Origin of the sequence: Natranaeroarchaeum aerophilus (genome assembly GCF_023638055.1) — an archaeon.
Lineage (GTDB): Archaea > Halobacteriota > Halobacteria > Halobacteriales > Natronoarchaeaceae > Natranaeroarchaeum > Natranaeroarchaeum aerophilum.
Genome location: NZ_JAKRVY010000003.1, coordinates 1 through 54,951 on the forward strand (window position 1 = coordinate 1; position 54,951 = coordinate 54,951).

The window sequence follows — 54,951 nt, forward strand, 5'->3', positions numbered from 1 at the left end:
ACTATTTACTACTGGTAGATACTTATAGATACTGGATTCTGTAACAGTTACACTATCCCACTCAGGCTTCGTCGTTTACGGCCGACCGAAACGCCCCCATCGCCTCACGCCAGGCGTCGATAATCTCGTCGTCACGTTCGCTATCCCACGGCTCGATCTCGTCGTTCGCAGCGAGCCACTCGACCGCCCGGGAGACGCCCTCGGAAAACGGGATCGTGTACTCGAAGTCGAGATCACGACGGGCTTTGCTGTTGTCGAACACCGTGGCGTAGTACGTGTGGTTTTCCAGCAGATGTCGGCGCTCGGGATCGGCCTCCAGCAGCTGTTCGGTCGGGATGTGGACGAGTTCGGGCTCGGGGGCGTCAAGCGCATCGGCGACGATCCGGTAGTACTGGTTCCACGTGATCACCTCCTCGCTGGTGACGTGATAGGTCTCGCCGTAGGCACGCTCGTTGCCCACGGCACTGACGAACGCTCTGGCGACGTCCTCGCGATGGCAGGGCCCCCACAGCGAGGTGCCATCCCCGTGGACGACGATCGGTTTGCCCTTCCGGATGCGGTCGAGGTAGTACGTCCCGTCGCCGAAGGTGTGAAGCACTGGCCCCTGATCGCCGTAGGTGCTCCAGGGCCGGATGATCGTGGTTGCGAACGCCTCGCCGTCAGCGGCGGTAAAGACGTCTTCGGCTGCTGCCTTGTTCTTCCCGTACTCGCTGGTCGGCGGTTCCCGTGGGGCGTCCTCAGTGACGGGGTTAGTGTCGAGCGGCCGACTGTAGACGTCGATCGTCGACGTGAAGATGTACTGGTCTATCTCGCCTGCGAATGCCTCGATCGCTCGTTCGGCCGTCTCTGCGTCGAAACAGACCATGTCGATGACGCAGTCGACGTCGAGGTCGGCTACCTGCTCGACGAACTCCTCGTGGTCGTCGCGGTCGCCGTAGACGAACTGCACCGATTTGGGGACCTCCGCGTCGGTCTCTCCCCGCGTAAAACAGGTCACGTCGTGTCCGGCGTCGACGAGCTGGCGCGTGATTTCGGTACTGATCAGTCCCGTCCCGCCGATGATAAGAACGTCCATGTGCGGTGGTCGCGTCGCCGCCGGAAAAGTCTCCGGTCTAGCCCGCGTGTGATTCGATCAGATCAATCAGTCGCTCGGTTTCGACGAACCCCTCGGCGATCCGCTCGACCGGCTCACCGTCGACAAAGAGGACGAACAGCGGGACACTCCTGACGTCAAACTCGTCGATCAGCGGCGGATCGTTACGGGGGTTGATCGTTCCCACGGTTGCGGGGCTGCTCCGGTGGACGTTCCCGAGGATGGGTTCCATCGACTGACAGATCGAGCAGCCGTCCGTGTAGAACTCGACGAGTGCGAGGTCGTGGTCGGCGACGAATTCGTCGAGGTCGGCGGTGTCGTACAGGCCAGCAGGACGATCGATCCCGTCCCCTTGCACCTCGTTCGCTGGTCGATCCGAGTCGGTCATAGCTGACGTACGTTCTCGAACGGTTTACATGCTCCCGAAGAGGGACAGCTACCGGTGGGACCAATCAGATCCCGATCTCGCAGTCGGATTCGAGTGCTTCGTTGCCCAGTTGTGATTCTTCGTCAGCACGGTCCCAGTCGCCGTCCTCGGCGGCCCGTGCCGCCGCTGCCCAGTGTCCGGCCGCAGTCTCGAAGTTCTCTGCAGCACAGGTAAACTCGATGAAATCGTCGCGAATATCACCGGGCGCGATCTCTTCACCATCGCGGAACGCGGTGACGGCATCGGAAAATTCGTCTTCCGAATCCTCGATACGCTCATAGGAGCTGTGCCACTCCTCGCGCTCGAAGTGTTCGAGCCCATCCAGAAACAGTTCGAGCCCGGAGATTAGCGACGCGAACCCGTCCGCCAGCGGGACCATACTGTCGACGATGGTCTGCATCTCGTCGATCGCGCTCTGGAGTTCGTTCGGGTTGATATCCGACAGTGATTCGAGGACATCCCTGTCGACATCCGCATACGCATCCTGAGCCGCCTCGGCGCTCGAACTCGCGTCCTGGAAGTGCGAGTGAGCCGAGTCGACCCGATCGATCGCGTCACTGAACCGTTCTGCGTCGATATAGCTGTCGGCTGTTTCGATGTCTTCGACACCAGAATCCAGCGACTCGAACACTGCGACAAACTCGCGCAGGAACGTGATCAGATCACGGCGTGCGTCGATCTCGTCTCGCTGATCCTGACTTGCGTACTCCGCCGCCTCGTCGAGATCCGACTCTCCGTCGTCGATATACGACTGTATCAGACTGATATCGAAATGACCGTCCTCGATACTGTCGACTGCGTCGAGTTCGTCTTCGAACGTGGAAATCGCCTGTTCGAGGTTCCGGTCGGCATCATCGATGTACTCGGCCGCGATCTCGGTATCGTCACGGGACTCCTCCTGTGTCTCGCCGTTCTCCTCGTCACCGGTCTCGTCCTCTCCATTTTCCTCATCGCCGTTTGCTTCATCCTCAGTATCGTCGTCATCGAGGCAGCCGGCGACCAGCAAACATCCCACGACCGCAGTGCCCGATTGCAGGTATGTTCGTCGTTCCATAGTGGCTCCTTTCCGCCAACCGGTAAATATTTGCTGGGAAGATATATTTATTAGTATTCAACTGCGCCAGCTTCGTTTAGTTTTTCCGCCACGAACCGTGTCTGACGAAAAGTTAACGTGACACCCCGCTCATGGACACGTATGGAAAACTCCTCAGCGGAGATCACTGCGCTCGTCGGCCGTGAAGTCTACTCAAACAACGGGGTGTTCGTGGGCGAGATCGAGGATGTCCGCCTCGACCTCGACAAACAGCAGGTGACCGGGCTTGCCCTGCACCAGCTTAATATGGATCTGTTCTCGGGACACGTCGGGGATGGACGCGGCATCATGATCCCGTATCGGTGGGTGCGGTCGGTCGGCGATGTCGTGCTGATCAATAGTATCGTCGAGCGACTTAGCTCCCCCGACGAGAACGATTCGAGCGAAGTCGTCGTGTAGCGGGCTCTGTCCTGGAGTCCTATCGTCGATCGATTGCTACGGCCCGGTGTAGGCGCTACCCCCGGCGAGCCCGGGTTCCGGATCGGACTGTGAGGTGCCCAGCGGTGCGGACTGGGAGTCAGTTACACACATTGTACTCACAGCAACTAGATCGAAGTCATATTACTGTTTCCCCGAAAGCCGGATGAAGTCATATTTCCCCATATCTATAATGGATATTTAGAATATATAAATGAATGAAAGATTTGACTCAGGTTCGGCCAATAAAATTAAGTATCTCACCCCCTTCACCAGTATATAGGCATGACTTCGAATTTACTCGACACACAGCTTGATGAAATTCTTCGCGAGATGATCGATGACGCCGACGAGGAGTTGTTGCTCGTGAACCCGGCGGAGGAGACGATCGAAACGTTCGTCGATGTCGCGACGCATCTCGACGGCGAGCTCCCGTCTGTCCAGCTTCTTGCCGAGGAGCGGACGCTCAAAGACGTCATGGACGACTTCATCATCGCGAGTAACACCGCCGACCTCGTCGAGATGGGCGTACTCACGCTTCGGACGGTCGAAAGCCCGCCCCGGAACTCGCTCGTCATTACCGACGAGTCCATCGTCGCACTAATCGACACGGGCAACGAGGTTGCCGGACTCGTCTCGGAGGACGATGCATTCGTCGATCGGACAGTCGAGACGTATCGCAGCCGGTGGGAGGCAGCCGACGAGTTCAATCTCCGAACCCCACCGATCTCCCGCGTTCGCGAGACGCTCAGCGAAGAGATCAGTGCCGACGCCGAGGCCGACTTCTCCAACATTCTCGACTCCCTCGAAACGGCCCGCGGTGACGGCGACGGTCTCGACGAAGTAACGATCAGCCTGCTCGTCGCGGCGAAAAACGAGGCACTGCTTTACGACATCAGCAAGTGGGGCGAGGACGTCGGGATCGCCTCGAAAGCGACCTTTTCGCGGACGAAGACGAGGCTCGAAGACATGGGCCTGATCGATACCGAAAAAGTCCCGATCGACGTCGGTCGACCGCGACTCCGCCTGAAGTTCGGCGACGACCGCCTTCGTGACGCTGACAACGGTCAGCTCGCGACGACGGCCCAGTCGATCCTGAACTAGATCCCTACGCTTTTTCGACTCCCCGCACGACTCTCGGGGTATGGACGTTACTCTCGTCGGCGACGGTCCCGCTATCGACGCCCTCACGGAGACGTTGCACGACGCATCGGTTTCGACGCGAACAGCTGACGCCGAGGAGATCGGAACGGCCGAGTTCGCCGTCGTTACGGACCTCGCCGGAGCGCAGACGTTCGACCGGGCGAACAGGGCAGCACGCGAGGGCGGGACGCCCTGGCTTGCCATCGAGGTCGGCGGGATCGGCGGGCGGGCGATCGGCGACATTGACGCAGCTATTTCGGGGTTCGCACCCGCGACGGGCTGTTATGACTGTCTCCGGTCTCGCGTCGACGCGGACCGCGACTCCGATGGGGCCAGCAGCGAGCCCAGAGCGGGCCGGAGTGCAGTCCGACTTGCGGGCTCGGTCGCCGGTCACGAACTCGTGCAGTTGCTCTCCGGTGAGGAGACTCCCGTGCTGGGCGGCGTCATCGAGATACCCCATCACCGACGCCAGTTCCTGCCGGTTCCGGGCTGTGAGTGTGGCTCCGCGCCTGCCGCTGACCTCGACCTCGCGTACGAACCGTCCCCGGTTGAGGCGGCCCTCGAACGTGCGGAGATGGCACTCGACGACCGGGTCGGCATCGTCGAATCGGTGGGGGAGATCGAATCGTTCCCGGCCCCGTACTACCTCGCGAACGTCCGTGCAACGAGTGGCTTTAGCGACGCCGACGCGCCCGCGCAGGCTGCTGGCGTCCATCCAGACTGGAATACCGCGTTCATGAAGGCGCTCGGGGAGGCCCTGGAGCGCTACGGGGCGGCGATCTACCGGGACGAAGAGTTCCAGCACGGCCGTACCGACGACATCGAGAACCCGATCACACCGGATCGGTTCGTACTTCCCGACGACACCGACGCGGATCTCGACGGGCCGATCCCGTGGCGTTCCGGACTGGATATCGACACGGGAGAGACGGTGTCAGTCCCCGCCGAGAAGGCACACTTCCCGCCGCCGACCCGCGAACTCGGAGCCGCCATCACGACCGGCCTTGGACTTGGCTCCTCAACCGTCGGAGCACTGCTGTCGGGGCTATACGAGGTAATCGAACGCGACGCGACAATGCTTGCGTGGTACTCGACGTTCGAGCCCCTTGCACTGGCGGTCGACGACGAGGCGTTCCAGTCGCTGGCCCGTCGTGCCCGGAGCGAGGAACTCACGGTGACCCCCCTGCTCGTCACGCAGGACGTGGACATCCCCGTCATTGCTGTTGCCGTCCACCGTGATGGCGAGTGGCCGCGCTTTGCGGTCGGTTCCGCAGCTGCTCTCGATCCCACAGACGCAGCCCGAGACGCTCTGGCTGAAGCCCTCCAGAACTGGATGGAGCTCCGCTCGATGGGCCGAGAAACCGCGAGCGAGGAAAGCGGTGCGATCGGCGAGTACGCCTCGTTCCCCGAGGAGGCTGCCATCTTCGTCGACGCCGGCAACCCGATTCCAGTGGATTCTGTGGGGCCAGACGACGTTCCCGAGGGCGAGGCAGAACTCGATATGCTCGTCGAACGGGTCGTCGACGCCGGACTGTCGCCGTATGGCGTCAGGCTCACCCCGAGGGATCTAGAGACCATCGGCTTCGAGGTCGTGCGTGCGGTCGTTCCGGAGGCACAGCCACTCTTTACCCGCGAACCGTTCTTCGGCGAGCGCGCCCGAACCGTCCCGGGCGACCTCGGATTCGAGCCGCGACTGGAGCGTCGATTCCACCCGTACCCCTGACCCATACTCTTTCTCGGTTCCTGTCAGGACCGTTTAACGGATATTCCGAATTTTGCTGAATACCGGTTTATTGCCGTCAGAGGCGTGTATACCATTGTACCATGGGGACAGTTAACAATGAAGTAGATCTGGCAGAATCGACAAACGACTACGAGGACGTGCGCAAGCGCCGCTCGGTACTGGGGACGATACGTAACGGAACGTTCTACCTCTCGCTCGTGCTGGCCGGCGTCCTGTCCGTGCTGTTCCTTCCGGAACTGCTCGGGACGCTCGCCACCGGCTGGTCTGCCAGCGGTGCCGCCGAACTCGGCATCCACCGGCTTCACATCATGGGGATCGCGACCGTCGTGACGGTCTTCCTGCTTGGCCTGTTCGCACAGGCCTACCGGCCGAAAGACCGGATCGCGTCGATGTGGGGTGCCTTCATCGTCATCGCCGCAATCACTGCAGGGACCGTCTGGTACGGTGTCGGCCGCCCCGAAGAGGTGATACCGTTTTTCCTCCTCACGGGTATCGCGCTGGTCGCCCACCCTGCGGGCCGACGGCTGTTCAGGCGTGGTGACTCCTACAGTCCCGCGCTGCTGGGGCTGGTCGCCCTCGCGGCCGTCCCCCTGCTGGCGTTCATCTCGACCCAGCTGGGGGCCAGCACCGGCACGCTCGATTCACACGGTATCATGGGCCACCACGTGATGATGGCTGGCCTTGCCGTGGCACCGCTGGCGTACGGTGCGTTCGCCGCACTCGGTTTCGACGGCTGGCGACTTGCCTCGTGGCTCGCCGCACTGCCGATGGGCTACTACGGCCTCATGTCCATCTCGTTCCCGGCACAGTCCAGCTCGGCGGGCGTGCTATGGGGAAGTGCAGCCATCATCTGGGCACTCGCGTTCGTCATCACGGCGGAGTACTCCCGAAGGTCGGGCTCAGACGTGCTCCGACGGTCGAGATGAGCCTCGGAGCAGCTGCTCGACGACCGCGACGACGAGTACGATCGCCAGCGGGAGAACCCAGAACATGACGTACACCGAATCGGGCCGGAGCGTCACGCCGGGTGTCGCACCGACCTCGCTCGCGGCCGCAAACGACTGCCAGCTTCGATAGAACGACCACGAAAAGAGAACGATTAGCGTTACGACGGGCGCGACGAGTCCGCGACGATACAGCAGGACGGCTGGCACCGCACCGAGGACGACGAGGCCAAGACAGGCAGCGGCAAGCAAGAGCGCACCGGCGGCCTGTTCGGGGGAGAACACCTCAACGACCGATCCCGGCCGGATCGACGCGTACGCCCACAGCGCAACGAGCGCGTGGAGGAGGCCGCACGCGAGCCCGAGAAGGACCGCGTCACGAGTGAGTATCCCGCTCAATGATCGCTGGAGGGTGTGCAGGGGCGAGGACATGGTGAAAGTGTAATTTCGCAACCAGATAGTTGTTGGGGCGCTGCGGCCCAGTCCGAACGACCGACCAGATCTCTGACCGACCCGAACGAGCGCCTATATCCCCAGCGTCGCTCGCAGGAAGTCACGAGTACCCGGGCCGAGACCGACTGCAAGGACGGTGATCAACAGCAACATCGCGTACGCTGGACTTTCCTCGAAGATCCGGTCGTCGAAGATCCAGACGACGAAGACTGCCGCACCCAGTTTGAGGAAAATGAAGGGCCACGCAGTCCCGATCGCATCGGTCACGAACTGGGGCTGGACCGTGCCGGTATTGTTGTAGATGAACCCGTTGACGACGTGTTTCGGGCCGTAGTTCGGCAGGCCGAACACGTGGTTCCAGTCGAGGCTGAGAACGTTCGCGACGCCGTCGACGTTGTGGCCCCAGATGACCAGCGCGCCCATGAGCCCGGTCCCGGCGTTGACAGCAGGGGCGAAGCGCTCGGTTGCCCACCACGCGCCAGCGGTAAGGATCGTCGCCCCCCCGAGCGTGATGACTGGCACCCAGAGGTTGAACGTAATCGCGTCGGATACCTGAATCACCCAGCCGAGATAGACGATCGTGATCGTGAGCAGGACGGATCCCGCGACTGCAAGCGGTGGCTGGAACCGATCGACGACCCCACGTTCCGAGAGTCCGATACTCACCAGCAGCGCTGCAAGGGTCAAGAAGAAGACGGTGAAGTAGATAAAGGGGCTGATCAGCGCGGCGCTCCAGGGATACGGCACGGTCGCGGCGGCCTCCGGCCCAAGCGTGATCCCGACGTCCTCGACAGTTCTTAGTGCCCCACCGAAGAGGACGAAGGGGAACAGCGCGAAGAAAAACGCCGGATCGTAGCCGAGTTCCAGACGGCGAAGCAGGAGTACGACACCGACAAGCATGAAGATGAGGATCAGCGCGTAGCTGATGGTCGAGACCGTCGTATAACCCGGTTCGGCGACGTAGCCTGTCGCCTGAGCACACTCGGTGGTGCTCGTCAACAGTGTCGTCTCACCGCCCTCACGGACGGCACACGTCGCACCCTGTCCGTCGGCCGCCACGGGGCCCCAGAAGTACCGCCAGAGAAACCCGTCGTAGACCTGCCGCGGGAACGCGAGTGCCCCGACAACGAGGATACCGACGATGCCGACCAGCGCGGCGAGCCACGCTCGAAACGGCTCGTCGATCCGTTCGTACAGCTCTTCCATACACGATACAGCGTCCGGGTGGACTTTCAGGGTTCCGGTCTATTGCATCGCGTCTAACAGAGCGTCGTGGAGGTGTCCGTTCGAGGCGACCAGTCCCTCGCTTCCGACCTCCCATCGATCGCCGTGGATGTCTGTCACGACTCCACCTGCGTTCCTGATCAACTGTACGCCCGCAACCGAATCCCACGAGTTCGGCGTGATCGGCGACGCAGCGGCGTCGACCGTTCCGCTCGCGACCATCGCAAGCGTTGCCTGTGCAGACCCAAACCGTCGGATATCGCCGAACCGGCGGCCAAGCCGGCCGATCGTCTCGACATGATTCTCGCCCTCCATGAACCCCCACCAGAGCGTCGTCGCGACCTGTGCGGCGGCCGGATCGCTCCGCTCGCTCACCGAGATCGGCTCGCCGTTCAGCCGTGCCGTCGAGTCGTCGGCGACGTAGGATTCCCCGAGCGCTGGCAGAATCGTCGCGCCCGCGACGGCCTCTCGATCCACGACCGCCGCGACGCTCGTACACCAGATCGGGTTCCCGCGCACGTAGTTGGCCGTCCCGTCAATCGGATCGACGATCCAGGCTGGGCCCTCTTCTGGCACCTCTTTCAGTGCATCATCTTCCTCCCCAACGATTGGATCGTCGGGATACCCACTGTGGATCGCGTCGAAGACGGCCCGCTGGGCGTCCCGATCGGCCTCCGTGACGACATCCGACGGGTTCGCCTTCGTCTCGACGTCAAGCTCCCCGCGGAACAGCGCGAGGGCACGATCGGCCCCTGCGCTGGCCGCGCGTTCGGCGATCCCGGCTCGTTCGCCTGCCTCGTTTCCCATACCGTTCGCTACCGGGAGGACGTCCCTCACTCTGTCGGTCCCGTCGCTCAGCCCAGATGTTTGACCGACACCCGCTTGTGGCCGCCGTCCCACTCAAGCGTCGTTTCATCGACGATCCGCTCTCGCACCGTTTCTCGCCAGTCCTCGACAACCTGCTGGTGGTACTCCCGGTGTCGTTCGGGCGTGTATCGCTCCGGTTCGGCCCGTAGCTCGTCTTCGGTCTCTTCGGGCTCGGGGTACGTCGGTAGCTCCGCGATCAGTTCTGTGGGATCGACGTGAATCGGCACCGGGTCGCCGTACTCCTCATCCGTAACGCCGTACTCTCCCTCACGTACCCGATGGATCCGCGCCCGCATTCGCCCCGCGAAGGGCGGCGTCACGCGCAGGACGACCTCGTCGGTGCTGCGAAGCGTGCGCTCGGCTCCCGTCACCACGTCGTCAGCCGTCACCGCGATCGACCTGATCGCGCTGGGATCGGACTGCTCTTCCATTACCACCTGCTTGGCCTGCGTGTACTAAGACCTGACTTCCGGCTGCATGCTCAGCCAGATCCCCAGCGGGATCGTTCCTGCAATCAGCCCGTAGACGACGCCCATGATCGGGTCGACACCGAGCTGTGGGTGGAAGGCATAGCCGAGCGACGCGCCAGTGATATCACAGACGGTCGCGACGATGATGAGTTGCGTTGCGAAGGGCTTGGAGTGGAACCATCCGGCGGACATATTCACGTCAATATTCCGCATCCAAATGAGTGTATTGATCCAGAGAGCCATGACGACCGGCCCGGCGCGATGTCGAGACGCGTGACTGGGCGAGCGGCATTCGTGAGAAGTTTGCGAGGGCAAGACGCTCCGTCTTGCCGCACTGTTGTGAGCCCATGTGGGCCGTCAGTGCGAGGGATGCGATTTGAACGCATGGACCTCTACAGGAGCGGATCTTGAGTCCGCCGCCGTTTCCAGGCTTGGCTACCCTCGCACGCAGTACGATGTAGCCAGTGGGGTGGGTTTAACCCATCGGTTTTTCGTCGGGGTATGCCGCCTGAATCGCCGACCGGAGCGACGCTTCGTCGGCGTCGTACGCCAGATGCGCCGGACAGTCACAGTCCGACGAGCCGAAGCCAGCCACCGGTGAGTCGGGCAGTGCGTCGGCGACCGCACATTCGACGTCTGCCTCGGGCTGGCGCCTGACGTCCGCGAGCGTCGTCGCCGGATGCCCCAGCAGGTAGTCGATATGCCAGTGTCGGACGTCGTGCTCGCCCGATGCGACGCGGCGATGGCGGTCGATTCGCGAAAAGCCACCCGCGCCAAAGGCGCTGCCGGTGTAGGCGTACCAGCCTTCCGGGAGGTTGTGCATACCGAGCGCGCCGATCTCCAGTTCGATCGATCCCGGGAGTTCGATCAGCAGGGTGTAGGTGCCGCCAGTCATCAGTCGTCAAGCCGGGCACGGTGTTCGGCAGCCAGCTCCTCGGCCTGCGCTTTCGTCTGGGTCTCTTTCCACCGGACGGCAGCCGCATCGCGGTAACCCACTGCGCTTTTGAGTTCGTCTTTGAGCATCCCGGTCTCGACGGCAAGGACGTCGCCATCGCTCGTGCCGTACTCCACGACGCCGTACCGGTTCGGCGCGGCTCGCGCGGCGGCGCGGTCGAGATCGCGCCACTGTGTGCGAAGCGGCATCTTACTCCTCATCGCTCTCGTCGACGATTTCGTAGGCCTGCTCGCTCAACTCGTCCTCGGCGAAGACGAACACGCGTCCTCGCGCGACTTCGGGGTCGGCCTCGACGATGACCGAGTGACCTTCTGCCCGGGCGTGGACGCCGGGGAACAGCTGTGTCTCCTCACCGGGCTCGACGAACACCCGGCCGACGCCGGTCGTTTCGAGGATCGAGTCGTGGGTGTTCCGGTCGTTGACGTACATCATCACGCCCTCCGTCTCCGTGGGGTTGGTGACGAGTACCTGCACGAGCTTTCCGGGGGCGGTTCGGACGGTCTCCAATGCCTTCTGTGGCGGCCCGTGATAGAAGACCTCTCGCCCGTCGAGATACTCGACCGTGATCCCTGACTCTTCGAGGGTGACGCCGAGGGTCGACGGTGCGACGTCGTTGCGTGCGCTCATGCCCGATGATTTGGTGGACAGGGGGAAAAACGCCGCGTTCGTCAGCGCTGACTCCGACAGGGTGGGGACCGTCGGAAAATATTTATTCGGTGCCGAGTACATCGGAGTAGGGTTGCCAACGTACCGCATGAAAGCGCTTGTCACGTCTAACTTCTCGTCTGAGGGTATCGACCGATTAACTGCGCTCGGCTTCGATGCCGAGTTCGATCCGATTGAGGATCGGGACTCGCGGCACTCAGTCGAGACGCTACAGGAGAAACTACAGGGAGTGTCAGTGTTCGTCTCGGGGTTCGATGGCGTCCCGGCCGAGCTGATGGACGCCGCCGACGATCTCAAGTTGATCGCCTGTCCGCGCGGTGGTCCCGATGCGAGCGTCGATATCAGTGCGGCGACGGAGCGGGGTATTCCGGTTCTGTACGCACCGGGCCGGAACGCCGAGACGGTCGCTGATCACACGATGGGGCTGTTGCTCGCCGCGACGCGCAACATCGCACTCGCGGATCGACGCCTCCGTGCAGGACAGTATACGGGCGAGCCACGCGAGGACGCCTCCGCTGGCGGCGAGCGCGAGGACGTCACCTGGGGGATCGGCGCTGACTCGCCGTACACCACGCTACGGGGGCCGGAGCTACACGGCCGAACGATCGGGCTCGTCGGCTTCAGTCGGATCGGCCGACGTGTCGCCAAACGGGCGAGCGCCGGCTTCGGAATGGACGTCATCGCGTACGATCCGTTCGTCGACCACGTCGAGATGGAGCCGTTCGACGTGGAGAAAGTTGACGACCTCGAAACACTGTGTTCGCGCAGTGACGTCGTCAGCCTGCACGCCGCGATCGCGCCGAGTTCCCGGGGAATGATCGGACCCGACGAGTTCGCGGCGATGCCCGAGCACGCGTACTTCGTCAACACGGCTCGCGCGGCGCTCGTCGAGGAGGGAGCCCTGCTCTCGGCGCTGGAAGCCGACCAGATCCGTGCGGCTGCGCTCGACGTCTACCACGAGGAGCCGATCGCCGACGACCATCCGTTACTGGAACGAGACGACGTCGTCCTGACGCCACATATCGGTTCGGCCTCCCAGGGCGTCATCGATCGTCACACCGAGCTGACGGTCGCCGATATCGAGGCACTGGCCGCGGACGAGCGTCCGATGCACGTCGTCAACCCGGAGACACTGGAGGGGTTCTCGCTGGATCTATGAGCGGGTATCAGGCAGTCTTCTTCGACATGGACGGTGTCACGGTTGCGACTGCGAACGCGTGGCGGGAGCTCGAAGCCGAGCAGATCCTGCCTGCCGCCGGTGAGGGAATCGACATCGAGACGATCCGGGCGCTCAGTCCCGAGGATTCCTACGACCGACTCGCATCGATGGACGAGGTCTCGTTACGGGTCGACCGCGACGAGTTCGTTGCCCTGTACGACGAGTACGCCGAGGAGGTCTATCTGGAACGTGCGACGCTTCTGGACGGCTACGAGGCGTTGCTCACGGACCTGCGCGCCGCGGGAGTGGCTCTCGGCCTCGTCTCTGCGTCCTGCCGGGACTGGGTGGAGCTGGTGCTGGACCGGTTCGAGCTCGGTAACGCATACGACGTGGTCGTTTCCTCGACCGATATCGACGGACCGTCGAAGCCGAACCCGACGCCGTATCTGACCGCAGCCGACCAGGTCGGCGTCGATCCGGAGCGGTGTATCGTCGTCGAGGATTCCGCCCACGGGATCGCGGCCGCGACAGCCGCCGGTGCCTGCACGATCGCACTTCGCGGCGCGGGCAACCGGGAGACGGATCTCTCGCCCGCCGACGAACTCGTCGAGGACGCGGCGGAACTGAGAACGCGGGTGTTCGACTTGCTGTCGGCCGGGGGATCCAACAGGGCTGATCGTCACCCGCGCGAAAAGTAAGAGGTAAGTGGACTTTGTGACTCTGTCACAGCATGAACGGTACTGCCGAAGCCCCCGCTGCCGGAACGATTCTCAACGCGCTCGCCAGCGGGAAGGGATCGGCCTTTGCGATCGACGCATATACGACTGCAACCGTCTCGCTGGATACCGATGCCGACACCGTGACGGGCGAAATCGAGAGTGCACCGGACGCAGACACCCGGCTCATCGAGCGGTGTGTCGAGCTTGCGACCGAACGCTACGGTGACGGCGAGGGGGGCACTGTCACGACCGAAAGCGAGGTGCCGATGGCCTCGGGACTCAAGAGTTCGAGCGCGGCGGCGAACGCGACCGTCCTCGCCACGCTCGACGCGCTGGGTAAGACCGAGACGGTCGAGCGCGAGACCGCCTGTCTGCTCGGCGTCGAGGCGGCACGTGACGTCGGCGTCACGATCACCGGCGCGTTCGACGACGCCTCCGCGTCGATGCTCGGCGGGGTCACCGTCACCGACAACACCGAGGACGAACTGCTCGCCCACGAGACCGTCGACTGGGACGTACTGGTCTATACGCCGCCCGAGCAGGCCTTTAGCGCCGACGCCGACGTCGAGCGCTGTCACCGGATCGCCCCGGTCGCCGAACTGGTCGCAGAACTCGCCGTCGACGGCCGGTACGGGCTGGCGATGACCGTCAACGGCTTTGCCTTCAGCGCGGCGCTGGAGTTCCCGACTGCGCCCGCCATCGAGGCCCTGCCAGAGGCCTACGGCGTCTCGCTGTCGGGAACCGGCCCGAGCGTCGTTGCCATCGGCGACCGAAAAGCACTCGAAGGGGTACAAGAGAAGTGGAACAAGAGACGTGGGACCACATGGCTGACAACGACACAATCAGCGGGCGCGCGGACGAGATGAGCCTCGACGAGCTCCGCGAGGAGATTCAGGATATCGACCACGAGATAGTCGAGTTGATCGCACGGCGCACGTACGTTGCCGACACGATCGCACAGGTAAAAGAACAGGAGGGCCTGCCGACGACCGACGAGTCACAGGAGGAGGCGGTGATGGCTCGTGCGAGCGAGAACGCCGATATGTTCGACGTCGACCGGAACCTCGTCAAAGCGATCTTTCGGCTGCTGATCGAGTTGAACAAGGCCGAGCAGCGGGAGTCTCGCTAGCGTTCCGTCAAACCGAGACTGTATTCGAGTGCCGAATCGACGTCTTCCATCCGGGAATCCGGAACAGAGCCAATCGACTCCGTGATTCGATGCTCGATCGAAACCGTGCGAATCTGACTACAGAGCGCGACTGAATCCTCTCGAAGGGGGGACTCCGCAGCGGTGACGAGCACCTCGAACGGATACAGTTTGTCCCCTCGCGACGTCGTGAAGGGGACGACGATCGTCGTCGGGGCGTTCTCGTTTCCGACATCGTTTTGCACGACCAGACAGGGTCGCGTGCCTCGCTGTTCTGACCCCTCTGTCGGATCAAGTTCGACGATGACGATATCTCCACGGCGAACGTCCATCGATTACCACTCCGGAGAATCGCCAAGATGGTCGTTGGATTCGCGAGACACGCCAGCCATCTCGGCTTCGAGAGCTTCTGCGTCTGCCGCATACTGTCGATAGCCCTCAGCTATTTCCTCGCGGCTCATGGGTTTCTCGATCGTGATCTTCCCGCCCTCTTCGTGGACGAGTACCTCGTCACCTCCGTCGATACCCAGTTTCTCTCGCAGTTCTTTCGGTAGAGTGACCTGTCCGCGTTCACCGACCGTACGTTCCTTGCTTCGGCCCATACATATCCATATCATATTCATATTCAAATCCCTTTCGGCTGCGCAAAGGTGGTTGAAAAGCGAAAGTCCAGCGTCGACACCGTGGTCTTCGAGTGCAAGGAGAACTTTCGACGCCCAAATGAACGCATCTCGGAGGTCTCCGCCTGCCACTAGCTGTCGTACTGCTCGGCCGTGACCGTGTACCGATGGTGGTCGATGATCTCGCCATCGGGCCGCCGCGTCGCGTTGCGGACGACGCCGTCGTACTGCCCGCCGAGTTCGTCGACGTACCGCTCGACGGCGGCCCGGGAGCGCTCGTTTCCGTCCTGGACCGGGACGGCCACCAGATCGAGACCGAGCCGGTCGAACGCCAACTCGATCATCGCCGCGGCACGCTCGCCGGAGTACCCACGCCCCCAGAACGGTTTTCGCAGCCAGATCGCCGGTTTCCCGGTCACTCACCCGGCGATACCGAGGGCGAGTCCTCGCCCATCTCTGACCCCGTCGCCGCGGGGTCGAACAGTTTGTCCTCGGGCGCGGTCCGGCCTGCGAGTGAGTGCTGCAGGCGGTCTGCCACGTCCTCACGTAGCTCGTCTGCGCGCTCACGATCGATATCGATCGCTCTGGCGTCCTGGCCGATCAGACTACTTGAGCCAGCGGTATCAACCGTCAACGTCGCGAGCTTTCGGCGACGCTGAAAGATCGTCTGACTGTCCAGCACAGTCTGGACGCGATGGTACGGAACCACCGTCGTGGTCCGGTTCCAGAAGCCCGCCCGCGTGACGACGTGGTCGTCGACGAGCGCGTAGCCGAGGTGTTTCCACTTGAGATGCGCACCGATCGGCACCGCAATCACGCCGAGCAGCATCCAGTACCACTCCAGTCCCGGCACGAAATATTGGTCGGCGAGATAGACGATCCCCGTCAGGACGGCCAGCACGCCCAGATAGCGGAAGAAGTACCGTTCCCGGGCGCGCTTGGGCGGGCGCTCGAACTCGACGTCGCCGTACGGCTCTATCGATTGGGCGAGATCGAGTACCCGTCCGCGTTTGGCGATCGGCACTGCGGACTGGGAGCCGCCGGACTCGCCGGGCGAGTAGCCCGCCGTCTCGATGAGCAAGGAGGCGTAGCCGACGGCCCGTTCGAGGACGTTCTCGCTGATCGTCAACGTCTGGACCTTCGACAGCGGAATCGTGCCGCTGTAGCGCTGGAGTAGTCCTCGCTCGAACCGGAGTTCGTCGCCGGTCCGCACGAGCAAGAACCCGTAGTAGTTCGTCACCGAGATAATGCCGCTGGCGATCGATGTCAGGAGGTAAAGCACGATCGCCGCAAGCGGCGCGACGACGTACAGCGGCCCGGCCCACAGTGCCGGATCCGCCAGCGCGGGCGACAGGAAGGGAATGGCAAGGGTCAACAGCGGAATGAGCCGCAGGTCGATCGAGACCACACCCAGAACCGCCAGTTCCCAGTCGGTGATCTCGAACAGCCGCTCGGTCTCGGGCTCGCGAGGGAGTTCTTCATCAGTCTCACGTTGCTCGCCGTTCTGGTCGGTTGTCACTCGCCGGCGCTTGCGCTCACTGAGCTCGTCCTGTAGTCGCTGTGCCTCCTCGTAGCTGACGTAGCGCAGTTGTGCTTCAGCACCACTGCCGCCAGCAGTCTCGAAGGAGACTTCGGCGATCCCGGCGAGGCGCTGGATCACGTTTCGACTGATCCCGACGTTCTGTATCCGGCGGTAGGGGATCTCACGGTTTCGCCGCGAAACGACGCCGGAAACCACATCGAACGTGTCGTCGGTTAGCTCGTACTCGAACCGCTGGTAGTAGAGGATCTCCCAGACGACAGCGCCGACGAGTCCAGTGAGGATCGCCGCTCCGAACACCAGTGCGCCTGTCGTTCCACCAATGACGGCGGTGCCCGAAAACCCGATCAGGAAGACGATCCAGAGCAGGCCGAGCGCCGTCTGGACGCTCCGGTAGGGAATCGAGAGCGGATGCAGTTTTGTCGTCATACAGCGTCGTCGCCCTCGGCGAGGATCGCCATCTGCTTGAGCCGGTGCTGGAGGTCGTCGGCATCGTCGGCGGTGAGGCCGGGGATCGTCACGTCAGCACCGCGGGACCCGGCGGTGTAGACGACTGCAGAGGCGAGGCCGACGAGCCGTTCGACCGGTCCACGACTGGCGTCGACGTGCTGGATCCGGACGTACGGAACGACCGTTCGCACACGCGTGATGACGCCGCGTTCGAGGTAGAGCGCGTCCTTGCGGACCTCGTACTCCCAGACGCGGTATCGCAGGATGGCGTGGACGACGCCGAGCAGGGCGAACACGCCGAAGACGGCAGGACCAACCCAGATCCCGACATCGAGGACTGCGAACTCGATCGCTCCCGCGATAGCGCCGAAGATGGTCGCCGATATCAGCGACTGGACGATCCAGACGATCCGCACTTTCGGGTTCAGCGACTGTGGCGGGATCGTCAGTTCCGACGCCGAGACGTCCTCGAGCTGATCGCGCAGATCGTCGGTCGTCACGCTGTCACCGGTTTCGCCGTCATCTGACGGCCCCGGTGCTTCTTCCTCTCGGTCCACTCGTGGAGAGGGTTCGGCTTGCGTGAAGCCGTCCGACTGGACCGCTGTCTCGTGGTCCGACTCCGTGGAGAGTCCGTTCGTCTCATCGGGCTGCCCGCCAGTCGAGCGCTCCGGCGGCTCCGACTCGTCGTTTCCGCTCATTGTCGATGTATCAGTGGGTGAGCCGTATATAACCCGGCGATCCAAATGGACATATTCGATCACGGGGTCGGGCCTGCACAGAGTGCCCTCGATCAGGTCAGTCCGTCGTCGTATACGAGTTCTCCATCGACGATCGTCGCAACGACCGAGATTTCGTTGATCGTTTCGGGCCGGTCGAACGGATCGGATTCGAGGACGACGGCATCAGCGGCCATCCCCGGTTCCAGCGTTCCCTTCCAGTCGTCCGTTCCCTCCGCGACTGCGCCGCCGTGGGTGTACGCCCGAAGCGCTTCGTCGACCTCAAGCCGCTGTGCAGCGGTCGGGGCGTTGACGGCGTGATGGATCCCGTACAGTGGTCCCGACGGCATCGTATCGCTACCGAACGCAAGATCAATCCCCCGGTCGCGGATGTCACGAAGTCGGTTCGTCCCGCCGTGCCACCGCTGCTCTAGTCGGTCGGCGTAGAGACCGGTATCGCCTGCCCACTGCAGGAAGTTCGGTTGCATACTCGCGAGTACGTCTAGTGACGCTACTCGGTCCAGCTGCTCGTCCGTCGCCAGCTCGAGGTGTTCGATCCGAAGGTTCGGCGCGGGCGTCTCGTATCGATCGGCGACGGTCTCGAACGCCGACAGTATACGACCGATAGCGGCATCGCCGATGGCGTGAACCGCGACACGCTGAGAGCGCTCGGACGCCTGTTCGAGAACCGTCTGCAGACGGTCAGTCCCGATCACGAACTCGCCCGAGTTGCCGAGGTCGTCGGCGAACTCACCGTCGAGTTTCGCGGTTCTGGAACCGATCGAGCCGTCGATGAACAGTTTGACGCCGAGTATCCGCAGACGGTCGTCCCCGAAGCCGGACGCCAGTTCGAGTGCAGCCAGTTCTTCGGCACGCTCAACGTGAATATAGTAGCCGATACGGAGCGGTAACTCGCCGTCGCGTTGGGCTTGCTGAAACGCTGCGTGCATGGGATCGCCCGTTCCACTGGGCGTCGTTAACCCTGCCATGTCCTGAACAGACGTGACGCCGAGTTCGTGCAATCGGTCGCAGGCGGCGTCAAGCAGTTCACGGGCACGCTCGCGATCGGGGTAGATCTCGCGCTGGACGAGTCCTGCGGCTTCCTCCACCACGATTCCGCTCGGCGTGTCGCTGGCATCTCGCTCGACACCGTCCGCTCCGGAGAAGTCGATCCTGTCGATCGCTTGCGTGTTCAGCGAAAGTGTGTGTCCGTCGACTCGCTGCACGACGATCGGATGCTGATCACTTACGCCGTCGAGTTCTTTCCGGCGAAGTCGAGTATCATCGTTCCATGCGCTCTCGTCGTAGCCGAAGCCGAGTACCCACTCCCCCGGTTCGGTGCGGGCAGCATTGTCGGCCAGTCGAGCTAGCACGTCTCGCCTCCTCTCTACTCCACTGAGATCCGTTTCCCGTTCGTAGAGACCGACCCAGAGAACGTGTGTATGCGCGTCGTGAAAACCGGGCAGGACGACATTCCCGTCGAGATCAATCCGACGATCCGAGCTCCTCTCGCGTATAGTAGTGCCCACGTCCGAGACGATACCGCCATCGAACCGTATCGCGTCTGTGGTGGATGTCGTGTCCCCCAGTGTGTGGATACGACCCCCGTGCAGAATCGTTGCATTCGGTTCCATGGGTGTGCGTTGCATCCCCACGATAAATATGTGTGCATCTTCCAGCAATAGTGGAGAATCTCGACATAACTTACAATTACCTCATGAAATACTGACGAACTGGGTAAGCAGCAGCCCTCTGCCCATATCAGTGGCCGCTGGCCAGTATCGACAGCAGCGACTGGTGACAATGTCATTTCATCGGTAGCTGTTCTGGAATGGGACCAATAGTTACAATATAGAGAATAGATATTGAAGTTCTGTTTTTCTGTACCGTATATGCACCATATAATAAAATATTTGCACGTATCCGGTTTAACTTATTGTCTTCAATACACTATCCAGCCGACTGTATCCCACTAGCCAATATGAACAGAAGTCTATTATAATCCGGTATTTTGCTACGTATTGTTAGCATGAGTTCTGATAACTCTACGAACGTCGGCGGAAGTGCGAGCAGAAGAAAATTTATTAAATTGGGAAGCGTGACGGCGATCGGCGGACTGGCGGGCTGTCTCGGTGACGAAGAGACCGACGAACCGACGGAGAGCAATCCCCTCGAAGTCGAGTTCTTTGGCGGTGTGTTTCAGGAAGTACTCGATGAACATCTCATCGAACCGTTCCGAGAGGATACTGGGATTCCGGTCGAGAGCAGCGCCGGAACGAGTGCTGGGGAGCCGTTGCAGCTCCAACAAGCGGTGCAGGCTGGAGAGGCACCGATCGATCTGGTCGCTGCATCACCAGTCAACCGGATCCGCGGCGAACGTCTGGGCAACTGGTATACGTACGAGGAATCGGACCTGCCGAACATCGACAATGCGGTCGACGATCTGGTCTCGTACGATCAAGAGTCCGGCGCGGTATCGGGCGTCGGTGCGTACGGCTGGTTTGGAACGATCGTCTCCCAGACCGATCTGCTGGATGAGGAAGTGACCAGCTGGGAAGCCCTCTGGGAGCAGGACCACACGTGGGCGCTGAGTGAGTCCTCCCAGACGACGTTGCTCGATATCACCGCCGAAGTATTCTTCGATGGGGCCGAAACCCTGGACACGGAAGATGGCCTCGTCGAGGTGATGGAGAAAATCCAGGAAGTAACCGACAATGTCGGTGTCTGGTACGACGGCGAGGCGGAAGCCCAGCAGGCGTTGCTCGACGAGAACGTCGAGGTCGCCTCCCTGTTTCACGACGTGACGCTCGTGATGGAAGACGACGGCGCACCAGTCTCGACGAACTTCCCCGAGGAGGGGGCGGTCCAGAACGACGCGAACTGGGTGATTCTCGAATCGACGGACTTCCCCGAGGAAGCGCTCGAGTTCGTCAACTACACGCTCCGCCCCGAAGTGCAACAGAACATCTCCGAGAACCTGTTTACCTACCCGACGGTCCGGGACGAGCTCCTCGACATGGACGAGGAGCTACAGGATCGGATCTTCGGCCCCGGCGTCGATGCGGCGATCCGGCCGAACCACCAGACGAAAATCGACAACGAGGAGTTCCTCGACGAGACCTGGAGGGAAATGGTTCTATGAGTGCGGGCGCGCATCTCAGTCTAAAAGGGCTGACCAAGATCTACGATGGTCGGGTACGAGCAGTCGATGGTGTCGAGCTCGATGTGCAAGACGGCGAGTTCGTCACACTCGTGGGGCCAAGTGGCTGTGGAAAATCTACCACACTGCGGATGATCGCGGGCTTTATTGATCCGACAGCCGGTTCGATCGAGATGAACGGGCAGGATATCACCGCATTGCCGCCGAACAAGCGCGATATCGGCATGGTGTTCCAGTCGATCGCGCTGTTCCCGCACATGACTGTCGCGGAGAACATCTCCTACGGGATGAAAGTCGCCAACGAGAGCTTCAGCCGGTCGGAGATGGACGAGCGCGTCGAGGAAATGCTGGAACTAATCGAGATGCCCGAAACTGCGGATCGGTATCCAGAACAGCTTTCGGGGGGACAACAACAGCGGATCGGCCTCGCTCGGTCGCTTGCGTTGCGCCCCGAGATCCTGTTACTCGACGAGCCGCTGTCGGCGCTGGACGAAAAGCTCCGAGAGCAGATGCAGACCGAGCTCACGAAGATCCAGCAAGAGCTCGGCGTTACGACGGTGTTCGTAACGCATAATCAGGAAGAGGCGATGACGATGTCCGATCGTATCGTCATCATGGACGACGGACACTTCGCACAGATCGGCAGTCCCGAGGAGGTGTACAATAACCCCCAGTCTACGTTCGTTGCTGACTTCATGGGAAAGTCCAATCTCTTTCCTGGCACGGTATCCGAGCGCGGTTCGAGGCAGTCGACAGTTCGAACCGACGCCGGCGAATTCGTCGTCGAGGACACATCGTTTGCCACGGAGACGTCCGTGCAGCTACTGGTCCGACCTGAGGACTTCAGAATGTCGACGACGTCCGCCCCCGACTCCAAGAACATGATCTCCGGAACGATAGAGATCACTCATCTGCTCGGGTCAGTCGCCAGATACCACGTCAGCTCCGAGCAGGCCGGGCAGTTGATCGTTGAGGACCAGTCCGGTGGGCAGTCGGTCACCGAAGGACAACAGGTGCAGCTGTCGGTCGATCCCGCCGACTGTTTCGTCATCCCTGATCCCGAACCTGCGATAGAAACTAACGTATCCGAACCAGCGAAGGGGGTCTACAGTAGTGAGTAGTAAAACGGCCGGGATCGGCGATCGGTTCCGCGATCTGACGCCCAGCCGGGTCAAAGACAACCTCGGCTACGTGCTGGTCGGGATCCCAGTGGCACTACTCGTGATCTTCTTCCTCGTCCCGACATTGTACCTGTTCGCGACGACGTTTTTCCCACGAGAAGTGTCGGGATACTACAGTTTCGGGTTCACCCTCGAACACTACGCCCGCCTGTTCGACTCGCCGATCTATCGGCAGTACCTGATGACGACGCTCGAACTTGCAGCCGTAACGACCGTCATCAGCGTGGTTCTCGGCTACCCGATCGCGTACTGGATCGCCCGTGTCGACTCACCAGCGATGAAGCGGGGGCTTCTCCTGATGATCGTGGCTACGATGTGGATCACGGTTATCATCCGTGCGTACGCAGTACAGGTCGTTCTGGCTGGCAACGGCGTGTTGAACAACCTGCTGATCGATCTTCGGTTGATTAGCGAACCGCTGACCAGCAGCACCGGCTACCTGTCCACGATTGTCGGGATGGTGTACGGATTCCTCCCGTTCGCAGTGCTGACGATCTACACCAGTATTGCGAATATCAATCCGAAACTGGAAGAGGCATCACGAAACCTCGGCGCATCCAAACTCCAGACCATCCGGTACGTCGTCTTGCCGCTCTCTAAAAACGGTGTTGCGGGGGCAACGGCGCTCGTGTTCATCCTCGCGATCGGATCCTACGTCGTTCCGATGCTCCTCGGTAACCCGTCCGAGTGGACCCTCCCGGTGATCATCACCGAACAGGTAAACGAACAGATGAACGTTCCGTTCGGCGCTGTGCTCTCGGTCGTACTGACGGCGCTCACGGTGTTTTTCTTCGTGCTCGCCGTGAAAGTGTTCGGTCTCGGCTCGGACGAACTGGTTGGCGATACTCCAGAAGGTGAGACCGATGGCTAGCAGTCACTCCCCGGAATCGAACACCGGTGCCGGGCTGTCAATCCCGTGGGGCTCGATCGGGGCACTGCTGGCGAACCTGTACATCACGATCATGATCCTGGCACTTGCCATACCGCTGGTGATCATCGTGGCAGTCTCAGTCACTGCCGGTGATTTTCTGGAGTTCCCGCCACAGGGGTTCTCGTTGCAGTACTACAGCGAGATCCTGCAAAGTGCGAACTGGCTGAGTGCGATCCAACTATCGGTAACTGTTGCGATCGGGTCGTCGATTCTGGCGACGACACTCGGCGGTGCGCTCGCGTTCGGACTCAACCGGTACGAGATTCGCTACTCGAAATCAATCTGGGGGCTGGCTGTGCTCCCGATCCTGGTGCCACCGGTCATCATCGCCGTCGGACTCATGTCGTTTTTCCTCGTCATCGGTATCTGGGGAAGTCCGCTGGCGATCATTCTTGCACACGGGATCGTCTTTGCGCCGTTTCCGTTTATTATGATCAGCTCCGGGCTCGACGAGATCGACAGTTCGGTCGAGGAAGCAGCGAGAATTCTCGGCGCGAGTCGTTCACAGACGATTCGGACGATTACGGTGCCGCTAATCGCATCGAACGTCGTCATCGGACTGTTGTTCGTCTTCATCATCTCGCTCAACGAATACCTGATTGCGCTGTTTGTGAGTGGGCCGGGGACGGAAACGGTGCCAATCCTGATTTTCTCGATGCTTCGGTACGGCTACGATCCGACGATCGCGGCGATCAGCGTGATCTACATGGTGGTAACGATCGGTGTGATTCTGATTATCGACTTCAAGCTTGATGGGCAACTCTGGTAAGATGGGGCAATACAAACAAATCGACGACGACGGCGCGGAAACGATCTATGAGTACATGCAGTACGGGTTCAGGCCAGAGAACGGCCCCGTGGAGTTTGATCCGGACGATATCCGGAAACCGATCGGGGACCGTCGTGGTCTGTACGTCGACGGTGAGGAAGAGCCGGTTGCAATCTGCCGACACTACTGGTTCGATGTCTCTGTCCGCGGGCAGACTCATCCCGGAGCGGGGCTGACCTCGGTCATCACACCGCCTGAACACCGCAGAAACGGCTACGTCTCCGACATTCTCGCGGCGACACTCACTGAGTACGAGGAACGAGACCGTCACTTCTCGATCCTCCGTCCCTTCGATTACGGCTTCTATCGGTCGTTCGGCTGGGATACGGCAAACGAGGTCCGGAACTACGCGTGTCCGGTCGAGACGCTCGCGTTTGCCGCCGAGACCCTGGGGGCTGCTGGTGAGTATCGACAACTCGCGCTCGATTCGTTCGACACCGTTGCTCCGGTGTACGAGTCGTTCTCGGACAACTACTCGCTGACTATCGAACGGGATGCCGAGTGGTGGCGTCATCGTGTCTGCTACAGTCGAGAGAACGACCCGTACGTCTATGCGTGGTTCAAGGACGGCGAACCGCGCGCGTATCTCGTGTTTCGCTTCACCGGTGACTACCACAGTCGCACGATGAAAGTCAGGGAGTTCGCCTACACTGACCAGGAGGCGCTGAACGCCGTGCTTGCCTTCTGTTACAACCACGATTCGCAGGGCGACACGGTCGAGTTCCACGCGGCGGACGATTCCGTGTTTCGGGATCTCCTCACGTCCCCCGACGACGTCGAGTGTACGCTCAGTACGGGGCCGATGGTTCGGGTCGTCGATGTCGAATCGACGTTGTCGGCACTCTCGTATCCCGCGGTTGAGGACGAGATCGTCCTGTCAGTCAGCGACGATGTCGCCGACTGGAACGATGGGAGATTTCGCCTGTCAGTGAGCGACGCTACTGGCCGTTGTGAGCCGACCGTCGCGGACCCGACTGCACGGCTCGATATCGCCGCGCTCTCCCAGCTCGCCGTGGGACATCGCTCGGCGACCGCCCTCGCCCGGGCCGGGCGGCTGGATGCCACTGGAAACGCCATCGAAACGCTCGATCGGCTGTTCCCCGCTACACCGGTGTACATTCGTGATCGGTTCTGACCCTGATTTCGGCGTCACGAACCACGGGTCCCCGTTCCGAGTGTCACTATGAGCGAGAACGACGAGGGAGCAGTGACAGAGCGATCCTCGTGGTTCATCATTTTTTCGCTGCTCGTTTCGACGTTCTTCTCGGGCTTTGGCGGCGGCGTCGTGTTCCCCATCTTTCCGGCACTCGGAACGATCCTCGGGATCTCGCCGTTTCTGGTCGGGGTCATACTGAGTGCAAACCGCTTTTCACGCCTCATCTGTAGTGCACCGGCGGGAGCCATCGTCGATCGGTTCGGGGCGCGCACCCCGTACGTCCTCGGTCTGGGAATCCAGGCCATCGCGACGTTTGGATACATCGTCGCACTGTACGTGCCGCTCCCGGAGGCGTGGTTCCTCGGCTCGCGGATCGTCCTCGGGGCCGCCAGTGCACTCACGTTCGCGACCTCCTACACGATCGCAGCAAACGTCAGCGTCGGGGACTCCCGGGGGATGAAAATGGGGCTCATTCGCGGCGGCAGTATCCTCGGCTTCCCGACCGGACTGCTGGTCGGCGGCGTCGTCAGTGATCTCATCGGCATGTCGGCGGCGTTTTTCGTGGCGGCTGTCTTTGCCGTCATCGCCACCGGCCTTGCGTACTGGACGATTCCCGAAACGCACGTCGAGGACGGGACGAGCCGATCGGTCAAGCCGTGGGACATCGACACGAGCATCCCGACGCTGACGCTTGGCCTGGTGAACTTCGGCATCTGGTTTGCGTATATGGGTGTCCTGTTCGCGTCGCTCGTGCTCTTCCTCGAGGCGACCGGTATCGGAGCGCTCGGGTTCGACGCGCAGGGCTCGTCGGGGATCTTCATGGCCCTGACCGTGTTGTCGGCTGCCGTGTCGATGTTGATCGGTGGGAAAACGAGCGATACGTGGGACTCGCGGGTACCCGTCATGCTCGTGTTTCTGAGTCTCCTGACGGTCGGATTCGTGCTGTTACCGTGGGCGGAGTCGGCACGTCAGCTCGCTCCGGTGTGTGTAGTTATCGGCACAGGCATGGGTGGGACACTCGGCCCCTACATGGCGTTGCTTGCGGATCTCACCCCGGAAGAACGGATGGGACGAGCGAGTGGGACGACCAACGTGTTTAGCGATATCGGAGGTGGGCTCGGCCCGATCATTGCGTTACCGTTGATCGATAGTATTGGATTCGTGCCGGTATACACCGTTTCTGCAGGGTTCCCGCTGTTTGCTGGCGTCGCACTGGTCGTGGGGCTCTACGTCTCGACAGGCAAACTGTTCCCGAAAACCGGCGGCACTGACAGCACGGCAGAGGTTGCGGACTAACCGGCCGATTCCGAGTATCCTTGCTTCGGAATACGACAGCCACCGGAATACCGAGTTATGAGAACATATTTGTCCATATCTAGAGAATATCGCAAAAAATGTCGAGAACAATATCGTATATGTTTGCACGAACGTTTGTATAATTGTGGCAAAATCAGAGCAAACAACCAGGTTCGCGGACAGGAATAGACCAGGATACTCGGGCGTCAAGACCTTTTTCGGGGGCGACAGCGTGGAGCCGGAGGAGCTAGACGGGACTGTCGATGTCGCGGCGTACGGCGTTCCCTACGATGGTGCCGTAACGAACAAACCGGGCACACGGTACGGACCCGAGGCCGTGCGAACGGCGACGAACCGCTATTCGCGCGTCTTCGACTCCGATAAGAAGCGATACAGTATCGCAACCGATCGAACAGCCTCCTACGATGGGGTGACGGTCAGGGACTGTGGGGACGCGCCTGTTACGCCAAACAGTACCGAGGAGACGTACGAATCGGTCGTCGAGTATGCCGAGACGATCGCGGCAGAGGCGATGCCCGTGATGATCGGTGGGGATCACTATCTCACGTATCCTGCCTTCGTCGGGTACGCTAACGCGGTCGAGGACGATATCGGCATCATCCATCTGGATGCCCACGAAGATATCGGATCGAGCGACCTCTACGGAGAGCACTATCATGGCTCGCCGATGAGTCGTATCGCAGACACGGAATACGGTGGTCTCGAGAACCACGCGATGGTCGGGATCCGGGGACACAGTCGGATGGAAGTTCTCGATGCCATCGAGGAAGAGGGCCTCCACATCGAATACGCCAAAGACGTCCACGAGAAGGGAATCGAAGCCTGCATCGAGAATGCTATCGAACACGCGACGGACGGTGTCGATCACGTCTACCTGACGATGGATATCGACGTCGTCGATCCGTCGTACGCACCGGGAACCGGGACGCCAGCTCCCGGCGGGATCACCAGTAACGACCTCCTCCGCGCGGCCGACCGACTCGGTGAGTGCGACGCGATCGGTGCCGTCGATCTCGTGGAGGTGCTTCCGACCGAGGACCCGGCTGGAACGACCTCGCTGGTCGGAGCGAACGCGCTATCACGGTTCTTCGAGTCGTACTTCTACGAGGAGTGACCGCTCTCTCCCCCGTCTGCTCATGGCGTCGGCGCTCGTCAAGGAAGAGACAGTAGCGCCTCGGTTCCGGTGATCGACAATTTGGTCCGCGGCACGGCTGACAGCACCGGCGTTCTGAGGAACGTTCAGCAACGGCGAGTAAATAATTTTGCAAACCGTGATCAGAATACCGAACCGCTGACCGATCGTATCTAACTATGCCTATTAGTACCTAATGCTTTGCCTTGCTGCAAGTATTATTTGAACTATGTTCATTAACTCTATGCGGCGGTAGTTGGTAGTATGGCCAGAGCTGAGCCAGAAGAGAAGTTCAGAGATCGTGATAGTCCGGGCTACTCCGGTGTCAAAACGTTTCTGGGGGCCGATACCGCCGAACCAGAGGAGATAGACGACAGTGTCGACGCGGCAGTGTACGGTGTCCCCTACGATGGAGCAGTATCGAACAAGCCCGGAACCCGGTACGGCCCGGAGGCGCTCCGCGCGGCAACTGCCCGTCGGGGATCCTACACCTTCGAGTCCGACAGGGAATCCTACAACATCGCGACGGATCGAAGTGCGGCCTACGACGAGATCACGTTTCGTGACTGTGGCGACGCGCCGGTCGTTCCGAACGATATCGAGGCTACCTACGAGTCCGTCGTCGAGTTTTCCGAAACCGTGTCTGAACAGACGATGCCGATCATGATCGGCGGCGATCATTATCTCACGTACCCGGCGTTCGTCGGCTACGCCAACGCCGTCGAGGACGATGTCGGCCTGATCCATCTCGATGCTCACACGGACACCTGGGGGGAGAGCGACCTCTACGGCGAACACTACCACGGCTCGCCGATGGCCCGGATCGACGAGACGGAGTACGGCGGCTACGAAAACCACGCGATGGTCGGGATCCGGGGCCATGCTGACATGGAGTTCCTCGATATCGTCGACGACGAGGGACTGTACGTGGACTTCGCGAGAGATGTCCACGAGAAGGGGATCGAAGCGTGTATCGAAGGGGCAATCGAGCACGCGACCGACGGTGTCGATCAGGTGTATCTGACGATGGACATCGACGTCGTTGATCCGTCGTTCGCACCCGGAACCGGAACACCATCGCCCGGCGGGATCACCAGTAACGACTTCCTCCGGGCTGCGGACCTGCTCGGCGAGTGCGACGCGATCGGTGCCGTCGATCTCGTGGAAGTGCTGCCGACGGAGGATCCTGCCGGAACGACCTCACTGGTGGGTGCGACCGCTCTCACGCGATTCCTGGAATCGTACTTCTACGAGGACACCCAGTAGTGAACGGCCGGTCGTAGAGCCGGGAAACAGGAAAAAAGCCGAGTCCAATTATAATTCCCGTGGTGACGAAGCGTTCTGGGTCTCAAGCAGTCAGTCCCGAGGCGAAACTCCACGCGAGATCACATGGATTCGTAGAACTTCGCTTCGAGCAACCGGCTCACCGCGTTCGATCCGAGAAGTGAGGTCGTGTTGCCGGTGTCCAGTCGTGGTGCGACCTCGACCAGATCGGCAGCACCGATGGCATCACACGCGCCAAGCCGGTCGACAGCGCGCAGGAACTGGTTACTGGTCAATCCGCCGTGTTCCGGGGTGCCAGTGCCCGGTGCAAAGCCGGGATCGACGACATCGATGTCCATCGTCAGGTAGACGTGATCCACGTTCTCGGTGACGTGGTCGATCGCACCCTGTACGCTCGCCTCGATCCCTTTGTCGTGAACGTCGCTCGCGTAGTCAACGTAGAGGTCGCGCTCCTCGAGAATATCGAGAAACGAGGGGCGTGAGTGGCCACGGATACCGATCATGGCGTGGTTGTCGTAGCTGCCATACTCCGACTCGTCGATCCGAGCCATCGGCGAGCCGTGGTAGTGTTTTCCATAGAGATCACTGTCATCAGACGTATCCGAGTGAGCATCGAGATGGATCAGGCCAACGTCGTCCTCGACAGTGTTCGCGTAACCGACGAACGCCGGATACGTGAGATAATGATCGCCGCCGAGCATCACCGGCATCGTCTTCGCAGCGACTGACTCCATGTACTCCGTCACCTTCTCGGCGGTCGCTTCGATGTCGTTTGGGACGACTGGCGCGTCGCCGCAATCTCTGAGCGTCACGTCGCTGTAGTTGGCCGTCCGCTCGGTGGGGAGCGATACCGATTCCCTGTCCGAGTGAAACCGACGGCCCTGCCAGGCGCTCGATTTGCGCAAGGCCGACGGTCCGTGACGAGCGCCGGGTTCGCGGGTGACGCCACCATCGAAAGGGATGCCGACGAACCCAACGTCGACGTCCGCCGTCAGTTCCGATGGTTCACACGCTGGCGCTCTAAGGAACGTGTGTATGCCGCCGTAGCTCGTCGGATACGAATCCGAGGTCGTCTCGTCGTCTTCCGCGTCGGTGGGCTGTTGTTCTGCGTCCGATCCGGAGTTCGTTGCCATGTCGGACTGGATTGGACACAGCGGTATAAGATCGCGGTATAATGTCTTCATATTCTACAATTACCACACAATTACTGTACATTGTCCGATTTCACAGGCTACTAATTCACGATATCGAGTAGCCGCCGTCAGCCGTCAGCGCGTGTCCGGTGACAAAGGAGGACTCCTCGCTGGCCAGAAAGACGACGCAGTCCGCGATCTCTTCGGCTTCGCCCAGTCGCTGGAGCGGGTAGTCCCGTATCATCTCCTCGCGGGCGGCTTCGGGATCGCTTCGGCCAGCGAAGTACGCGTCGGTGAGTTGCGTATCAATAAAGCCCGGACAGATCGCGTTCGCCCGGACGCCGTCTGGTCCGGCTTCGGCCGCGGTCGCCCGGGTGAAGTTGATGACAGCAGCCTTCGTCAGGGCGTACACCGACTGGTAGGGAAAGCCAAGTTGCCCGGCCAGCGAGGCCATGTTGACGATCGTTCCGCCCCCCTGTTCTCGCATGATCGGCAGGGCTGCGTGTGTCCCGTTCCACGGCCCCTTGAGATTGACGTCGATCACGTAATCGAGCACGGACTCGTCGACGTCCTCGATCCTGCCCGGCGGCTGGCCGATCCCGGCGTTGTTGACCAGTACGTCGAGCCCGTGTGTCTCCGCGACCTCCTCGACTGCCGCCCGGAACGCGTCGGCGTCGGTCACGTCGAACTCGTACTCGTCGGCGGTCCCGCCCGCCTCGCGGATCTCGTCGGCAGTCTCGGCGGCGGCGTCGCCGTCCACGTCCGTCGAGATCACCGTCGCACCCTCCTCGGCACAGCGGAGCGCGCTCGCGCGGCCGATTCCCGAGCCCGATCCCGTGATAAGAACTGTCTTGTTATCGAGTCGCATACTCGTGGGACGGTCCCCGGGATTATGTACGCTACGCCTCAAAGGACGTAGCATTCAGCGTGGAATTCCGTGCTAACTACTGAGGCGGCAGGTGAATACTCGCCATTCACAAGCCGATGTTTCAATCGAGTCGCGGTGTGGCGCATCGCGAGTTCCGGTGTGGAAGACCGACGCAATCGGAGAGATCGGCCCTAGAATTGAGAATATATATTCTCCTGTGGAAACAAGGTTCACTGTGGACACCACCAGACGGCGAAGAGTACGAATTGTCCTCTTGTGTGCCCTGACGGTCACTCTGGGGAGCGGCATCCTCTTTGTCGGTGGTGGGGTCGAAATCACAACCTTCGCGGTTGAATCCGATGAACGTGCGGCCGCTGACCAGCTGTCTGAATCCTTCGACACCGGGGAGCAACAGATCACACAGGTCGTTATCACCTCCGACCAGAACGACACTGCCTCGACGGCAGCGCTTGAAGAAACACTCACGCTCCAGCAAGCGATCAGGGATGACGAAACAATCAACGGGACGCTCGACGGACCACAACCGACGGTCGGTGTCGCAAACGGTGTCGCGGTCGCGTCCGATCCGCGGATCGCCTTTGCCGAAGAGATTACAATAGCGGACAAAGCAAGTGCACTGGACGGGCGAACCGACGAACAGACGGCGGCAGCGCTCTCGGTTGCCCTTCGTGACGACGAGATGACTCCCGAGGGACAGCCCCCGGTGTCCGCGCTGCTGCCGGAGAACTATGCTCACGGTGAGGAACCGGCATCCGCACAGTTGCTGATCGTCGTCCACGACGAGGACGCCACCGACGACGAGCTACTGGATGCCCAACAGCAGATCGAGTCGCTCGCCGACGATCGGCTGGAGCGGACAGACTCGTTCGTCTTCGGCGAAGCGTTACTCTTCGAGCGCGGTGGACAGGCGACGGCCGAAAGTTTCGCTGTGGTCGGCCCACTGATCGTGCTGGTCGTCCTGACGATGCTGGTTGTCGCATACCGTGATCCACTGGACGTGCTACTGGCATCCGTCGGGATCGGCGTCGTCCTCGTCTGGCTCGCGGGAATACTCGGCTGGCTCGGCCGTCCGTTCAACCAGTTGCTCATCGCTGTGCCGTGTCTACTGGTCGGACTCGGAATCGATTACTACCTCCACGTCGTGATGCGGTACCGCGAAACCCGGGGAGATGATCCATCCTTCCGGCCAGCAGCAGCCATGTCGATCGCACTCGCCGGGGTGCTCGTTGCGATCGGGACGACGACGGTCACGACTGCAGCCGGCTTTCTCACTGGACTCGTGAGCCCGATCGAGATCCTGCGGGAGTTCGGTCTGGTCGCCAGCCTTGGCATCGTGTCGGCGTTTGTCGTCTTCGGCTACCTGATCCCGGCGCTCAGAGTCGAGATCGACGAACTGCTCCACCAGCGAGAACGACAGTCGGATCGGGCTCCGCCAACGGTTGGTTCTCTGGGTATCGTTGCGCGACCGCTGGATCAGTGCGCCCGACTCGTCGCACGCGCACCACTGGCGGTCCTCGTCCTCGCGTTCCTGTTCACGGTCGGTGGGGCAATGGGCGCAACAGCAGTAGATACCTCCACCGAGCGAAGCGACTTCTTCCCCGAGGAACGGTCCGGCTGGATGGAGCAGTTACCGGCGGAGATTCGCCCGGATGCGTACGGTCTCAGAGAGCAAGCGACGTTTCTCGAGGAGACGTTCCCGCGCCACACTGACCGGACCGTCGAGGTATGGATCGAGGGGGACGTGACGGACGACTCCGTCACTCAAGCGCTGCAGGCGGCGGAGACGAACGCGTCGGCGATGGACACCACGGGGACGCCGGTCGACGGCGGGGGCCCGGTCGAGAGCCCGCTCGGGACGATCGAGGACGTGGCGGCAGAGAACGAAACGGTCGCGGAGCTCGTCGACGAGCACGATACGACCGGCGACGGCGTCCCCGATGAGGACCTCGCGACCGTCTTCGACGCGGTCTATGAGGCAGATCGCGATGCCGCGGCGGCGACGATCAACCGGACCGACGGCGGTGCCTACGAGGCGGTTAGACTCTCGGTCGTCGTCGACGAGTCGGCCGATGACTCGGCTATCCGAAGCGATGCGGTGGCGATCACGGACGCGGTCGAGACGCATCCGGAACTGACCGCCGTCGTAACCGGCGAACCGATTCTCGACGATGTCCAGGAGCGGGCGGTGCTCGAAACTGTCTTGCTGACGTTTCTGCTCGCGCTCGCCGTCATCGGAGCGTTGTTGACAGTCGTCTTCCGATCCCGACACCGGTCGTGGCTTCTCGGGGCGATAACGGTCGCACCAGTGGTCGCTGCGATCGCGTGGCTGATAGGGACGATGGCTGCGCTCTCGTTGCCGTACAACGCCGAGACAGCACTGATCACCGCGATCGCAGTCGGACTCGGCACGGACTACACCGTTCACCTGACCGAGCGATTCCTCGCCGAACGCGAGCGGGCAGGACTGCGCGACGCGCTGGAGGTAACACTCCGCGAGACGGGTGGGGCGGTCCTCGCCAGCGCGATCACGACCGCCGTCGGGTTCGGACTCCTCGCGCTGACCCTGGTGCCATCGCTCCAGCGCTTTGGCATCGTCACTGCAATCGTGGTTGCCTACGCGTTCCTCGCGAGTGTACTGGTGTTACCGAGTCTGCTCGTCGTGTGGGACCGGACCAGAAGAAAGTAGAACGCGAGTAGATCGGAGAGCGCTCAGTCGTCGTCGGGATGAACGTTTGTTTCCATCGCGAAGTCGTCCTCGGCGTAGCCGACACAGGTGAGGAACCAGCCGTCCTCGATCTGCTCGTCGTCGAGGTACTCGTTGCCGTCGTGGCTAATAACCTCGTTGGCATCCCCGTCGTAGCGGGCCGTACACTGGCCACAGGTGCCGGCTTCGCAGGCGTAGGGCAGATCCCACCCCTCGTCCAGTCCGGCGTAGAGCAGCGCTTCCTCTTCATCGACCTCGATGGTCTCGTCGAACTCCAGGAACTCGACTTCGTACATTTCGGCGGCTTCTTCTTCGCCGTTCTCTTCTTCGGGTTCGTCTTCCTCGCCGTTTTCTTCCTCTTCGGGTTCGTCTTCTTCCGGTTCGTCCTCTTCGTCGTCGAACAGGCCGAGAAAACCCGAAATCGCGATGGTTCCGGCACCGCCCATCGCAACTAGCAGGCGTCGGCGTTCGGGATCGGCACGGACGCGACGTCGGTTCGGGTAATCGTCGTCATCGGCGTGGTCGTGGAGGGGGTCAGAGTGCTGTGACTTACACTTAATGATAGCTGCTGTTCACGGGTCTGGGTTGTCCTGTATATTACATTCCTTTTTACACTTTTACATTCCTTTTTACACTTGCTCAGGACGAGCGGCTGTTACAGCGAGCTGTACGGAATCATATAAATGACTGAAATATGAAGACACATAAATGTACCCACAGGTATTGAAGGAAGAATATGGGCGATGACCAACCGGCTGAACCGCCGATAGACGAAGAGCAAGCAAACGAGATCGAAGAGAGTCTCGACGGAACGTTCACGATGCCGCGGGGGAGTTCGGAGACTCATCGTCGGCGACTACTGGGTGCCATTGGTGGTCTCGGGACCGTCGCCGTCGCTGGCTGTCTCGGCCTGTTCGAGGAACCGGACGACGACACTGCTGACGATCCGGAGCCGGAAAACGGTGACGAGGACGACGAGGAAACAACAGAGCGTCCAGATTACACCGAAATCGACACGATGATGCCGGACTGGGCGATGAAAGACCTCGTCATCTCACTCGATACCCAAGTCGCGTACAACGACGAGCAGATTTTCTTCAATTTCGAGTGGGACTGGGACGTACCGAACGGTTGGTTCCACGACCTGTTCGTGTACGAAGATGACGAATGGGTACGGTACGGTGAGCCCAACCCCGGTGCCGCGGATCCGGACTACGGCGTCGGCGATATTTTCAGTGGCTTTACCGAGGATCGGCTGGCCTTCTTTATTGATGACGGTAGTGTCGAAGGATTCGAGAACTTCGGCGGTTGGCTTACTATCCACGAAGGAACGCGAACGCTGCCGGGAGCAGTCGAAGGTGAGGAAGTCGAAGAGCACCCCCATCACGGAGACATCCTCGAAAATGACGACGTCAGAAAGTACATTCCACAATCCCGAAACGGTGAGTGGTGGGAAAACGACTGGGACGATGTCAAAGATCAGGAGGAGCTCGACGAGATGCTAGAAAACGGTGAGTTCCTCGATATGCCTATGTTCCGGGCACACCGTGGTGGACCTGGCGGTTACGGAACGACACACTGCATCCTTGACCACCGCCATGGTGCAATGGATGAGCCCTCGACGCGGATTCGGAACAGTCAGGATCTCGTGGACGGCAACCCGGAGTACATGTTCGATCCGGAGGTCGTTGAGGGCGGGACATTGGACCTCGACGAGATTTACGAAGGGGAGGTATTACAGACCGATACGCACGCCTTGATCGAGAACGAAAACATGGTGCCGTTCGACGAGGAGGAAGCTGATATCTACGAGGGAGCAGTCATCCCCCGACGCTACAACCGTCCAGACGCAGTCGAGGGGCCAGGAGCGATCTGGCAAGTGGACGCAACGTGGGAAGACGGAACGTGGACCGTCCAGATGTGGCGTGACCTCTCTGTGGGGTATCTCGGTGAAACGGAATTCGAACCGGGTGAAGTCTACGACTTCTCACCGGCTGTCCATGGTGGAGGTGCCCAGCGCTGGCACTGGGTCGGATATCCGTACAAACTCGGACTCGGCGTCGAGCCCGAATACCAGGGTGAGAGTGATGAACTCGGCACATCGGAACTGGTCGCCGAAGAGATCGAGGGCGAACCAGACTGGGACGACATCGAGACCTACACACTTCCGCTGATGTACCCTGGTCAAACTGACTGGACATGGATGATCAGTGGGGAACACCCTCAGGTCGACGATATCCGAAACAACGAGATCAATATCTGGGAATACCACGACGAGGCTCCCGAGGAGTTCGCACAGCGCATGATCGATCTGGAAGAGTCGATGGCGCCGCGCAAATAATCCTCGCACAGGGGATTCGACCACGGTCGCTCTTTCCGTCTCTGTGACGGAGGCACCGGTTAAAAAGCTGTAATATACAGCGAGTGGCGTAGACAGGATCCGCTAGTACAGTTATGTATGAGTAGAGGCCCACCACCAGCTATCGAAAGCAATGAGTGGGAGGAATGGACGGCTGAAGTAGTCGAAAAAAACGGGCTTTGACATCGAGCCTGACGTCGAAATGGGCAGAGATGCCCAGCGGATGCTCGAACTCGAGAGCCCGGACATCCCGCGGAAGTAACGGTTGCACGACGGGGTAACATCCCGTTCCGTGGGGTCGTCGGATTTCGAACACACATGTACGACGATATCGCCGGTCTCTCAGTGACGCTCGGAAGCGACGGGTTCGACCGTCTCGAATCGATCCGTGACGGCGCGGAGCCGACGGCTCGCCGATCGATCCACGAGGAGAGTGGGATCGAGGAGACGTTTGTTCTCAATACGTGTCAGAGGTGTGAACTGTATGCATACGGATCCCGCGCACGCTGCGTACTCGCGGAGGTCGGTCGGTGCGTCGGCGTCGACGTCACGCCGGACGGCGGTCGGTTGCTAACCGGGGAAGCTGCCGTTACCCATCTCTTTCAGGTTGCCTCGGGACTCGAAAGCGGGGTGCTCGGGGAGGACGAAGTGCTTGGACAGCTTCGTGATGCGTACCACAACGCAGTTGATGAGGGCGCGGTGAACGGACGGCTGGAGACGGTCATCTCGAAATCGATCCGCGTCGGCGAGCGTGCCAGAACCGAGACCGCGATCAATGAGGGTGCGGTCTCGCTGGGGAGCGTCACCCTCGATCGGATCCACCACGAACTTGCCGCGGTCGAGGGGCCAGACCGGATCGCCGACTGTGACGTGCTGGTCGTCGGTGCTGGCGAGGTCGCGGAGCTGGTCGTCGACTCCATCGCCTGTCGGACCGGCACTGACGGGTCGGTCGTTGTTGCGAACCGGAGCCGGCACGGAGCCGAACGGCTCGCGGAAACGGTCGATGGGGAGGCCATCCGGATCGCGGATCTGTCGAACGCATACTTTGAGCGTGCGGACGTGGTGGTGTCCGCCACGGGAGCCGACGACCGCGTCCTCACGCTCGGCCAGCTTGTCGGCCACGAGCTGATCATGATCGATCTCGCGAACCCCCGCGATGTCGATCCGGCTGTCGCCGACCTCGATGACATCTCGGTGACGACCATCGACGAGGTGTTGGCCGTCAGAAACAGCGAGATACGACGGCGCGAGGCGGCGATCGACGACGTCCGGGCGATTATCGACGAGGAGAGTGACCGGCTCGAAGAACAGCTCCGGGTCGAACGTGTCGACGACACACTCGACCGGATCTACTCGCAGGCGCACACGCTCCGCGAGTCCGAGACCGAGCGGGCGCTTGCACGGTTACACAACGAAAAGGGGGAGCCGCTCACGGAACGCCAGGAGACTGTGGTCCGGGATCTCTCGATGGCAATTGTCAACAAGCTGTTACATCCCACGACGTCCGAGCTACGTCGGGCGGCAGCCGAGGACGATCAGGAGACCGTCGACACGCTGCTTCGACTTTTCGACAACCACCTCACTGAGGAGTGAGATCCAGCGGAGTGAACAGGAGTACTTATAAATTTTGAACTGGTGGCCCAATGAATCCCTTAGCAACGCGCGGGCGGCCGAACGCCCCGGTTCCGGACGGCACGATGTTCAGACATTCTACAATGTTTGGAATTTGTGCACGAAATGGCCACCGACCGGTGCCGACCGGGCCGAAATCCCCGGCCGCTACAGAACGGTGCCGTGTTTCTTCTCGGGCACCTCTTTCTCGACGTCCTCGTAGAACGCAAAGCGGGCGGCCAGTTGCGCCCGGAGATCGCTCGGCGGGACGATCTCGTCGATGACGACCTCGCTGGCCATTCGGTGGACGTCGATGTCCTCACGGTACTCCTCGCGGAGCTCCGCCTCACGCTCGGCTCGCTCCTCGGGATCGTCGATCTCGTCGAGCTTGTTGGCGTAGACGGCGTTGATTGCGGCCTCGGGACCCATGATCCCGATTTCGCCGGAGGGTAGCGCAATGACGCTCTCGGGATCGTAGGCCGGGCCACCCATGGCGTAGATGCCCGCGCCGTAGGCCTTGCGCGTGACGACGGTCTGCTGTGGGACCGTGGCCGAAGAGGTGGCGTAGATGAATTTTTTGCCCTGTTCCAGAATACCCTCCTTCTCGACTTGCGACCCCGCCATGAAGCCGGGCGTGTCGCAGAGATACAGGATCGGGATCTCATAGGCGTCGGATTTCCAGATGAACTCGGCCGCCTTCTCGGCGGCGTCGGGGAATATCGCCCCCGCACGGACCGCAGGCTGGTTGGCGACAATACCCACCGGTCGGCCGTCGATCCGGGCGTATCCCGTAACGATCTCCTTGCCGTAGTCCTCCCGTAGCTCGAAAAAGGAGTCGGCATCGACGACCCGCTCGATCAGGTCCAGCACGTCGTAGCTCTCGTTCGGTTTCTCGGGGACGACCGCGTCGATCCCATCGGGTGCCTTCGCCGGTGACTTTCCCTCCCGTTTCGGCGGCTTCTCCCCCGCTCTGTCGGGCAGGTAGCCGATCAGATCGGCGACCAGTTCGCGGGCGTGTTCCTCGTCGCGGGCGATCAGGTCCGCGCTCCCCGACTCCTCCATGTGGATCCGGGGACCGCCGAGCTCCTCCAGGTCGATCCGCTCGCCGGTGACCATCTCGACCATCCGGGGACTGGCGATCGCCATCGCGCTGACGTCCTCGACCATCACCGTGAAATCGGCGAAAACGGGCGTGTACGCCGCGCCAGCGATACATGGGCCATAAAGTACGCAGATCTGTGGCACGCGACCGGAGAGCATCGAGTGGTTGTAGTAGTACTTCCCGATCCCCTCGCGGTTGGCGAAAAAGCCGGTCTGCTCGTCGATCCGGCCGCCCGAGGAGTCCATCAGGTACAGCACCGGCTTGCCCGACTTGAGCGCGCGCTGTTGCATCCGCAGGAACTTCTCGACGCCGCGCTGGGCCATCGAACCCGCCTTCACAGTAAAATCGTTCGCCATGAAGTGGACGTCCCGCCCCTCGAATGCCGCAGCACCTGTCAGCAGGCCATCGGCTGGCAGTCTCGTATCGGGATCGGGATCGTCGACCTCGGGACTGTTCGGATGCCAGCTATCGAAGTTGGCGAATGCACCGTCCTCGAAGTGGAGGGCGGTCTCTTCCCCGTCCGACACATCGTCGTCGCCGAACCACAGCGCCAGACGCTCGCGGACGAACAGTTTACCCTGCTCGTCGAGACGCTCGCGGTACTTCTCCGGACCGCCCTGTTCGATATCGTCGATCTCCTCACGAAGCCGTCGTTCCCGGTCCGTTGGTCCGAGGTCGGCTTCCGGGCCACTGGCGTCTCCATGCTCCCGGGTCGGCCGGTCCGGATCATCATCCGGAGAACGTGTAACGGTCGGCTCCGGCTCCTCTCCGACATAGACCTCGATCCGCTCGTCGACGTGGGTCGCAAGCGCCGCGGCGATCGCTGTGGCCTCCTCGTCGGTTGCCGTGTTCCCGATACGAACTTTCACGTCACTGAATGGAACGACTGCGGATAAAATATTTTGGTCGTTCGTGATATTAGTTCCCGGACGTTGCCGGTTTCCAGCTCACCTCGATCTCGATCGTCTCGTGATCTCCTCTGAGCAGCGCCGAACGTTCGATCACGTCGATCGAGTAGTTGACCTCCTCGGGCGGCGACACTCTGACGGACTTGTTTCCGACCGAAATGCGCGTCTCCGCATCCTCGAAGGCATCCGCGAGCTCTCGAAGGTACCGTGCCATCTCCTCGGTCGATACCGTCTCCGAACTCGACGTTCGTTCTGCCATGGACCAACAGCATTGTCGACGTGGGATAGTAATACTGTGATTAAAAAGTAACGGCCGAACCGTCCCCCATCAGCGGCGCGTGTGACGCGGCCGTCCTCTCTCCTCTTTCCCCCTGGCGGCCTGTCTCCCCAGCAGGCCGGCGGACGCTGCTGCGTCCACTTGCTGGAAAGTGGGAGTACTCGCTTTGTTATACAGTTTCTACTGGGGAGTAGGCACTGATTACGTGCCGAGCGAGCGTTCGAGTTCGTCGATCAATGTCTTGTTACCGACGTGCAGGGGACACCGCTCGTGTAAATCGCCCGGTTCGATCTCGAGGATTGACTGGCGGCCGTCGCTAGAGCGTCCCCCTGCGCATTCGACGATATAGGCGATCGGCGCGGCCTCGAACTGGTGGCGAAGCTTACCGGCGGGTCTGGATTCGAGTGCGGGATATGCGAACACGCCACCGTATCCCAGCACCTGATTGACATCGCCGACCAGGGCACCCCCATACCGGAGTTTCAGGTTTTCACGAATCCCCTCGGCGTACGACTCGAAGGAGTCGGACCATTCGTCGACTCCCCCACCGAAGCCGAAGACGCTGGGTTCGGGCGGGAGTTCCAGATCTCGCTCCTGGCACTCTAGCTCACCGTGGACGACCTCGTACTCGGTGACTGTCCCGGCCGTCGCCGAGACCATCGTGATCGTCGGGCCATAGACGACGAAGGCCGCACCGACGAGATCTCGACCGCTCGCCGGGAGCGCCCCATCGTAGACGCCGACGACCGTCCCGACGAGATTGTTCGAGTCGAGGTTCGAGGAACCATCGAGTGGATCGACGGTGACGCTTAACCCGTCGCCGACATCGACGGGATCCGACCGTTCTTCGCTCGCGTACGTCCCCACCCCGTCGATGTTGCCGAGCCGTTCGGCGAGCACTTCGTCGAACCAGAGATCGGCTGCGCGCTGGCGCTCACCGCTCCTGTTCGTTGATTCAGTTTTCCCACGACGCCCTCGAATTGCATCGCGCAGTTCGGGCGTGCTCTCGGCAATCGTCTCGAAGACCTGATCGGTGATCGACGTCCGCACCTGACCCGTCGCAGTCGCTGTTCGTACCGTTTTCATACTGTCACTCATCGACTGGCCCCCCGATCCCGTCCGTTCTCGCGTCGACCGCTGGAGTTCGTTCGGCAGTACGTACCGAGTACAGAGTGTCGCTCAGGGCGTTCATCTATTTCGTAATCCGGTAATCACACATATATAGTTATTGGTCGTATTGCAATTTGAGAAGGGCAGTTTAGACAGTCGTAAATCGGGTTTCGTCCTATTTAAGGACTTTATGTGGAAGACAGCGCATTACTACAGACATAGTTAATTCACCGCTAAGGAGTCATCGATGTTGCCGCCGAATGCCAGTCCTCGACGCGCTCGTGTTCGATGTCGAGTAGATCGGCTACCTGTTCGGGATCGGCGGTGGCAAGCCGGCGTACCGACGTAATTCCGGCCTCGGCCAGCAGTTCGGCGTCGTCTTCCGTGACACCAGCAACCGCGGTGATGGGATCGGGCTTCGACCGTTCGCGCCATGCCGACTCGGCGGCAACGGCGGTCCCTCCACCATCCGTCTCCGCGGTTGTCTCCCCGTCGCTTGTGCCGCGTTCGGACGTCCAGTCGTCCTCGGTGAACGAGTCGTCAGTATCGTCGATATCTCCGGACGGCGTCCAGTCGCCGTCTCGAATCCTCGACCGGTTCTCGGTGCGACCATCCGCGGATCCGGCAGGCGACCAATCGCCATCCGTTGCGGAGCCATCAGTTGTAGCGTCACTCCCCGTACTCGCCGCGACCCACTTGCGTTCCCCATCACGAAGCCCACGGACGTTCTTCGATCGATTGTCGAGCTGGCTTCCCTCGCCGCCGAACGTCCACGGTAGCGAGTGCCAGCGCCTGATCTTCGTCGCGACACCCGCGTTGATGCCCGCGTCGACGAGCAGCTGGTACGAGACGCGCTTGTCGCGGATATCGGCCGCCGCCACGCTCTCGGCGCGCAGCGTTTCGGCGGTCGCAGGGCCGATATAGCGCAACTCTTCTAGGTCCTCTCGTGTATCCTCGCTCACGGGTGATCACCTGATTACCCGATGATTATTACACAGGTTCTTGAAACTTGCTCCCAGTATCACACGACTGGACCCGTCAGACACGTATTGATTACGATACTATTATCAGGGAACAAACGTTTATCGGCGATGCCGTTCTATGCTTCGTCATGCACGGGGCTCTCGACAGGGTAGAGCGGGTCGGTGTCGTCGGTGCCGGACAGATGGGCAGTGGAATCGCACAGGTCGCTGCAACTGCGGGATACGACGTCGTACTCCGGGATATCGACCCCGACCTCGTCGAGGATGGAATCGACCGGATCGACGACAGTCTGGGTCGACTCGTGAATCGCGGCGACATGACGGAGGCCGATGCGGCGGCTGCCCGCGAACGGATCGAGGGGACCACTGACCTCGACAACATGGAGAGTTGCGATCTCGTTATCGAGGCGGTGATCGAAGATATCGACATCAAGCAGGACGTCTTCTCGTCGCTTGACGACCTGCTCGACGAGGATGCCTATCTCGCCACCAACACCAGCACCCTCTCGATCACGACGATCGCCAGCGCGACCGATAGACCGGAACAGGTCGTCGGTCTGCACTTCATGAACCCGGTCCCAATTATGGACGGCGTCGAGGTCGTCGTCGGCGAAAAGACGAATGAGGCGACGGTCGAGTTCGCCCATACCTTCGCCGAAGATCTCGGCAAGGAAACGTGGGAAGCCGACGACAAACCCGGCTTCGTCACGAACCGGATCCTCATCCCCTGGCTCAACGAGGGGATCCGCGCATACGACGAGGGTGTCGCCAGCAAGGAGGATATCGACCGCGGGATGACACTCGGTACCAACGTTCCGATGGGACCACTCGAACTCGCCGACCACATCGGGCTAGACGTCGCCCTGCACGCCTCGGAGACGCTCCATGAGGAACTGGGCGACCGATACACACCCGCCTATCTGCTCAAGCGAAAGGTTGCGGCGGGTGACCTCGGCAAGAAGACGGGCGAGGGATTCTACGAATACGATTGACCACGTTCTCACGGTTCGAGAAACCGCGTCGGTATTAAGCCGTATTGTGGGAGACGGCTCACCAATGACTGTGAGCCGAATCGCCCCGGGGAAGAGCACGACGATCAAGCGCCCGTACGGACGGTTGGCAGCCAGTCGGCTGGAGGACGACCGCTGATGCTCGGGACCGCACTCGCCCCGGTGCTGGGGCTACTCGAGCCGACGTTTCTGAGTCGGTCACAGTTCGCGTGGACGATCACGATTCATATCATTTTCGCGTCGTTATCTGTTGGGCTCGCACCGTTTATCGTCTACTTTACGTGGAAAGACGTCAGAACGGGGAGCCAGCGGTACGCCCGGCTCCGCGAGTTCTGGGTGACGGTCTTTGCGATCGGCTTCGTGATGGGCACGGCGACAGGGATCCCGATGAGTTTCCAGTTCGGCACGAACTTCCCGATCTTCTCGGAGGTGACTGGCGAACTGATCGGCGGTCCGCTTGCCTTCGAAGCGAAGATGGCCTTCTTCCTCGAAGCAGTCTTCCTCGGTATTCTGCTCTTTGGCCGCGAGCGGGTCAGTGATCGGACCTACGTGCTTTCGTCAGTGCTGGTTGCAGTCGGCGCGTGGCTGTCGGCGTTCTGGATTATCGTCGTCAACGCGTGGATGCAGACCCCACAGGGCTACGAACTCGTCGACGACGGGAGCGGACTGGAGGTCGCCACGATGACCGACCCCGTCGCTGCGATGCTGACGCCGCGGCTGCCGTGGATGTACGCACACATGCAGCTCTCTGCGGTAATCGCCGTTGCCCTGCTCATCGCCGGAGTCGCGGCCTACTTCATCTGGCACAACCGCGACTCGACGGTCTGGCGAACCGCATTGATGATCGCGATCGTCGTTCTGATCGTTACCGCACCGCTCCAGGCGTTACAGGGCGATGCCTACGCGCGCCACGTCGAGGACACCCAGCCAGCGAAATTTGCCGCGATGGAGGCCCACTACGAGACACAGACGGGGGCCGATCTGCACATCATCGCGTTCCCGAACAGTCTCGACGGGCTCACTGATCCACGGGCGGAGAACCTCTGGACAATAAGTATCCCAGAGTTGGCCTCGGTGTTAACGGGTGGTGATGCAGAGACCGAGGTGACCGGCCTCAACGAGTTCGAGGATACACCCCCGGTAGCGGTGGTGTTCTGGTCGTTCCGGGTGATGGTCGGCCTGGGGGTCTGGTTTATCACCCTCTCGCTGTGGGCGGGCTATCGGGCCTATCGGGGACAGTTGACAGAGAGCAACCGGTTGCTGGCCGCGTTCATGCTGTCGACGCCGCTCGGGTTTATCGCGATGATCTCGGGGTGGTACACCACCGAAGTAGGCCGGCAACCGTGGATCGTACAGGACGTCCTGACGGTCGACGATGGAGTCTCGGAGACGCTCTCGACCTCGGAGGCACTCCTGTCATTTGTCGCCTTTTTCGTCGTGTTCACCGCGCTGTTCCTGATCTTCGTCTACGTGTTCTGGCGGATTATGGGCCGGGAACGCGAACGGATCGAGAGCGTCAGCGAGACGGACAGTCGCGACGCCGGGACGGCCACCGACGCCGACACGGCGCGACGTGACGACGAGGCTGCGCCGGAGGGTACCCACGAATGACGCCGCTGTTCGTCTCGCTGGACGAGTATCTCATCGGCTCGCTCCCCGAGTTGTGGTTCGCCGTCGTCATGCTCGCGCTGGGACTGTACGTCTTCCTCGACGGCTTCGACTTCGGGATCGGTATGCTGTATGCCACCTGTGAGACCGAGGCCGAACGCGACACACTGATGGCTGCCTTCGGCCCGATCTGGAAGGCGAACGAAGTATGGCTGGTCGGGTTTGGCACATTCTTGATCGCCGCGTTCCCACCGGTGTACGCCCGCTTGCTCAGCGAGCACTATCTGCTGGCGATCGCGATCCTGTTCGCGCTGATTGCGCGGGGTGTCGCGCCGAAGCTTCGTGACGAACGCGAAGACGCCACGTGGCAGGAGACCTGCGACCGATCGTTCATCCTCGGAAGTCTCGTCTCGCCACTCCTGCTCGGGACACTGGTGGGCAGCTGGGTCTTCGGCACCGGTGCGCTCTCCTTGCCCGCCGTCCTGACTGGCGTTGTCGTGGTTGCACTGTCGCTGAGCACTGGCGCAGCGCTCCTTGGTCTCAAGACCGACGGCGCGCTCCGGGATCGGATGGCACGGTACGGCCAGGGTGCCGTGGTCGGCTATCTGGGCGCAGTTGTACTGTTGCTCACCGTCGCCGTCGCGCTCGACGCCGGGGCGATCCGGTCGGTCGTTGCGTCGATCAGTGGCATTGCAATCGTCCTTACGACGATCGGGCTGGGCGTCGCTGCGGTCGTCTTTGCCGGTCGTGGCGCTGACCGCGCGTGGTTTGCCAGTACTGCTGGCCTCGCGCTCGCCCTGCTCGCGGTCGTAATTTCACTGCTGTATCCGACAATCTATCCGGCCGCCGAGATGACAGTCCGGGACGCCGTCGTCTCGCCAATCCCGCTCAACGTCTCGACGATCATCGGCCTGCCCGTGCTCGTACTCGTGCTTGGATATTTCGCCTATCTGTACTCCGTATTCGCCGGTCCCGTCGACGAGCATACCTTCGAGGGTGGGTACTGACCGATGTTTCGCACCACAACCCATCAATATTAAGCCAGATGGGGGTATGCTACCGATATGGCAACCAACACACGCGCCGGTGGACTGGGGTTTTTTGACCGCCTGAAGACCGGCTGGACGCTTACCAAAGACAGCGTCGGCGTGATCCGCGATCACCCGAAACTGATGGTCTTCCCATTGCTGGCGGCGATTTCGAGCATATTCTTCCTCGTGCTCTTTTTCGTCCCGATGGTGCTTGCGGAGTTCATCGGCGGCGGACTGGAGTACGTCGTCCTGTTCGTGCTGTACTTCGTGACGACCTTCTTTAGCACGTACTTCTCGGCGGCGCTGGTGTACGCCTCAAACGAGGCGTTTCACGGGCGCGAGCCGGGGCTCCGATCGAGTATGTCGGCGATCAACGGTCGGCTCGGACCGATCGTCGTCTGGTCGCTGATCTCCGCGACGGTCAGTATCATCTTCCGAATACTGGAGAATTCCGATAGTCCGGTTGCAGCCATCATGCGTTCGCTGTTCGCGCTCGGCTGGTCGATTATGACCTTCTTCATCGTCCCGGTGATCGTCTTCGAGGAGGTCTCGACGACGGAGATGTTCAAAAAGAGCGGCGGGACGTTCAGAGACACCTGGGGCGAGACGCTCGGGGCCGGGTTCGGGATCACGGGGATCGTCCTGCTGTTTGGCGTTGGCTTCATCGTGGTCGCACTGGCACTGTCTGCGGTCGTGGCGACTGCGCTCCCCGGCGTCGGTATCGTGCTTGCGATCGTCTTCGTCGCGGTCGCGATCACCTTCAGCTATCTTCTTAGCCAGACGATCTGGGGCATCGCAAAGACGGCACTGTACGTCTACGCACAGGAGGGTGTCAAGCCCGATCAGTTCGACAACTTCGACTTCGAGACGCTCGGGGGACGGACCGAACAGAAAGCAAACACGGGCAGTCCCGGCGGACCGACCTCGGGAACCTTCGTCGACGACGACTGAGCGCTAGTAGTCGCCGTTCTCACCGGCCAGTGCCTCCTGTCGCAGCTGTTCTCCACGCTCCGAATCGACGACGAGGTCGGGGACTTCGACGGTATCTCGGTTATCGTCGATTGCCACGTAGATGAAGTAGGAGTCGGCTGTCTGCTCTGTCTCGGCAGTACGCGGGTTCTCCCGATAGGTCTGGACACGCACGCGGACGCTCGACGTTCCGGCCGCGTAGACGTAGGATTCGATCAGTGCCGTATCCCCGACCTCGATCGGCCGCTTGAAATCGACCCGATCCATCCGGGCGGTAACGCAGGTCTCGCCCGCAAAGCGCATCGCGGCCATCCCGCCCACCTCGTCCATCCACTTGACGACGTTGCCGCCGTGGGCGGTTTCGAGGCTGTTTGCGTGGTTCGGCTGGACCATCTCGCGGTTCTCGATGTACGAATCGAGGAGGTTCGTCGGCATACTCGAACTCATCGGAGACGTGGCAAGTGTGCTACGATCGGCTGTCGATACCGGGGTCGGAACCCATGACACGACAAGCGTAAAAACCGCGCCCGTATATGTCGCCGTAGATGACCGACGCAGCGGAAGCCGAGGACGTGGACGCCGTCCCCTCGGGGGAGGGGAACGTGACCGTTGTCGGGACGGCCCACGTCTCCGCCGAGAGCGCGGAGCGGGTTGAAGCGCGGATCCGCGAGGAGCGCCCGGACGTCGTCGCGGTCGAGCTCGACGAGGGACGATATCGCCAGATGCAAGGCGAGACGCCCGACGACATCGAGGCCAAGGACCTGCTTAGCGGCAACACCGTCTTTCAGTTCCTGGCCTACTGGATGCTCTCCTACGTCCAGACGCGCATGGGCGACCGGTTCGACATCGAACCCGGTGCCGACATGCGGGCCGGGATCAACACGGCCGAAGAGCTCGGGATGGGCGTTGCGCTCGTCGACCGCGATATTCAGGTAACGATGCAACGCTTCTGGACCAGACTGTCGATAGGGGAGAAGGCCAAACTCGTCGGCGGACTCGCCCTCGGAATCACCGACCCTCGAACCCTCGGTGTGGTCGGCGGCGGCGTGCTCGGGATGGTCTTCGGCGCGATCGCCGGGGTCGTTATCGCCCCCGCGCTCGGCTACGGCGACCTGCTCACGCTGGGCGTCACGAGCGCCGGCTTGCTCCAGCTTGTCGGCGCAGTCGGATTCGGCACAATCGCCGGACTCCTCATCGGTTTCCTCTTCGTGCCGACGATTCGTCCACCGCCCGGACTCCCGCTTGATGGCTTTACGACACGACTGCTGGTCGGTGCAGTAGCCGGCATTGCCGGTGCCGTCGCGCTCGTGACGAGCGGGGTCGCTCCGTTTGGCTTCTTCGGCCCGGCGACGTTCGAGGGCTACGGCGTCACGGCACTGCGGCTCGGCACCGGCGTCGCGGCTGGCGGGGCGATTGGCCTCCTCGTCGGGACGCTGATCGGCCTTGCACTGGACGCCTCGATGGAAGACGTCGAAAGCATCGACGAGGAGTTCGATATCGAAGAGCTCACCGACGGCGACGTCGTCTCGGCAATGATGGAGGAGTTCCGCCGCTTTAGCCCTCGGGGCGCGGAAGCGCTGATCGACGAACGGGACGCCTTCATCGCACACAAGCTCAACGCCCTGCGCGCGAACGGCTACAACGTGGTTGCGGTCGTGGGCGCGGGCCATCAGGCCGGGATCGAACGCTACCTCGACGAGCCGTCGACGCTGCCGGATCTGCAATCGATCTCGACGACCGCAAAGAAGCGCCGGTTCTCGATCGGCAAGGCAGTCGGCTACCTCTTTACGATCGGGTTCGCTGCCTTCTTCGTCCTCCTCCTGCTCGCGGGCGTCGAGGACGGATTCTTGCTGCGGCTGTTCGCCGCGTGGTTCCTGATCAACGGCGTCTTCGCGTTCGGCCTTGCCCGTCTCGGCGGCGCACACTGGTCGAGCGCGGGCGTCGGCGGCGCGGTCGCCTGGCTAACTAGCATCAACCCGATGCTCGCGCCCGGCTGGTTCACCGGCTACATGGAACTTCGCAAACGACCGGTCAACGTCAGCGATATCCAGACCCTGAATGAGATCCTCGACGACACTGAGAGTCCGATCTCCGAGCTGATCGACCGGATGTTCGAGGTGCCACTCTTCCGGCTGATCACGGTGGTCGCGCTGACGAACATCGGCTCGATTATCGCTAGCTTCCTCTTCATTACGGTCGTCGTACCCTACATGGCCCCCGAGATCGGCGGCCTCAGCGGCGTCGGCAACGAACTGATCAACGGCGCGCGCAACGGCGCGGAGATCGTCCGCGGCCTGCTCCCCTGATCATGGCCGGCGTTCCAACCCGAACACGGCGACGCGAGTTGACGTTCAGTACCGACGAGAAACGCGATCTGGCAATCGCGTGGGTCGCGCTGGGCGTCGCCTTCGCGATCTTTATTTTCCTGCACATGGCGGGCGGCGCGGCGAGCGTCAGCGGGATCTTCGTCCTCTCGATGGTCACCGTCGGCGTCGGCTTCATCCTGCACGAACTCGCCCACAAGGTCGCCGCGGTCCGGTTTGGCCAGGCTGCCGAGTTCCGCGCCGACTACGGAATGTTGTTTCTCGCGATCATGAGCGCGATCATCGGCTTCATTTTCGCCGCGCCGGGCGCGGTACATCACCGCGGCCGGATCACGCTCGCCGAGAACGGCCTGATCGCGCTCGCCGGACCGGCGGTGAACCTCGGGCTCGCCGCCGTCTTCTTCCCCCTGGTGTTCGCCCCGGTCGCCTTTGTCGAGCAGGTGGGCCGCTTTGGCGTCTTCATCAACGTCTTCTTGGCGACGTTCAACATGATCCCCTTCGGCCCGCTGGATGGGAAGACGGTCTACAACTGGAGCAAGGCCGTCTTCCTCGGCGTGTTCGCACCGTGTCTCCTCTTGACCTACCTCGTCTTTACCCGGATCGGGTTCGGCCTCTGATGGAGTCCCATCAGCTACCGATCGCGACCGGCGTCATGCTCGTCTCCGCGGCGGCGGGGGCGGCGGTCTCGGGCTACCCCCAGTGGGGGATCCTGCTGATCGGCGCCGTCGCTGGCCTGCTCTCGATCGCACTCGGGATCGTCATGGCTCCCAAGCCGCCCATGGGCGAGTGAGCCTACGCTCGACGTCTGTCCGGGCTATTTGACGATGGTCACTGGGACTGTAGTCTTGTCAACGACCGTCTTCGCGACGCTCCCGACGACGTAGTCCGGTTTGTCAGACAGGCCGCGATGACCGACGTAGATAGCTTCGATTCCGTTCTCGTCGGCGTACGTCGTGATCGACTCGGCGGGACGGCCGGTCAGCAGCTCGGTCGTGATCTGGACTGCGGCGTCCGCCTCGGTGACGGCCCGTGCCGCAACCGTTTCCGCCTGCTCAAGTATCCGTTCGCCCTGTTCGAGCGCGGCGTCCTCGCCGGGCAACACGACCTGTCCGTCGACCAGTTCGGTCTCCGGCGTCAGGACGTGGACGATTTCGAGGTCAGCGTCGACCAGTCCGGCCTGCCTGGCCGCGTGTTCGATCGCCGTGTCGCTGACTGCGGAGCCGTCGGTTGCAACTAGATAGTCCATAGTTGTCCCTACTTACCAGGTCGTTGTAATAGTTTCACGATTTCTCACCCCCCGAGAACCACCGATACCGACGAATAGGTACACCCAGTCGGTCGATCGCTCAGTCGGCCATCCCGGTCGGCTCGATCAGTTCGAGAACCCGTCGATCCAGTCCATTCCCCGCGACATCGACGGTCTTGCCGTCCTCGTCGTACCGGATCAGTCCCGACTCCTCCAGTTTCGGGAGATGGTTGTGATGGAGCGCGATTCGGACGCGCTCTGCCTCGGTCATGGTCGCCCCGCCGACGTGTAGCTCTCCCGCAACACGCTCGGCGAGATGCTCCAGTTCGATGGGTCGGTCCTCTGTCGCTGCGATAGCACGGAGGGCTACCTGTCGGGGTTCGCTGGCAACTGCGCCGAACAGTTCCTCCGGCGGTGCTGTTGCACTGTCGCTGGGGGTGTTCGTGGTCATGTGTGGGTCACCTGTCTCGTTTGCATTCGACCGGAACTCTCAGTCACGTTCGATAGCATGCCATCGAACCATCTCCCAGTTCCCCATGATACACAATGGTTTCCTGCGCGCTCGAAGATTTGCAGGATACACAATGATTTCCTGCGCGCTCGAAGATTTGCAAGAAAAACTGATATTATCCTGGTTCGTCGGGTACGAGCGTGTGGGTGGCCAGGGTGACGATCGCCCGGCGGAGCCGTTCGGTCACGGCCTGATCGGAGATACCGAGTTTCGCGGCGAGTTCGTTCGTGGTACAGCCACGGGGGATCTCGTAGTAGCCCAGCTCGATTGCGAGTTCCATCGCCTCCCGCTGTGGCTCAGTCAGCCCGTACCACGGCCCGGCATCCGGCTCCGTCGGATTGTAGATGCGCGTCATTTCCAGTGAGATCCCCGCCCGCTCACAATGGTCCGTAAAGCCAGTGAGCAACTCGTGTTCGGGAAATCGGAGCTCGAACTTCCAGGTCTCGGCCGTGCCGACGGCACTCAGGAGCTGGCCATCGTACTGGCCGATTCCGGCAAACAGGTGGTCCTGGTTCGCGTCCCAGTCGAGTGTAAACAGCGTCCGCCCCTCGAAGACGTCCACTTCGGTCGCGTCGTTGACGGTCGGATGTTCTTCGATCCGTTCGACAAACGACTCCCGAGTGATATCGTGGACCCAGAACAGGGGAACGGTCGCGTCGCCGGTCGGAACGAGACTTTCGAGTTCGATAGAAGCGTTGCCGGCGACAGTGAGAATACGCCCGAGTTCGAACTCACCCGCCGGTACTCGAAACTCCGCAATTACGCTCATTTAGTACTCCCCCATTTAGTATGCCCGTACAAAATGTGGTGGCTTGGTATACCAAGTCCCGCTCGTACGGCGGTGTTCGAGACCGCACCACGGCACCCCCTCTGCAGTCAGACCTCACATGTGTCACTTGGTACACCATCACTTGGTATTATACACGGCTTCACCCTATGAAAGTCTATGGCCACGGTTATGGAGTTCACCAGTCCAGCCGCCGAGTTCCCGCTCGGAACCGTCTTCGAGACCCTCCCGACGGTGACCGTCGAACTGGAGCGACTCATCCCCCACGAGACAGTGATCATCCCGTACTTCTGGGTTCGGGGAGCCGAGGCCACGGACATCGAGGCGGCGTTCAAATCCCACGAGGGGACGAACGATATCGAACTCGTCGACAGCGTCGAACAGGAGTACCTCATGCGCGTCGAGTGGGATCGGGAGTACGTGGGGATCCTGACGGCCCTCGCGGAGACGAATCTCGTCGTTCTCTCGGGCGTCGGAACGGCCGACGGCTGGGAGTTCGAGGTTCGCGGCGAGGAGCGCGCGGAGATCAGCGAGTTCCGCTCGTACTGCCAGGATCACGAGATTCCGATCACGATCACGGCCGTTCACTCCCTGTTACCGATACACGGCGAGGGCTACGAACTGACTGACGCCCAGCAGGAGGCGCTCGTGCTGGCCTTCGAGCGGGGCTACTTCGATTCGCCGCGGACCACCTCGCTCGAGGAGATCGCCGACGAGCTCGGGATCACCCAGCAATCCCTGTCCTCGCGGCTCAGGCGCGGCCATCGGCGGCTTATCGACGCCACGCTGATGCCGGAGTAGCGCGCCGATTTACTTATATAGATACTGTATAGTAAGTGGTCAGCCTCAAACGCTCAAGCCGACTAACTCTCCTGTTATGAGCAAGACATGGAACGGCTGTCAACTGCAATCAATGGAGTTTTCGCGTCAGTCTCAAAGCTATCGCGCACGATACGATCCCGAGACGTGTTCTGCCGATATGGCCATCGTGAGTTCGCTTGCGAGCGTGTTAGACGTCGATCCGATCGAGCTGGAGCCGCTTCAGTACTCGGTCGATATCGACGCGCTGAACGATGTAGTGGACCACGCAAATGACGAGATGAACGTGTCCTTTCAGTTCGAGGGCTACGACGTCTCCGTCTCGACCGACGGAACCATTGATCTCACGCCGCCCGACGAGGGGCCAACAGCTGACATGGGTCGGGGTGCCAACTGATGGATCGACCCGAATCTGCGATCGTCTCGGAAACGGCATTTCAGTCTGCACTCGCGTCGCTGCTCCGCCGGGCGGACGATAACGACGTCGAGGTCGAAGGCGGGTGGGACTGTCGAAACGGCGAGGACCATCCCGACTGGGACGTCATCGTCACCGAAGTGGAAAAGAACGCCGACGACTGAATTCCCGTTCAGTAGTTCTTGAACAACACCGCCCGGACGTCGTCTTTCGTCCCCGCGTTCTCGGTCGTTCCATCCGGAAGGTCGACCTCGTAGCGCGCGTCGCCCTCCGTCTCGCGCCATTTGTCGTCGTGGGTATCGAGCAGTGACATCATCGCCGAAAGGCGGTCCTCACCGCTTTCGGCACTGTCTGATTCGTCCTCGTCATTGGCATCCTCGTCATCCGCTTCGTCCGCGTCCTCGCTCTCCTCGTCCGTTTCGGCGTCTTCGGGCTCCGGCTCGTCCTCGGTGTCGCCCGACTCGTCGTCGCTCTCCTCGACGCCTCCAGTCCCTTCCGCGAGCACGTCATCGAGCGTTCCATCGTGGTCGTCGATCAGGTACTGGACGGCGTCGCTGATGCGGACGTGGCCGTAGGGGCCGACGATATCGGCTTCGAGTTCCGAACGCAGATCTTCCAGATACTCCTGTTGATCCTCGGTGATCTCAATTTCGGGCATACTGGTCCCTGCGAAGCGAACTATTAAATAGACTGTGACGACGCGCGACGCCGCCGCTGGTCGGTGAGTGCGAAAAATACGGGCCGATTGACGCTCAGAGCAGGTCCTGGTCTTCGAGCTGTTCGAGCACGTCGTCGACAAAGGCCTCGGGCGTGTCGTAGGGAAAGTCCCCGCCGCCGAGTTTGGTGTTAAGCTCCATTGCGGTCATCGAGAAGTCGCCGGACTCGAACTTCGTTCCGGGTCCGTTCGGCAGCGCCGGAACGAGATCCATCGGACTGGAAATCGGGTAGTCAGCGCCCTCGAAGGCGTCGATCATCTGGTCTCTGAGGTCGTCTTTGTCTGCCATGTGTCTACACGTGAGCGGGGATAAATATTAAACTTTCGTGTAGTTCTCCCGGCGGACCGTCGTGTCAGTAGCTTTTTTGTCGTCAGTACGATATAGGTTGGCATGAATCGCTCCCAGTCGTTTCTGCTGGTCTGTATCGCGATCTCCGCGCTCGCGGCGTTCATCGTCGTTTTACCGTTCATCGAGTACGTCCTCTCGGCACTCGTGATCGCGTACGTCCTCTACCCGCTGCATCTCCGCCTCGTTCCCCGTGTCGGCGAGCGACTCTCACCGATCCTGTTGATCACGGGGACCGTGATCGCGGCCTTGCTTCCCTTCTATTACATCGTTACAGCCCTGATCCGGGACCTCCAGAACCTCGCCCGGGGACGGACTGGGCTCGAAATCGACGAGGTCGAAGCGGCCCTGTTCGACCAGTTCGGCCTCGTCGTCGAGATCGAACCGCTGTTGATGACTGGCGCGCGCGAGTTACTGGAAGTGCTTTCTACCGGTGCGACCGGGTTCGTCGCGCTTGCACTCCGGACATCGCTGGGCCTCGCGCTCGCACTCTTTTTGATCTACTACGGGCTGAAAGACGGCCCGGAGTTCGTCGCGTGGATCAGAGAGAACTCGCCGCTTCCGCGAGAGGTCACAGGGAACCTCTTCGAGCAGATCGAGCAGACGACCTGGGGCGTCGTCATCGGACACATCTTCGTCGCAGTGGTTCAGGGCCTGCTCGGCGGGATCGGCCTCTGGATCGCCGGGCTTCCCAACGTCGTCTTCTGGACGTTCGTGATGATCGTGCTCGCCTTCCTCCCACTGATCGGCGCGTTCATGATCTGGGGCCCTGCGGCGATCTACCTCGTGATCGTCAGCGAGCCGATATCGGGGACGTTCCTCGCCCTCTACGGCGTCCTCGTCGTGAGCATGGTCGATAACTACGCCCGGCCGATCGTGATCGACAAACGCGCGCGGCTCAACCCCGGCCTCATTCTCGTCGGCGTGTTCGGCGGGGTGTACGTCCTCGGCTTCGTCGGGCTGTTCGTCGGTCCGATCATCCTCGGGATCTTCGTCGCGATGGTCGTCACGTTCGTCGACGACTACGACAAGCTCGCGGTCGGCGAGCCGGCGATCAACGCCGCCGCGACCGAACGCTCCAGCCAGGAGCTCGGGCCGGTCGATAGCTTTGATCCAAGCCAGCGGCCCGGACAACCGACCGACGACCCCACGTCGGAGCCGGAGCACGGACCAGCCGACGACCCCACGTCGGAGCCGGAGCACGGACCAGCCGACGACCCCACGTCGGAGCCGGAGCACGGACCAGCCGACGACGAG

60 protein-coding genes and 1 tRNA gene (1 of these 61 only partly in view) are annotated in these 54,951 nt (G+C 61.5%); 30 read left to right on the forward strand and 31 right to left on the reverse strand.

Annotation, left to right across the window (positions count from 1 at the left end):
- Positions 1-61: 61 nt before the first annotated feature.
- The 3 genes from AArcSt11_RS06905 to AArcSt11_RS06915 form a co-directional block, all read right to left on the reverse strand.
- Positions 62-1,075 (reverse strand): NAD-dependent epimerase/dehydratase family protein, encoded by a 1,014-nt coding sequence (locus tag AArcSt11_RS06905; protein ID WP_250595774.1) that lies wholly within the window; start codon positions 1,073-1,075, stop codon positions 62-64.
- Positions 1,076-1,112: 37 nt separating this feature from the next.
- Positions 1,113-1,481 (reverse strand): thioredoxin family protein, encoded by a 369-nt coding sequence (locus AArcSt11_RS06910; RefSeq protein WP_250595776.1) that lies wholly within the window; start codon positions 1,479-1,481, stop codon positions 1,113-1,115.
- A gap of 64 nt (positions 1,482-1,545) precedes the next feature.
- Complete coding sequence (locus AArcSt11_RS06915; RefSeq protein WP_250595778.1) at positions 1,546-2,574, reverse strand: DNA polymerase V family protein; 1,029 nt, start codon at positions 2,572-2,574, stop codon at positions 1,546-1,548.
- A gap of 141 nt (positions 2,575-2,715) precedes the next feature.
- On the opposite strand from AArcSt11_RS06915, the gene AArcSt11_RS06920 reads away from it, so the two are divergent.
- The 4 genes from AArcSt11_RS06920 to AArcSt11_RS06935 all read left to right on the forward strand — a co-directional run bounded on the left by AArcSt11_RS06920 (position 2,716) and on the right by AArcSt11_RS06935 (position 6,843).
- Positions 2,716-3,012 carry a PRC-barrel domain-containing protein gene (locus AArcSt11_RS06920; RefSeq protein WP_250595780.1) on the forward strand — a complete coding sequence of 99 codons (297 nt, stop codon included), beginning with the start codon at positions 2,716-2,718 and terminating at the stop codon, positions 3,010-3,012.
- A gap of 303 nt (positions 3,013-3,315) precedes the next feature.
- Positions 3,316-4,134, forward strand: coding sequence for a transcriptional regulator TbsP (gene tbsP, locus AArcSt11_RS06925; protein ID WP_250595782.1), 819 nt, complete (start codon positions 3,316-3,318; stop codon positions 4,132-4,134).
- A gap of 40 nt (positions 4,135-4,174) precedes the next feature.
- Positions 4,175-5,896 (forward strand): YcaO-like family protein, encoded by a 1,722-nt coding sequence (locus tag AArcSt11_RS06930; RefSeq protein WP_250595784.1) that lies wholly within the window; start codon positions 4,175-4,177, stop codon positions 5,894-5,896.
- Positions 5,897-5,997: 101 nt separating this feature from the next.
- Positions 5,998-6,843, forward strand: coding sequence for a hypothetical protein (locus AArcSt11_RS06935; protein WP_250595786.1), 846 nt, complete (start codon positions 5,998-6,000; stop codon positions 6,841-6,843).
- Here AArcSt11_RS06935 and AArcSt11_RS06940 read toward each other — a convergent pair.
- From AArcSt11_RS06940 to AArcSt11_RS06980, 9 genes are all read right to left on the reverse strand, one after another.
- Complete coding sequence (locus tag AArcSt11_RS06940) at positions 6,817-7,293, reverse strand: hypothetical protein (protein ID WP_250595788.1); 477 nt, start codon at positions 7,291-7,293, stop codon at positions 6,817-6,819. The genes AArcSt11_RS06935 and AArcSt11_RS06940 overlap by 27 nt on opposite strands.
- Before the next feature lie 93 nt (positions 7,294-7,386).
- Positions 7,387-8,520 carry a DUF63 family protein gene (locus tag AArcSt11_RS06945; RefSeq protein ID WP_250595790.1) on the reverse strand — a complete coding sequence of 378 codons (1,134 nt, stop codon included), beginning with the start codon at positions 8,518-8,520 and terminating at the stop codon, positions 7,387-7,389.
- A gap of 39 nt (positions 8,521-8,559) precedes the next feature.
- Positions 8,560-9,345 (reverse strand): inositol monophosphatase family protein, encoded by a 786-nt coding sequence (locus AArcSt11_RS06950; RefSeq protein WP_250595792.1) that lies wholly within the window; start codon positions 9,343-9,345, stop codon positions 8,560-8,562.
- A gap of 47 nt (positions 9,346-9,392) precedes the next feature.
- Entirely contained in the window at positions 9,393-9,836 is a 444-nt protein-coding gene (locus tag AArcSt11_RS06955) for a DUF8009 family protein (RefSeq protein WP_250595794.1), read from the reverse strand.
- A gap of 24 nt (positions 9,837-9,860) precedes the next feature.
- On the reverse strand, positions 9,861-10,067 hold the full coding sequence (locus AArcSt11_RS06960; protein ID WP_250595796.1) for a DUF8141 family membrane protein: 207 nt from the start codon (positions 10,065-10,067) through the stop codon (positions 9,861-9,863).
- A 169-nt stretch (positions 10,068-10,236) separates the two neighbouring features.
- Positions 10,237-10,320 (reverse strand) — tRNA-Leu (locus AArcSt11_RS06965).
- A 30-nt stretch (positions 10,321-10,350) separates the two neighbouring features.
- Positions 10,351-10,770 carry a GIY-YIG nuclease family protein gene (locus AArcSt11_RS06970; protein WP_250595798.1) on the reverse strand — a complete coding sequence of 140 codons (420 nt, stop codon included), beginning with the start codon at positions 10,768-10,770 and terminating at the stop codon, positions 10,351-10,353.
- Entirely contained in the window at positions 10,770-11,018 is a 249-nt protein-coding gene (locus tag AArcSt11_RS06975) for a DUF7508 domain-containing protein (RefSeq protein WP_250595799.1), read from the reverse strand. The genes AArcSt11_RS06970 and AArcSt11_RS06975 overlap by 1 nt, the downstream gene beginning before the upstream one ends.
- A gap of 1 nt (position 11,019) precedes the next feature.
- On the reverse strand, positions 11,020-11,457 hold the full coding sequence (locus tag AArcSt11_RS06980) for a DUF5796 family protein (RefSeq protein ID WP_250595800.1): 438 nt from the start codon (positions 11,455-11,457) through the stop codon (positions 11,020-11,022).
- Between AArcSt11_RS06980 and AArcSt11_RS06985 the strand changes: the two genes are divergently transcribed.
- The 4 genes from AArcSt11_RS06985 to AArcSt11_RS07000 are packed head-to-tail and all read left to right on the forward strand — an operon-like array spanning position 11,456 to position 14,503.
- Entirely contained in the window at positions 11,456-12,655 is a 1,200-nt protein-coding gene (locus AArcSt11_RS06985; protein WP_250595801.1) for a 2-hydroxyacid dehydrogenase, read from the forward strand. The genes AArcSt11_RS06980 and AArcSt11_RS06985 overlap by 2 nt on opposite strands.
- Positions 12,652-13,353, forward strand: coding sequence for an HAD family hydrolase (locus tag AArcSt11_RS06990; RefSeq protein ID WP_250595802.1), 702 nt, complete (start codon positions 12,652-12,654; stop codon positions 13,351-13,353). Before AArcSt11_RS06985 ends, AArcSt11_RS06990 begins: the two co-directional genes overlap by 4 nt.
- Positions 13,354-13,385: 32 nt before the next feature.
- Positions 13,386-14,240 carry a shikimate kinase gene (locus AArcSt11_RS06995; RefSeq protein WP_250595803.1) on the forward strand — a complete coding sequence of 285 codons (855 nt, stop codon included), beginning with the start codon at positions 13,386-13,388 and terminating at the stop codon, positions 14,238-14,240.
- On the forward strand, positions 14,198-14,503 hold the full coding sequence (locus AArcSt11_RS07000; protein WP_250595805.1) for a chorismate mutase: 306 nt from the start codon (positions 14,198-14,200) through the stop codon (positions 14,501-14,503). The genes AArcSt11_RS06995 and AArcSt11_RS07000 overlap by 43 nt, the downstream gene beginning before the upstream one ends.
- On the opposite strand, the gene AArcSt11_RS07005 is transcribed toward AArcSt11_RS07000, so the two are convergent.
- The 6 genes from AArcSt11_RS07005 to AArcSt11_RS07030 all read right to left on the reverse strand — a co-directional run bounded on the left by AArcSt11_RS07005 (position 14,500) and on the right by AArcSt11_RS07030 (position 19,481).
- A complete protein-coding gene (locus tag AArcSt11_RS07005; protein ID WP_238478921.1) occupies positions 14,500-14,853 on the reverse strand; it encodes a type II toxin-antitoxin system PemK/MazF family toxin in 354 nt (117 codons plus the stop codon). The genes AArcSt11_RS07000 and AArcSt11_RS07005 overlap by 4 nt on opposite strands.
- 3 nt (positions 14,854-14,856) lie before the next feature.
- Positions 14,857-15,123 carry an AbrB/MazE/SpoVT family DNA-binding domain-containing protein gene (locus AArcSt11_RS07010; RefSeq protein WP_250595807.1) on the reverse strand — a complete coding sequence of 89 codons (267 nt, stop codon included), beginning with the start codon at positions 15,121-15,123 and terminating at the stop codon, positions 14,857-14,859.
- 149 nt (positions 15,124-15,272) lie between these two features.
- On the reverse strand, positions 15,273-15,560 hold the full coding sequence (locus AArcSt11_RS07015) for a GNAT family N-acetyltransferase (RefSeq protein ID WP_250595809.1): 288 nt from the start codon (positions 15,558-15,560) through the stop codon (positions 15,273-15,275).
- Entirely contained in the window at positions 15,557-17,110 is a 1,554-nt protein-coding gene (locus AArcSt11_RS07020) for a PH domain-containing protein (protein ID WP_250595811.1), read from the reverse strand. Before AArcSt11_RS07020 ends, AArcSt11_RS07015 begins: the two co-directional genes overlap by 4 nt.
- Positions 17,107-17,574, reverse strand: a complete 468-nt coding sequence (locus tag AArcSt11_RS07025; protein ID WP_250596307.1) for a PH domain-containing protein — start codon at positions 17,572-17,574, stop codon at positions 17,107-17,109. Before AArcSt11_RS07025 ends, AArcSt11_RS07020 begins: the two co-directional genes overlap by 4 nt.
- Positions 17,575-17,921: 347 nt before the next feature.
- Positions 17,922-19,481: an amidohydrolase gene (locus AArcSt11_RS07030; protein WP_250595813.1), complete on the reverse strand. Its 1,560-nt coding sequence runs from the start codon at positions 19,479-19,481 to the stop codon at positions 17,922-17,924.
- Positions 19,482-19,945: 464 nt separating this feature from the next.
- On the opposite strand from AArcSt11_RS07030, the gene AArcSt11_RS07035 reads away from it, so the two are divergent.
- From AArcSt11_RS07035 to AArcSt11_RS07070, 8 genes are all read left to right on the forward strand, one after another.
- Entirely contained in the window at positions 19,946-20,989 is a 1,044-nt protein-coding gene (locus tag AArcSt11_RS07035; protein WP_250595815.1) for an ABC transporter substrate-binding protein, read from the forward strand.
- Positions 20,986-22,128, forward strand: coding sequence for an ABC transporter ATP-binding protein (locus AArcSt11_RS07040; RefSeq protein ID WP_250595817.1), 1,143 nt, complete (start codon positions 20,986-20,988; stop codon positions 22,126-22,128). The genes AArcSt11_RS07035 and AArcSt11_RS07040 overlap by 4 nt, the downstream gene beginning before the upstream one ends.
- A complete protein-coding gene (locus AArcSt11_RS16880; RefSeq protein ID WP_250595819.1) occupies positions 22,121-23,059 on the forward strand; it encodes an ABC transporter permease in 939 nt (312 codons plus the stop codon). Before AArcSt11_RS07040 ends, AArcSt11_RS16880 begins: the two co-directional genes overlap by 8 nt.
- Positions 23,052-23,888 carry an ABC transporter permease gene (locus AArcSt11_RS07050; RefSeq protein ID WP_250595821.1) on the forward strand — a complete coding sequence of 279 codons (837 nt, stop codon included), beginning with the start codon at positions 23,052-23,054 and terminating at the stop codon, positions 23,886-23,888. Before AArcSt11_RS16880 ends, AArcSt11_RS07050 begins: the two co-directional genes overlap by 8 nt.
- The gene (locus AArcSt11_RS07055; RefSeq protein ID WP_250595823.1) at positions 23,872-25,083 is read left to right on the forward strand and encodes a GNAT family N-acetyltransferase; all 1,212 of its coding nucleotides are present in this window, start codon (positions 23,872-23,874) and stop codon (positions 25,081-25,083) included. Before AArcSt11_RS07050 ends, AArcSt11_RS07055 begins: the two co-directional genes overlap by 17 nt.
- Before the next feature lie 48 nt (positions 25,084-25,131).
- The gene (locus AArcSt11_RS07060) at positions 25,132-26,400 is read left to right on the forward strand and encodes an MFS transporter (RefSeq protein WP_250595825.1); all 1,269 of its coding nucleotides are present in this window, start codon (positions 25,132-25,134) and stop codon (positions 26,398-26,400) included.
- Positions 26,401-26,632: 232 nt separating this feature from the next.
- The gene (locus tag AArcSt11_RS07065) at positions 26,633-27,535 is read left to right on the forward strand and encodes an agmatinase family protein (RefSeq protein WP_250595827.1); all 903 of its coding nucleotides are present in this window, start codon (positions 26,633-26,635) and stop codon (positions 27,533-27,535) included.
- Between the two features lie 282 nt (positions 27,536-27,817).
- Positions 27,818-28,819, forward strand: a complete 1,002-nt coding sequence (locus AArcSt11_RS07070) for an agmatinase family protein (RefSeq protein ID WP_250595830.1) — start codon at positions 27,818-27,820, stop codon at positions 28,817-28,819.
- Between the two features lie 119 nt (positions 28,820-28,938).
- Here AArcSt11_RS07070 and AArcSt11_RS07075 read toward each other — a convergent pair whose 3' ends face one another.
- Both AArcSt11_RS07075 and AArcSt11_RS07080 read right to left on the reverse strand, forming a co-directional pair.
- Positions 28,939-29,970, reverse strand: a complete 1,032-nt coding sequence (locus AArcSt11_RS07075) for an agmatinase family protein (protein ID WP_250595832.1) — start codon at positions 29,968-29,970, stop codon at positions 28,939-28,941.
- A 106-nt stretch (positions 29,971-30,076) separates the two neighbouring features.
- Positions 30,077-30,838, reverse strand: coding sequence for an SDR family NAD(P)-dependent oxidoreductase (locus AArcSt11_RS07080; protein WP_250595834.1), 762 nt, complete (start codon positions 30,836-30,838; stop codon positions 30,077-30,079).
- Between the two features lie 235 nt (positions 30,839-31,073).
- Here AArcSt11_RS07080 and AArcSt11_RS07085 point away from each other — a divergent pair, with 235 nt between their 5' ends.
- The gene (locus tag AArcSt11_RS07085; protein ID WP_238478896.1) at positions 31,074-33,545 is read left to right on the forward strand and encodes an efflux RND transporter permease subunit; all 2,472 of its coding nucleotides are present in this window, start codon (positions 31,074-31,076) and stop codon (positions 33,543-33,545) included.
- Positions 33,546-33,568: 23 nt separating this feature from the next.
- On the opposite strand, the gene AArcSt11_RS07090 is transcribed toward AArcSt11_RS07085, so the two are convergent.
- Positions 33,569-34,009: a 2Fe-2S iron-sulfur cluster-binding protein gene (locus AArcSt11_RS07090; RefSeq protein WP_250595836.1), complete on the reverse strand. Its 441-nt coding sequence runs from the start codon at positions 34,007-34,009 to the stop codon at positions 33,569-33,571.
- 290 nt (positions 34,010-34,299) lie between these two features.
- Here AArcSt11_RS07090 and AArcSt11_RS07095 point away from each other — a divergent pair, with 290 nt between their 5' ends.
- Both AArcSt11_RS07095 and hemA read left to right on the forward strand, forming a co-directional pair.
- Entirely contained in the window at positions 34,300-35,904 is a 1,605-nt protein-coding gene (locus AArcSt11_RS07095; protein ID WP_250595838.1) for an ethylbenzene dehydrogenase-related protein, read from the forward strand.
- Positions 35,905-36,240: 336 nt separating this feature from the next.
- Positions 36,241-37,515: a glutamyl-tRNA reductase gene (hemA, locus tag AArcSt11_RS07100; protein WP_238478893.1), complete on the forward strand. Its 1,275-nt coding sequence runs from the start codon at positions 36,241-36,243 to the stop codon at positions 37,513-37,515.
- Positions 37,516-37,701: 186 nt separating this feature from the next.
- Here hemA and AArcSt11_RS07105 read toward each other — a convergent pair whose 3' ends face one another.
- From AArcSt11_RS07105 to AArcSt11_RS07120, 4 genes are all read right to left on the reverse strand, one after another.
- On the reverse strand, positions 37,702-39,504 hold the full coding sequence (locus AArcSt11_RS07105) for an acyl-CoA carboxylase subunit beta (protein WP_250595840.1): 1,803 nt from the start codon (positions 39,502-39,504) through the stop codon (positions 37,702-37,704).
- Between the two features lie 49 nt (positions 39,505-39,553).
- Positions 39,554-39,802: an amphi-Trp domain-containing protein gene (locus AArcSt11_RS07110; protein ID WP_250595842.1), complete on the reverse strand. Its 249-nt coding sequence runs from the start codon at positions 39,800-39,802 to the stop codon at positions 39,554-39,556.
- Between the two features lie 219 nt (positions 39,803-40,021).
- On the reverse strand, positions 40,022-40,906 hold the full coding sequence (locus AArcSt11_RS07115; RefSeq protein WP_250595843.1) for a class 1 fructose-bisphosphatase: 885 nt from the start codon (positions 40,904-40,906) through the stop codon (positions 40,022-40,024).
- 257 nt (positions 40,907-41,163) lie between these two features.
- A complete protein-coding gene (locus AArcSt11_RS07120; protein ID WP_250595845.1) occupies positions 41,164-41,892 on the reverse strand; it encodes a DUF7409 domain-containing protein in 729 nt (242 codons plus the stop codon).
- Between the two features lie 149 nt (positions 41,893-42,041).
- Here AArcSt11_RS07120 and AArcSt11_RS07125 point away from each other — a divergent pair, with 149 nt between their 5' ends.
- The 4 genes from AArcSt11_RS07125 to AArcSt11_RS07140 all read left to right on the forward strand — a co-directional run bounded on the left by AArcSt11_RS07125 (position 42,042) and on the right by AArcSt11_RS07140 (position 46,513).
- Positions 42,042-42,905, forward strand: coding sequence for a 3-hydroxyacyl-CoA dehydrogenase family protein (locus AArcSt11_RS07125; RefSeq protein ID WP_250595848.1), 864 nt, complete (start codon positions 42,042-42,044; stop codon positions 42,903-42,905).
- A 156-nt stretch (positions 42,906-43,061) separates the two neighbouring features.
- A complete protein-coding gene (locus AArcSt11_RS07130; RefSeq protein WP_250595850.1) occupies positions 43,062-44,534 on the forward strand; it encodes a cytochrome ubiquinol oxidase subunit I in 1,473 nt (490 codons plus the stop codon).
- Complete coding sequence (locus tag AArcSt11_RS07135; protein WP_250595852.1) at positions 44,531-45,538, forward strand: cytochrome d ubiquinol oxidase subunit II; 1,008 nt, start codon at positions 44,531-44,533, stop codon at positions 45,536-45,538. Before AArcSt11_RS07130 ends, AArcSt11_RS07135 begins: the two co-directional genes overlap by 4 nt.
- Before the next feature lie 57 nt (positions 45,539-45,595).
- Entirely contained in the window at positions 45,596-46,513 is a 918-nt protein-coding gene (locus tag AArcSt11_RS07140; protein WP_250595854.1) for a DUF6159 family protein, read from the forward strand.
- Positions 46,514-46,516: 3 nt separating this feature from the next.
- Here AArcSt11_RS07140 and AArcSt11_RS07145 read toward each other — a convergent pair whose 3' ends face one another.
- Complete coding sequence (locus tag AArcSt11_RS07145) at positions 46,517-46,966, reverse strand: acyl-CoA thioesterase (protein WP_250595856.1); 450 nt, start codon at positions 46,964-46,966, stop codon at positions 46,517-46,519.
- Positions 46,967-47,076: 110 nt separating this feature from the next.
- On the opposite strand from AArcSt11_RS07145, the gene AArcSt11_RS07150 reads away from it, so the two are divergent.
- The 3 genes from AArcSt11_RS07150 to AArcSt11_RS07160 are packed head-to-tail and all read left to right on the forward strand — an operon-like array spanning position 47,077 to position 49,645.
- On the forward strand, positions 47,077-48,837 hold the full coding sequence (locus tag AArcSt11_RS07150; RefSeq protein ID WP_250595858.1) for a TraB/GumN family protein: 1,761 nt from the start codon (positions 47,077-47,079) through the stop codon (positions 48,835-48,837).
- Positions 48,838-48,839: 2 nt separating this feature from the next.
- Positions 48,840-49,472, forward strand: a complete 633-nt coding sequence (locus tag AArcSt11_RS07155; protein WP_250595860.1) for a zinc metalloprotease — start codon at positions 48,840-48,842, stop codon at positions 49,470-49,472.
- Complete coding sequence (locus tag AArcSt11_RS07160; RefSeq protein WP_250595862.1) at positions 49,472-49,645, forward strand: hypothetical protein; 174 nt, start codon at positions 49,472-49,474, stop codon at positions 49,643-49,645. Before AArcSt11_RS07155 ends, AArcSt11_RS07160 begins: the two co-directional genes overlap by 1 nt.
- 24 nt (positions 49,646-49,669) lie before the next feature.
- On the opposite strand, the gene AArcSt11_RS07165 is transcribed toward AArcSt11_RS07160, so the two are convergent.
- The 3 genes from AArcSt11_RS07165 to AArcSt11_RS07175 form a co-directional block, all read right to left on the reverse strand.
- Positions 49,670-50,101, reverse strand: a complete 432-nt coding sequence (locus AArcSt11_RS07165; RefSeq protein ID WP_250595864.1) for a universal stress protein — start codon at positions 50,099-50,101, stop codon at positions 49,670-49,672.
- A gap of 100 nt (positions 50,102-50,201) precedes the next feature.
- Positions 50,202-50,552 carry a DUF7344 domain-containing protein gene (locus tag AArcSt11_RS07170; RefSeq protein WP_250595865.1) on the reverse strand — a complete coding sequence of 117 codons (351 nt, stop codon included), beginning with the start codon at positions 50,550-50,552 and terminating at the stop codon, positions 50,202-50,204.
- Positions 50,553-50,727: 175 nt separating this feature from the next.
- Positions 50,728-51,381, reverse strand: coding sequence for a helix-turn-helix domain-containing protein (locus AArcSt11_RS07175; RefSeq protein WP_250595867.1), 654 nt, complete (start codon positions 51,379-51,381; stop codon positions 50,728-50,730).
- Between the two features lie 177 nt (positions 51,382-51,558).
- Here AArcSt11_RS07175 and AArcSt11_RS07180 point away from each other — a divergent pair, with 177 nt between their 5' ends.
- From AArcSt11_RS07180 to AArcSt11_RS07190, 3 genes are all read left to right on the forward strand, one after another.
- Positions 51,559-52,200, forward strand: a complete 642-nt coding sequence (locus AArcSt11_RS07180; RefSeq protein WP_250595869.1) for a helix-turn-helix domain-containing protein — start codon at positions 51,559-51,561, stop codon at positions 52,198-52,200.
- A gap of 178 nt (positions 52,201-52,378) precedes the next feature.
- A complete protein-coding gene (locus tag AArcSt11_RS07185; protein ID WP_250595872.1) occupies positions 52,379-52,615 on the forward strand; it encodes a HalOD1 output domain-containing protein in 237 nt (78 codons plus the stop codon).
- Entirely contained in the window at positions 52,615-52,797 is a 183-nt protein-coding gene (locus AArcSt11_RS07190) for a hypothetical protein (RefSeq protein ID WP_250595874.1), read from the forward strand. The genes AArcSt11_RS07185 and AArcSt11_RS07190 overlap by 1 nt, the downstream gene beginning before the upstream one ends.
- Positions 52,798-52,805: 8 nt before the next feature.
- Here AArcSt11_RS07190 and AArcSt11_RS07195 read toward each other — a convergent pair whose 3' ends face one another.
- Positions 52,806-53,291, reverse strand: coding sequence for a hypothetical protein (locus AArcSt11_RS07195; protein WP_250595876.1), 486 nt, complete (start codon positions 53,289-53,291; stop codon positions 52,806-52,808).
- 94 nt (positions 53,292-53,385) lie between these two features.
- Complete coding sequence (locus AArcSt11_RS07200) at positions 53,386-53,637, reverse strand: MTH865 family protein (RefSeq protein ID WP_250595878.1); 252 nt, start codon at positions 53,635-53,637, stop codon at positions 53,386-53,388.
- A 102-nt stretch (positions 53,638-53,739) separates the two neighbouring features.
- Between AArcSt11_RS07200 and AArcSt11_RS07205 the strand changes: the two genes are divergently transcribed.
- Positions 53,740-54,951, forward strand: the 5' portion of a protein-coding gene (locus AArcSt11_RS07205) for an AI-2E family transporter (protein ID WP_250595880.1). 3 nt of this gene lie beyond the right edge of the window; only the first 1,212 of its 1,215 coding nucleotides appear in the window; the start codon lies at positions 53,740-53,742; its stop codon lies off the right edge, out of view.

Excerpts from the sequence above, each read along its gene's own strand:
- AArcSt11_RS06905 (WP_250595774.1), bottom strand. The coding sequence starts at position 1,075 with ATGGACGTTCTTATCATCGGCGGGACGGGACTGATCAGTACCGAAATC.
- AArcSt11_RS06910 (WP_250595776.1), bottom strand. The coding sequence starts at position 1,481 with ATGACCGACTCGGATCGACCAGCGAACGAGGTGCAAGGGGACGGGATC.
- AArcSt11_RS06915 (WP_250595778.1), bottom strand. The coding sequence starts at position 2,574 with ATGGAACGACGAACATACCTGCAATCGGGCACTGCGGTCGTGGGATGT.
- AArcSt11_RS06920 (WP_250595780.1), top strand. The coding sequence starts at position 2,716 with ATGGAAAACTCCTCAGCGGAGATCACTGCGCTCGTCGGCCGTGAAGTC.
- tbsP (WP_250595782.1), top strand. The coding sequence starts at position 3,316 with ATGACTTCGAATTTACTCGACACACAGCTTGATGAAATTCTTCGCGAG.
- AArcSt11_RS06930 (WP_250595784.1), top strand. The coding sequence starts at position 4,175 with ATGGACGTTACTCTCGTCGGCGACGGTCCCGCTATCGACGCCCTCACG.
- AArcSt11_RS06935 (WP_250595786.1), top strand. The coding sequence starts at position 5,998 with ATGGGGACAGTTAACAATGAAGTAGATCTGGCAGAATCGACAAACGAC.
- AArcSt11_RS06940 (WP_250595788.1), bottom strand. The coding sequence starts at position 7,293 with ATGTCCTCGCCCCTGCACACCCTCCAGCGATCATTGAGCGGGATACTC.
- AArcSt11_RS06945 (WP_250595790.1), bottom strand. The coding sequence starts at position 8,520 with ATGGAAGAGCTGTACGAACGGATCGACGAGCCGTTTCGAGCGTGGCTC.
- AArcSt11_RS06950 (WP_250595792.1), bottom strand. The coding sequence starts at position 9,345 with ATGGGAAACGAGGCAGGCGAACGAGCCGGGATCGCCGAACGCGCGGCC.
- AArcSt11_RS06955 (WP_250595794.1), bottom strand. The coding sequence starts at position 9,836 with ATGGAAGAGCAGTCCGATCCCAGCGCGATCAGGTCGATCGCGGTGACG.
- AArcSt11_RS06960 (WP_250595796.1), bottom strand. The coding sequence starts at position 10,067 with ATGTCCGCCGGATGGTTCCACTCCAAGCCCTTCGCAACGCAACTCATC.
- AArcSt11_RS06970 (WP_250595798.1), bottom strand. The coding sequence starts at position 10,770 with ATGACTGGCGGCACCTACACCCTGCTGATCGAACTCCCGGGATCGATC.
- AArcSt11_RS06975 (WP_250595799.1), bottom strand. The coding sequence starts at position 11,018 with ATGCCGCTTCGCACACAGTGGCGCGATCTCGACCGCGCCGCCGCGCGA.
- AArcSt11_RS06985 (WP_250595801.1), top strand. The coding sequence starts at position 11,456 with ATGCCCGATGATTTGGTGGACAGGGGGAAAAACGCCGCGTTCGTCAGC.
- AArcSt11_RS06980 (WP_250595800.1), bottom strand. The coding sequence starts at position 11,457 with ATGAGCGCACGCAACGACGTCGCACCGTCGACCCTCGGCGTCACCCTC.
- AArcSt11_RS06990 (WP_250595802.1), top strand. The coding sequence starts at position 12,652 with ATGAGCGGGTATCAGGCAGTCTTCTTCGACATGGACGGTGTCACGGTT.
- AArcSt11_RS06995 (WP_250595803.1), top strand. The coding sequence starts at position 13,386 with ATGAACGGTACTGCCGAAGCCCCCGCTGCCGGAACGATTCTCAACGCG.
- AArcSt11_RS07000 (WP_250595805.1), top strand. The coding sequence starts at position 14,198 with ATGGCTGACAACGACACAATCAGCGGGCGCGCGGACGAGATGAGCCTC.
- AArcSt11_RS07005 (WP_238478921.1), bottom strand. The coding sequence starts at position 14,853 with ATGGACGTTCGCCGTGGAGATATCGTCATCGTCGAACTTGATCCGACA.
- AArcSt11_RS07010 (WP_250595807.1), bottom strand. The coding sequence starts at position 15,123 with ATGGGCCGAAGCAAGGAACGTACGGTCGGTGAACGCGGACAGGTCACT.
- AArcSt11_RS07020 (WP_250595811.1), bottom strand. The coding sequence starts at position 17,110 with ATGACGACAAAACTGCATCCGCTCTCGATTCCCTACCGGAGCGTCCAG.
- AArcSt11_RS07030 (WP_250595813.1), bottom strand. The coding sequence starts at position 19,481 with ATGGAACCGAATGCAACGATTCTGCACGGGGGTCGTATCCACACACTG.
- AArcSt11_RS07040 (WP_250595817.1), top strand. The coding sequence starts at position 20,986 with ATGAGTGCGGGCGCGCATCTCAGTCTAAAAGGGCTGACCAAGATCTAC.
- AArcSt11_RS07050 (WP_250595821.1), top strand. The coding sequence starts at position 23,052 with ATGGCTAGCAGTCACTCCCCGGAATCGAACACCGGTGCCGGGCTGTCA.
- AArcSt11_RS07055 (WP_250595823.1), top strand. The coding sequence starts at position 23,872 with ATGGGCAACTCTGGTAAGATGGGGCAATACAAACAAATCGACGACGAC.
- AArcSt11_RS07060 (WP_250595825.1), top strand. The coding sequence starts at position 25,132 with ATGAGCGAGAACGACGAGGGAGCAGTGACAGAGCGATCCTCGTGGTTC.
- AArcSt11_RS07070 (WP_250595830.1), top strand. The coding sequence starts at position 27,818 with ATGGCCAGAGCTGAGCCAGAAGAGAAGTTCAGAGATCGTGATAGTCCG.
- AArcSt11_RS07075 (WP_250595832.1), bottom strand. The coding sequence starts at position 29,970 with ATGGCAACGAACTCCGGATCGGACGCAGAACAACAGCCCACCGACGCG.
- AArcSt11_RS07080 (WP_250595834.1), bottom strand. The coding sequence starts at position 30,838 with ATGCGACTCGATAACAAGACAGTTCTTATCACGGGATCGGGCTCGGGA.
- AArcSt11_RS07090 (WP_250595836.1), bottom strand. The coding sequence starts at position 34,009 with ATGGGCGGTGCCGGAACCATCGCGATTTCGGGTTTTCTCGGCCTGTTC.
- AArcSt11_RS07095 (WP_250595838.1), top strand. The coding sequence starts at position 34,300 with ATGGGCGATGACCAACCGGCTGAACCGCCGATAGACGAAGAGCAAGCA.
- hemA (WP_238478893.1), top strand. The coding sequence starts at position 36,241 with ATGTACGACGATATCGCCGGTCTCTCAGTGACGCTCGGAAGCGACGGG.
- AArcSt11_RS07110 (WP_250595842.1), bottom strand. The coding sequence starts at position 39,802 with ATGGCAGAACGAACGTCGAGTTCGGAGACGGTATCGACCGAGGAGATG.
- AArcSt11_RS07115 (WP_250595843.1), bottom strand. The coding sequence starts at position 40,906 with ATGAAAACGGTACGAACAGCGACTGCGACGGGTCAGGTGCGGACGTCG.
- AArcSt11_RS07125 (WP_250595848.1), top strand. The coding sequence starts at position 42,042 with ATGCACGGGGCTCTCGACAGGGTAGAGCGGGTCGGTGTCGTCGGTGCC.
- AArcSt11_RS07130 (WP_250595850.1), top strand. The coding sequence starts at position 43,062 with ATGCTCGGGACCGCACTCGCCCCGGTGCTGGGGCTACTCGAGCCGACG.
- AArcSt11_RS07135 (WP_250595852.1), top strand. The coding sequence starts at position 44,531 with ATGACGCCGCTGTTCGTCTCGCTGGACGAGTATCTCATCGGCTCGCTC.
- AArcSt11_RS07140 (WP_250595854.1), top strand. The coding sequence starts at position 45,596 with ATGGCAACCAACACACGCGCCGGTGGACTGGGGTTTTTTGACCGCCTG.
- AArcSt11_RS07145 (WP_250595856.1), bottom strand. The coding sequence starts at position 46,966 with ATGCCGACGAACCTCCTCGATTCGTACATCGAGAACCGCGAGATGGTC.
- AArcSt11_RS07150 (WP_250595858.1), top strand. The coding sequence starts at position 47,077 with ATGACCGACGCAGCGGAAGCCGAGGACGTGGACGCCGTCCCCTCGGGG.
- AArcSt11_RS07155 (WP_250595860.1), top strand. The coding sequence starts at position 48,840 with ATGGCCGGCGTTCCAACCCGAACACGGCGACGCGAGTTGACGTTCAGT.
- AArcSt11_RS07160 (WP_250595862.1), top strand. The coding sequence starts at position 49,472 with ATGGAGTCCCATCAGCTACCGATCGCGACCGGCGTCATGCTCGTCTCC.
- AArcSt11_RS07165 (WP_250595864.1), bottom strand. The coding sequence starts at position 50,101 with ATGGACTATCTAGTTGCAACCGACGGCTCCGCAGTCAGCGACACGGCG.
- AArcSt11_RS07170 (WP_250595865.1), bottom strand. The coding sequence starts at position 50,552 with ATGACCACGAACACCCCCAGCGACAGTGCAACAGCACCGCCGGAGGAA.
- AArcSt11_RS07175 (WP_250595867.1), bottom strand. The coding sequence starts at position 51,381 with ATGAGCGTAATTGCGGAGTTTCGAGTACCGGCGGGTGAGTTCGAACTC.
- AArcSt11_RS07180 (WP_250595869.1), top strand. The coding sequence starts at position 51,559 with ATGGCCACGGTTATGGAGTTCACCAGTCCAGCCGCCGAGTTCCCGCTC.
- AArcSt11_RS07185 (WP_250595872.1), top strand. The coding sequence starts at position 52,379 with ATGGCCATCGTGAGTTCGCTTGCGAGCGTGTTAGACGTCGATCCGATC.
- AArcSt11_RS07190 (WP_250595874.1), top strand. The coding sequence starts at position 52,615 with ATGGATCGACCCGAATCTGCGATCGTCTCGGAAACGGCATTTCAGTCT.
- AArcSt11_RS07195 (WP_250595876.1), bottom strand. The coding sequence starts at position 53,291 with ATGCCCGAAATTGAGATCACCGAGGATCAACAGGAGTATCTGGAAGAT.
- AArcSt11_RS07200 (WP_250595878.1), bottom strand. The coding sequence starts at position 53,637 with ATGGCAGACAAAGACGACCTCAGAGACCAGATGATCGACGCCTTCGAG.